Here is a 55639-nt window from a genome sequence, read left to right as displayed (position 1 = left end):
AAAATGCTCGACGTCAAGCCTGCCGACGGCACGCTCTATTACTTCGTCGGTTCCGACAAGCTGCGCTTCCGCCAGCCGGTCACCCCGGGCGACCAGTTGATCCTCGAAGCCAAGTTCATCAGTTGCAAGCGCCAGATCTGGAAATTCGAATGCCAGGCTTCGGTCGACGGCAAGCCAGTCTGCTCCGCTGAAATCATCTGTGCGGAACGCAAACTATGAGTTTGATTGACCCTCGCGCAATCATCGATCCGACGGCCATCCTGGCCGCCGATGTCGAGGTCGGCCCGTGGTCGATTGTCGGCGCAGGTGTGGAAATCGGCGAGGGTACGGTGATCGGTCCCCACGTAATTCTCAAGGGGCCGACCCGGATTGGTCGGCACAACCGCATCTACCAGTTTTCTTCGGTAGGCGAGGACACGCCCGATCTCAAGTACAAAGGTGAAGAAACCCGTCTGGTCATCGGCGATCACAACGTGATCCGCGAAGGCGTGACGATTCACCGTGGCACCGTCCAGGATCGTTCCGAAACGACCCTGGGCGACCACAACCTGATCATGGCTTACGCACACATCGGCCATGACAGCGTGATTGGCAACCACTGCATCCTGGTCAACAACACCGCGTTGGCCGGCCATGTACACGTGGACGATTGGGCGATCCTGTCCGGGTTCACCCTGGTGCACCAGTATTGCCATATCGGCGCCCACAGCTTCTCTGGCATGGGCACCGCCATCGGCAAGGACGTCCCAGCCTATGTCACGGTGTTCGGCAACCCGGCCGAAGCCCGCAGCATGAACTTTGAAGGCATGCGCCGTCGTGGTTTCAGCGAAGAGGCGATTACGGCCCTGCGTCGTGCCTACAAGGTGGTGTACCGCCAGGGCCTGACCGTCGAACAGGCGCTCGCCGAGCTGGCCGAGGCGTCTGCGCAATACCCGGAAGTCGCGATCTTCCGCGACTCCATCCAGTCTTCGACCCGCGGCATCACTCGCTGACCATGGCTAACGTGCGCGTTGCACTGGTGGCGGGAGAGGCTTCCGGTGACATTCTGGGCGCGGGTCTGATGCGAGCGCTCAAGGCGCAGCACCCCGCGGTGGAATTCATCGGGGTCGGTGGGCCATTGATGCAGGCCGAAGGCCTGACCTCCTATTTTCCGATGGAACGCCTGTCAGTGATGGGCTTGGTTGAAGTGCTCGGTCGCCTGCGCGAGCTGCTGGCCCGGCGCAAGAAACTGATCCAGACCCTGATCGAAGAAAAACCGGATGTGTTCATCGGCATCGATGCGCCGGATTTCACCCTCAATATCGAACTCAAATTGCGTCAGGCCGGGATCAAGACCGTGCACTACGTCAGCCCGTCGGTCTGGGCCTGGCGGCAGAAGCGGGTGCTGAAGATCCGCGAAGGCTGCGACCTGATGCTGACGCTGCTGCCGTTCGAGGCCAGGTTCTACGAAGAGAAGGGCGTGCCGGTGCGGTTTGTCGGGCACACCCTGGCCGATACCATTCCCCTGGAAGCCGATCGCGAGGCGGCTCGCCAGGCGTTGGGCTTGCCCGACGGGCCGCTGGTGGCCTTGATGCCCGGTAGCCGGGGCGGCGAAGTGAGTCGCCTGGGTGGCTTGTTCTTCGACGCCGCCGAACGCCTTCGGGCGCTGCGCCCCGGTGTCCGGTTTGTCCTGCCGTGTGCCAGCCCGCAGCGCCGCGTCCAGCTGGAAGCCCTGCTGGTCGGTCGCGATTTGCCGGTGACGTTGCTCGACGGCCGTTCCCATGACGCGTTGGCGGCCTGTGATGCAGTGTTGATTGCCTCCGGCACTGCTACCCTTGAGGCGTTGTTGTACAAGCGCCCGATGGTGGTCGCCTATCGCCTGGCGCCGCTGACGTTCTGGATTCTCAAGCGCATGGTCAAGAGCCCCTACGTGTCCTTGCCGAACCTACTGGCCCAGCGCCTGTTGGTGCCGGAGCTGCTGCAGGACGACGCGACCGCCGAGGCGCTGGCCAGCACACTCTTGCCCTTGATCGACGGCGGCGAGGAGCAGACTCGTGGCTTTGACGAAATTCACCGTACCCTGCGTCGCGATGCCTCCAACCAGGCGGCTGACGCGGTACTGACCCTGATTGGCGCAAAACCATGAGCAACGTAAAGCTACAGATGGGACTGGACTTCAACCTGGTTGCCGAAGTAGAAGAACTGGTGGCCGGTGTCGATGAAGTGGGGCGCGGCCCATTGTGCGGCGCGGTGGTGACGGCGGCGGTGATTCTCGACCCGAACCGGCCGATCCTGGGGCTCAATGATTCGAAGAAGCTCACGCAAGCCCGTCGCGAAAAACTCTACGACGAAATCTGCGAGAAAGCCCTGAGCTGGTGCATCGCCCGGGCCGAAGTCGAAGAAATCGATGAACTCAATATTCTGCACGCCACCATGCTTGCCATGCAGCGTGCGGTGCAGGGCCTGCACATCACGCCGAAGCTGGCGATGATCGATGGCAATCGCTGCCCGAAACTGTCGATGCGCGCCGAAGCGGTCATCCAGGGCGACGGCAAGGTGCCGGCCATCGCGGCGGCCTCGATCCTGGCGAAGGTCAGCCGTGACCGGGAGATGAGCGCCTTCGAGTTGATCTACCCAGGCTACGGCATCGGCAGCCACAAGGGCTACCCGACCCCCGTTCATCTGGAAGCCCTGGCACGCCTGGGGCCAACGCCGATCCACCGGCGTTCGTTCGCCCCGGTGCGGCTGGCGTATGAAGCCCGTGAAGGGTTGATCGAAAGCGAGAGATTCGCCTGATTCATTGTGGCGAGGGAGCTTGCTCCCGCTTGGGGGCGAAGCGCCCATAAGAAGGGAGCTGCTGCGCAGCCCAGCGGGAGCAAGCTCCCTCGCCACGGATTCAATCACTTCAATGAGCGGTATGGGTTGCAGGCTGATGTTTTACCCAAGGCCCGGTACAATCCGGGCCTTGTTGTTTTCATGACTTAACGCAGGATCACTATGCCGGCTTCATTCGTTCATCTACGCCTGCACACTGAATACTCCCTGGTCGACGGTCTGGTGCGGATCAAGCCCCTGGTCAAGACCCTGGTGGGCATGAACATGCCTGCCGTGGCGGTTACCGACCAGAACAACATGTGCTCGCTGGTCAAGTTCTACAAGGCCGCCATGGGCGCCGGGATCAAGCCGATCTGTGGCGCCGACCTGTGGCTGTCGAACAAGGACCCGGACGCGCCGCTGAGCCGTATCAGCCTGTTGGCGATGAACGCCGTGGGTTATCGCAACCTCACCGAGCTGATCTCCCGCGGCTTTATCGATGGTCAGCGCAACGGCTCGATCATCATCGAGCGCGAGTGGGTGGCCGAGGCCAGCGAAGGGCTGATCATGCTGTCGGCGGCCAAGGAAGGTGAAATCGGCCTGGCCCTGCTCAGTGGCAATCCTGACGAAGCCGAGACCCTGGCCCGTGACTGGATGGCGGTGTTCCCGGACCGCTTCTACATCGAGGTGCAACGCACCAACCGTCCCAATGACGAAGAGCACCTGCATGCCGCCGTGGCCCTGGCCGACAGGATCGGCGCGCCGCTGGTGGCGACCAATGACGTGCGGTTCATCAAGCGGGAAGATTTCGAAGCCCACGAAACACGGGTCTGCATCGGTGAGGGCCGTGCCCTCGACGACCCGCGTCGGTCGAAGAACTACAGCGACCAGCAATACCTCAAGAGCGCCGAGGAAATGGCCGAGTTGTTCAGCGACTTGCCCGAGGCGCTGGAAAACACCGTCGAGATCGCCAAGCGCTGCAACATCGAAGTGAAGCTGGGCAAGCACTTCCTGCCCAACTTCCCGATTCCCGATGGCATGACCATCGACGAATATTTCCGCAAAGTGTCCTTCGACGGCCTCGACGAACGCCTCCGTGTCCTGTTGCCCAAGGACACCACCGAAGATTACGAAGCCAAGCGCCAGGTCTATGTCGATCGGTTGAATTTCGAGCTGGATATCATCATCCAGATGGGTTTTCCCGGTTACTTCCTGATCGTGATGGACTTCATCCAGTGGGCCAAGAGCAACGGCGTGCCGGTGGGCCCTGGCCGTGGATCGGGTGCCGGGTCGCTGGTGGCCTACGTGCAGAAGATCACCGACCTCGACCCGCTGGAATATGACCTGCTGTTCGAACGTTTCCTTAACCCGGAACGGGTATCCATGCCCGACTTCGACGTCGACTTCTGCATGGACGGCCGCGACCGGGTCATCGACTACGTGGCCGAGAAATACGGCCGCAATGCGGTAAGCCAGATCATCACCTTCGGTTCCATGGCCGCCAAGGCGGTGGTGCGTGACGTGGCGCGGGTGCAGGGCAAGTCCTACGGTCTGGCGGATCGCCTGTCGAAGATGATTCCCTTCGAAGTCGGCATGACCCTGGAGAAGGCCTATGAGCAGGAAGAAATCCTGCGGGATTTCATCAAGGTCGACGAAGAGGCCGCGGAAATCTGGGAGATGGCCCGCAAGCTCGAAGGCGTGGTGCGTAACGTCGGCAAGCACGCCGGGGGCGTGGTCATCGCGCCGACCAAGCTGACGGACTTCTCGCCGATCTATTGCGATGAAGAAGGCGACGGCCTGGTAACCCAGTTCGACAAGGACGACGTCGAGGCGGCGGGCCTGGTGAAGTTCGACTTCCTCGGCCTGCGGACCCTGACGATCATCGACTGGGCGCTGAAAACCATCAACCGCGACCGGGCCAAGGTCGGCGAAGAGCCGCTGGACATTGCCTTCATCCCACTGGATGACAAACCGACCTACAGCCTGTTGCAAAAAGCTGAAACCACGGCGGTGTTCCAGCTTGAATCCCGGGGCATGAAGGAGCTGATCAAGAAGCTCAAGCCCGACTGCCTGGAAGACCTGATCGCACTGGTGGCCCTGTTCCGTCCGGGGCCCCTGCAATCGGGCATGGTGGATGACTTCATCAACCGTAAGCACGGTCGCGCCGAGCTGGCGTACCCGCACCCGGATTATCAGTACGACGGCCTCAAGCCGGTGCTGGCCCCGACCTACGGCATCATCCTGTACCAGGAACAGGTGATGCAGATTGCCCAGGTGATGGCCGGCTACACCCTCGGCGGCGCGGACATGCTGCGTCGAGCCATGGGTAAGAAAAAGCCCGAGGAAATGGCCAAGCAGCGCGGTGGTTTCATCGAAGGTTGCGCGAACAACGGCATCGATGCGGACTTGGCGGGCAACATCTTCGACCTGGTGGAAAAATTCGCCGGCTACGGCTTCAACAAATCCCACTCCGCCGCCTATGGCCTGGTGTCGTACCAGACGGCATGGTTGAAGGCCCATTACCCGGCGCCATTCATGGCCGCGGTACTGTCGGCGGATATGCACAACACCGACAAGGTCGTGACCTTGATCGAAGAAGTGCGGACCATGAAGCTGCGCCTCGACGCACCGGACGTGAACGCTTCGGAGTTCAAGTTCACGGTGAACGACGAAGGCCGCATCATCTATGGCCTCGGCGCGATCAAGGGCGTGGGCGAGGGGCCGGTGGAAGCTATCACCGAAGCGCGCCAGGACGGGCCGTTCAAGGACCTGTTCGATTTCTGCGCGCGGGTTGACCTCAAGCGCATCAACAAGCGCACCCTCGACGGTTTGATCCGCAGTGGCGCCCTGGACCGGCTCGGGCCTTACTTCCAGGATGAGCCCAAGGCCTACCAGGCCAACATCGACCGCAACCGCGCGGTGTTGCTGGCGGCGATGGAGGAGGCGATCAAGGCCGCCGAACAGACCGCCCGTACCCACGACAGCGGCCACGCCGACCTGTTTGGCGGGCTGTTCGTCGAGGAGGACGCCGATGTCTACGGCAACCATCGCAAGGCCAAGGAGCTGACCCTCAAGGAACGCCTCAAGGGTGAAAAAGACACCCTGGGCCTCTACCTCACCGGTCACCCGATCGACGAATACGAAGGCGAGATCCGCCGCTTCGCCCGCCAGCGCATCATCGACCTCAAGCCGGCGCGCGACACCCAGACGGTCGCCGGCATGATCATCGCCCTGCGGGTGATGAAGAACAAAAAGGGCGACAAGATGGGTTTCATCACCCTCGACGACCGCTCCGGGCGCATCGAGGCCTCACTCTTCGCCGATGCGTTCCATTCGGCGCAGTCGCTGTTGCAGACCGACGCGATGGTGGTGGTGGAAGGCGAGGTCAGCAACGATGACTTCTCCGGTGGCCTGCGGTTGCGGGTCAAGCGGGTGATGAGCATGGAAGATGCCCGTACCAACCTGGCCGAGAGCCTGCGCCTGAAGCTGCAGACCCAGGACCTCAAGGGCGATCAGCTACGCTGGTTGGGCGAATTGTTCAAGCGCCATCGCGGTGCCTGTCCGATCACCATGGAGTACGTACGCCCCGATGCCAAGGCCGTGCTGCAGTTCGGCGAAGGCTGGCGGATCGATCCGGCGGATGCGTTGATTCAAGCCTTGCGTGACCAGTTCGGCAAAGACAACGTCTTCCTCCAATACCGTTGACGGCCAGGGGCCACTGTTGAAACCGGAATGCCCCTGATCTCGACCTGAATTTTTAATCTCGACCTGAACGCGCCTCTCCCTTAAGGTAGGCGCGAATAGACAACCGGCCGGCCCAAGCTCTCTTGGACGTCGACCCAAGACGGACGCCTATGAACCCGAATTTTCTAGATTTCGAACAGCCGATCGCCGACCTGCAAGCCAAGATCGAAGAGTTGCGCTTGGTCGGTAATGACAATTCGCTGAATATCGGCGATGAAATCTCTCGTCTGCAGGACAAAAGCCGCACGCTGACCGAAGACATCTTCGGCAAGCTGACCAGTTGGCAGATCGCTCGCCTGGCACGTCACCCGCGTCGTCCCTACACCCTGGACTACATCGACCACATCTTTACCGAGTTCGATGAGCTGCATGGCGACCGTCACTTCTCCGACGACGCCGCGATCGTCGGCGGCGTTGCCCGCCTGGACGAGCAGCCGGTGATGGTTATCGGTCATCAGAAAGGTCGCGAAGTCCGCGAGAAGGTGCGCCGCAACTTCGGCATGCCGCGTCCGGAAGGCTACCGCAAGGCGTGCCGCCTGATGGAGATGGCCGAGCGCTTCAAGATGCCGATCCTGACCTTCATCGACACCCCGGGCGCCTACCCGGGCATCGACGCCGAAGAGCGCAACCAGAGCGAAGCGATTGCCTGGAACCTGCGGGTCATGGCACGCCTGAAAACCCCGATCATCGCCACCGTGATTGGCGAGGGTGGTTCCGGCGGTGCGTTGGCCATCGGTGTCTGCGACCAGTTGAACATGCTGCAATATTCCACTTATGCGGTGATCTCGCCGGAAGGCTGCGCCTCGATCCTGTGGAAAACTGCCGAGAAGGCGCCGGATGCCGCCGAGGCCATGGGCATTACCGCCGAGCGTCTCAAAGGCCTGGGCATCGTCGACAAAGTGATCAACGAGCCCGTGGGCGGCGCCCACCGCGACCCGGCTGCGGCGGCGGCACTGATCCGTGCCGAGCTGAGTTCCCAGCTGTCGATGCTCAAGAAATTCGATAACGACGCGCTGCTGGCCCGTCGCTACGAGCGGTTGATGAGCTACGGTCTCTGATCCAAGCGCTGTACCCCTGTGTGGGAGCGAGCTTGCTCGCGATAACGGTTTAACATTCAACAGATAAGTTGACTGATACACCGCCAATCGCGAGCAAGCTCGCTCCCACATTTGATTTGTGTGAAGGCCAGTTTCTATGAATCAGCCCAGGATCGACCTGCCCACCCGGCTCCTCACACAACTATCCCCCTGGCGCAACGCCGCCACCTGGCGCATCGCCTTCTCCGGCGGCCTCGACTCCACCGTCCTGCTGCACCTGCTCGCGACCCTTTCGCGACACCACGCCCTGCCCGCGCTGAACGCTATCCATGTGCATCACGGCCTTCAGGCAGTGGCCGAGGCGTGGCCGGATCATTGCCGTTCGGTCTGTGCGGCCCTTGGCGTACCGCTGGACGTGGTGAATGTACAAGTGCGCCCTGGCGCCAGTATCGAACGTGCCGCCCGGGAGGCGCGTTATGGCGCGTTTGTGGCGGCCCTCCATGGCAATGAAGTGCTGCTCACTGCCCAGCATCGTGATGACCAGGCCGAAACCTTGTTGTTTCGCCTGCTGCGGGGGGCAGGGGTGAGGGGCTTGGCAGCGATGCCACGGCAGCGGCCTTTGGGTCTGGGGTATCTGCTGCGGCCTTTGCTCGAGGTGTCCCGTGCCGAGCTGCAAGCCTATGCGACGCAACAGGGCTTGAGCTGGATCGACGACCCGTCCAACGATGATCACCGGTACGCGCGCAACTACCTGCGCCAGCGGGTTTTTCCAGTGCTGGCCGCGCACTGGCCGCGAGCCTCGGCGACCCTGGCCCGAAGTGCTGCGCACATGGGCGAAGCCCAAGACTTGCTGGACGACTTGGCGCGGATCGACTTGGTCCAGGCCGTGACGCCAGATGCGTTCGACTGGCTTGGGCTGCCATCGCTGGTGCTGGCGCCGTTGCGGGCGTTGTCGTCGGCCCGTCAGCGCAACGCATTGAGCCACTGGCTGGCGCCGCTGACCCTGCTGCCCGACAGCGATCACTGGGCGGGCTGGGATTCGTTGCGCGATGCCGCGGACGATGCCCGGCCCATCTGGCGCCTGGCCGGCGGCGAGCTGCACCGGGCCGCCGGGCGGGTCTGGTGGTTATCCGACCACTGGCTACGTTCGCTGCCAGGCCCCGTCGACTGGGCAGATCCGGCGCTGCCGCTGCGCTTGCCGGGCAACGGTCAGGTGGTGCTTATCGGCCAGCCGCCTGCGGGGCCGCTTAGCGTGCGCTATCGTCAAGGCGGCGAGGTGCTGGCGTTAGCGAGTCGTGGTCATCGTGATCTCAAGCGTTTGCTCAATGAAAAGGGCGTGCCGGCGTTCGTTCGCGGCCGATTGCCGCTGCTCTATCAAGGTGAGCAATTGCTGGCGGTGGCCAACCTGGCCGGGCTCGATGCACGAGCTGATGGCAGTTGGCGATTGATCTGGACGCCAGGAAACCAAGATCTGGGTTTGAGCTGAAAGGGGCTTTCCGGTAGACTACGCTCCCTTCTTGATACAACTTCTGTGGATTCGCCTGAATTGCAGGAGTTGCCGATTACCAAGCAGTCTTTGCTGGGCGATTCCAAAAAATGTGTAGCGAGCAACGTACCGGTGATTTCACTTCCGGTCTGTCCCAACGCGGCGGTTTTTTTGAAAGGTGCACTGTGATTAATGCAGGTGATCGGGGGCTTCGGCCTTCCTTCGCTTTCCCCGGCGGCTCGGACCGCTTTAACGCAGACTTCTAGGGTTTTTCATGACGCGCTACATATTCGTCACGGGCGGTGTTGTTTCTTCATTGGGGAAAGGCATTGCCTCGGCTTCATTGGCGGCCATCCTGGAGGCGCGGGGACTTAAGGTCACCATGCTCAAGCTGGACCCGTACATCAACGTCGACCCGGGCACCATGAGCCCGTTCCAGCACGGTGAAGTGTTCGTCACCCACGACGGCGCCGAGACCGACCTGGACCTGGGCCACTACGAGCGGTTCATCCGCACGACCATGACCCAGAACAACAACTTCACCACCGGCCGTGTCTACGAACACGTGCTGCGCAAGGAGCGTCGTGGTGACTACCTGGGCGCGACCATCCAGGTCATCCCGCACATCACCGACGAAATCAAGCGCCGCATCATCAAGGGTGCCGGCGACGCCGACGTGGCGATGGTCGAAATCGGCGGGACCGTGGGCGATATCGAGTCCCAGCCGTTCCTCGAAGCCATCCGCCAGCTGCGTTTCGAAATCGGCGCCAAGCGCGCGATGCTGATGCACCTGACCCTGGTCCCGTACATCGCCACTGCTGGCGAAACCAAGACCAAGCCGACCCAGCACTCGGTCAAGGAACTGCGTTCCATCGGCCTGCAGCCGGACGTGCTGATCTGCCGCTCCGATCACCCGATCGACATCTCGTCGCGTCGCAAGATCGCCCAGTTCACCAACGTTGAAGAGCGCGCGGTCATCGGCCTGGAAGACGCCGACACCATCTACAAGATCCCGGGCATCCTGCACTCCCAGGGCCTGGACGATTTCGTCGTCGAGCGCTTCGGCCTGCAGTGCGCCGGTGCCGACCTGTCCGAATGGGACGCCGTGGTCGATGCCAAGCTCAACCCGGAGCACGAAGTCACCATCGCCATGGTCGGCAAGTACATGGAGTTGCTGGACGCCTACAAGTCGCTGATCGAGGCGATGAGTCACGCCGGTATCAGCAACCGCACCAAGGTCAACCTGCGCTACATCGATTCCGAAGACATCGAGAACCAGGGCACCGGCCTGCTCGAAGGCGCCGATGCGATCCTCGTGCCGGGCGGTTTCGGCCTGCGGGGCGTGGAAGGCAAGATCACCGCCGTGCAATACGCTCGCGAAAACAAGGTGCCTTACCTGGGGATCTGCCTGGGCATGCAAGTGGCGGTCATCGAGTTCGCCCGTAACGTGCTGGGCTGGAAAGACGCCAACTCCACCGAATTCGATCGCGCCAGCGGCCACCCGGTCGTGGGCCTGATCACCGAGTGGGAAGATGCCACCGGTGCCGTGGAAGTGCGCACCGAAAGCTCGGACCTGGGCGGCACCATGCGTCTGGGTGCCCAGGAATGCCTGCTCGAAGCCGGCTCCAAGGTGCACGATTGCTACGCCAAGGATGTGATCGTCGAGCGTCACCGTCATCGCTACGAAGTGAACAACAACCTGCTGCCGCAACTGATCGAGGCCGGCCTGAAAATCTCCGGTCGTTCCGGTGACGGCGCGCTGGTGGAAGTGGTCGAGTCCCCGGACCATCCGTGGTTCGTCGCCTGCCAGTTCCACCCCGAGTTCACCTCGACGCCACGGGACGGTCATCCGTTGTTCAGCGGTTTCGTGAAGGCCGCGTTGGCTCAACACCAGAAAAAGGCATAAGACGATGGCCCAGAAGATCATCCGCGTCGGCGACATCGAGATTGCCAACGACAAGCCCATGGTGCTGTTCGGCGGCATGAACGTGCTGGAAAGCCGCGACATGGCGATGCAGGTCTGCGAGGAGTACGTGAAGGTCACCCAGAAACTGGGTATCCCTTACGTGTTCAAGGCCAGCTTCGACAAGGCCAACCGTTCGTCCGTGACCTCCTACCGTGGCCCGGGCCTGGAAGAAGGCATGCGGATCTTCCAGGACATCAAGCAAGCCTTTGGTGTGCCGATCATCACCGACGTCCACGAGCCTGCCCAGGCCGCGGTCGTCGCCGAGGTCTGCGACATCATTCAGTTGCCGGCCTTCCTGTCGCGCCAGACCGACCTGGTGGTGGCGATGGCCAAGACCGGTGCGGTGATCAACATCAAGAAAGCCCAGTTCCTCGCGCCCCAGGAAATGAAGCACATCCTGAGCAAGTGCGAAGAGGCCGGCAATGACCAGTTGATCCTCTGCGAGCGTGGTTCGAGCTTCGGCTATAACAACCTGGTGGTGGACATGCTCGGCTTCGGCATCATGAAGCAGTTCGAATACCCGGTGTTCTTCGACGTGACCCACGCCTTGCAGATGCCCGGCGGTCGTTCCGACTCCGCCGGCGGTCGTCGCGCCCAGGTTACCGATCTGGCCAAGGCGGGCATGAGCCAGTCCCTGGCCGGCCTGTTCCTCGAAGCTCACCCCGATCCGGACAACGCCAAGTGCGACGGCCCTTGTGCCTTGCGCTTGAACAAGCTGGAACCTTTCCTGTCTCAGCTCAAGGCATTGGATGAGCTGGTCAAGGGTTTTCCGACGATAGAAACCGCGTAACGCGGTTTTCTCCGGTAAAGTACCGCTCGATTATCGCTCTGGCCTGCTGGCCGCACTGCTCTTGTGGGAGCATGGCCTGCGATGGTGTCCTTCAGGGCTCCTCGTCGGCAAGCCTTGCTCTTTGTGGCGAGGGAGCTTGCTCCCGCTGGAGTGCGAAGCGCTCCCATCCAGGCGCTTGGCTGCTTCGCAGCTGAGCGCGAGCAAGTTTTCTGCAACGTTCTAGTCAACTTTGGAGTGTTTACAACAATGGCAAAAATCGTCGACATCAAAGGTCGTGAAGTTCTCGACTCCCGCGGCAACCCCACTGTTGAAGCGGACGTGCTTCTCGACAACGGTATCATCGGCAGCGCCTGCGCGCCGTCCGGTGCTTCCACTGGCTCGCGCGAAGCGCTGGAGCTGCGTGATGGCGACAAGAGCCGTTACCTGGGCAAGGGCGTGCTCAAAGCCGTCGCCAACATCAACGGTCCGATCCGTGAACTGTTGCTGGGCAAGGACCCTGCCGACCAGAAAGCCCTCGATCACGCGATGATCAAGCTCGACGGTACTGAAAACAAAGCCACCCTGGGCGCCAACGCGATCCTCGCCGTGTCCCTGGCCGCTGCCAAGGCCGCAGCCCAGGACCAGGACCTGCCGCTGTACGCCCACATCGCCAACCTCAACGGTACCCCGGGTGTCTACTCGATGCCGGTGCCGATGATGAACATCATCAACGGCGGCGAGCATGCCGATAACAACGTCGACATTCAGGAATTCATGGTGCAGCCGGTTGGCGCCAAGACCTTCTCCGAAGGCCTGCGCATGGGCACCGAGATTTTCCACCACCTCAAGGCCGTGCTGAAGGCCCGTGGCCTGAGCACTGCCGTTGGCGACGAAGGCGGTTTCGCACCGAACCTGGCGTCCAACGAAGACGCGCTGAAAGTGATCTCCGAAGCCGTGGCCAACGCTGGCTACAAACTGGGTACCGACGTGACCCTGGCCCTGGACTGCGCCGCCAGCGAGTTCTTCGAAGACGGCAAGTACAACCTGTCCGGCGAAGGCCAGGTGTTCACCGCCGAAGGTTTCGCCGACTACCTCAAGGGCCTGACCGAACGTTATCCGATCATCTCCATCGAAGACGGTCTGGACGAGTCCGACTGGGCTGGCTGGAAAATCCTCACCGACAAAATCGGCGAGAAGACCCAACTGGTGGGTGACGACCTGTTCGTGACCAACACCAAGATCCTGAAAGAAGGCATCGACAAGAAGATCGCCAACTCGATCCTGATCAAGTTCAACCAGATCGGCACCCTGACCGAAACCCTGGAAGCCATCCAGATGGCCAAGGCCGCCGGCTATACCGCCGTGATCTCCCACCGCTCCGGTGAAACCGAAGACTCGACCATTGCCGACCTGGCCGTGGGCACTGCGGCGGGCCAGATCAAGACCGGTTCGCTGTGCCGTTCCGACCGCGTTTCCAAGTACAACCAACTGCTGCGTATCGAAGAGCAATTGAATGGCAAGGCCAAGTACAACGGTCGCGCCGAGTTTCGCGGCTAAGCGGTAAATGGTAAAAAGACAGCGGGTTTGGTCGCAAAGTCGCCCATGGTGGCGGTTTTGCCTCTAATCTGATGCCTTATCAAGCACAAGCCTGGTTCTTCCAGGCTTCGTGCTATCAGACGCTTCAAAGTTTGGCATGGCGGTCTTTTTTCACTGGATACCTGATATTCGATGCGCAGTCCCAATTGGTTGTTTCTTGTCTTGCTCCTGTTGCTGGCCGGCCTGCAGTACCGCTTGTGGGTGGGCAATGGCAGCTTGGCGCAAGTGGCCGACCTGACTCAGCAAATTGCCGACCAACACGCCGAAAACGAGGCGCTGCTGGAGCGTAATCGGGTGATGGACGCCGAAGTGACAGAGTTGAAAAAAGGCATGGAGACCGTTGAAGAGCGGGCTCGACATGAACTGGGCATGGTCAAGGAGGGCGAAACCCTCTACCAGTTGGCCCAATGAGTATGCGTTTGCCGGCCTTCTGGGCCGTGATTCCTGCCGCGGGCGTTGGCGCCCGGATGGCCGCCGACCGTCCCAAGCAATACCTGCAACTGGGCGGACGCACAATTCTCGAACACAGCCTCGGCTGTTTCCTCGACCATCCCACCGTCAAGGGTGTGGTGGTCAGCCTTGCACACGATGATCCTTACTGGCCGACCCTGGCCTGCGCCAGCGACACACGTATCCAGCGTGTCGACGGTGGCGAGCAACGTTCGGATTCGGTGCTCAATGCCTTGCTGCATCTGCACGGGCAGGGCGCCGACGATCACGATTGGGTGTTGGTCCACGATGCCGCACGGCCCAACCTGAGCCGGGATGACCTGGACACATTGCTCAGCGAGTTGGCGAACGACCCGGTCGGCGGCCTGCTGGCCGTTCCGGCGCGTGACACTCTCAAGCGCGTCGACAAGCATGGCCGCGTGCTGGAAACTGTTGATCGCAGCGTGATCTGGCAAGCCTACACGCCGCAGATGTTCCGCCTCGGTGCCTTGCACCGAGCCCTGGCCGACAGCCTGGTGGCGGATGCGGTGATTACCGACGAAGCATCCGCCATGGAATGGGCGGGGCAGGCGCCTCGGTTGATCGAGGGGCGTTCGGATAACATCAAGGTCACCCGGCCGGAGGACCTGGAGTGGTTGCGCCAGCGTTGGGCGAATCGGCATTAAGCGGGATATGTTCCCTCGTTAGATCGTCATCATCTGGGCCGGCGCCATCGCGAGCAAGCTCGCTCCCACAATGGACCGGTGTGAACACTTGCCCATCATTCGACGATAAACCCCTGTGGGAGCGAGCTTGCTCGCGATAGCAATCGTTCAGGCAATATAAAATTCACTGTCATCCCCGATACTCCGGCCGCTGCGCCAACCCATCCTTCAAATACTCCACCAACTTGCGCACCTTCGGCGACAGATGCCGCTGCTGTGGATACAACGCCCACACCGCCGTATTCGGCGGCTGATGGGCTTCCAACAGCGAGATCAACGCACCACTGTGCAGATGCTCCAGCACGTAATAATCCGGCAACTGACACAACCCCACCCCTTGCAACGCCGCATCGAGCACCGCTTGCCCACTGTTGCAGCGCCAGTTTCCCTGCACCCGTTGGGAAAATTCCCGCCCGTTCTGCTCCAGTTGCCAAATGTCGGAGCTGCCGATCAGACAATTGTGGCGGCTCAGTTCCGACACGCTGTGGGGCCGGCCGTAGCGTTCCAGGTAAGAGGGTGAGGCGCACACGTACATGCGCCGGGGCGCCAGGCGCGTGGCGACGAGACGGGAGTCCTGCAAGCGACCCAGGCGAATCGCCAGGTCCAGGCTCTCATGCACCAGGTCCAGCGGGCGATTGCTCAGCTCGATGTCGACCCGCAACTGCGGGTAGAGCCCCATGAACCGCGTCACCAGTGGCACGATAAACCGTTCGCCATAGGCCACGGCACAGGTCATGCGGAGCATGCCCTTGGGTTCGCTGGTCAGGTCGCCGACGGCTCGCAGTGCTTCTTCGCGTCCATCCTGCAGACGCTGGCAATGCTGCAAAAAAGTTTGTCCGGCTTCGGTCAGGGTCACCCGGCGGGTGCTGCGGTACAGCAAGCGTGTCTGTAGACGCTCTTCGAGTCGTACGATTTGTCGACTGATATGGGAGGAGGAAACCCCGAGACGCTCGGCCGCAGCGGTGAATTGGCTGCATTCGGCCACGGCCACAAATTCGTCGATGCCTTCCCAGCGGTTATCGGACATGGAGGATTATCCCTGTACAGCAATAATGTTTTGCTTTTGGCTGGATTATTCATTGTCCGGCGGAGGATTACACTCCCGGTCTTGTATTTATTTGCTGGAGTACCGGAATGATCAAGTCGCGCGCTGCCGTTGCCTTCGAGGCCAAGAAACCCCTGGAAATCGTTGAAGTCGACGTCGCCATGCCCAAGGCGGGCGAGGTGCTGTTGCGCGTGGTGGCTTCGGGTGTCTGCCACACCGACGCCTATACCTTGTCGGGTGCCGACCCGGAAGGGATCTTCCCGTCGATCCTCGGCCATGAAGGCGGTGCCATTGTCGAAGCCATTGGCGAAGGCGTGACTTCGGTGGCGGTGGGCGACCATGTGATCCCGCTGTACACGCCGGAGTGCGGCCAGTGCAAATTCTGTAAGTCGGGCAAGACCAACCTCTGCCAGGCGATTCGCGCCACCCAGGGCAAAGGCCTGATGCCGGATGGCACTTCGCGTTTTTCCTACAAGGGCGAGACGATTTTCCACTACATGGGCACGTCGACGTTCTCCGAGTACACCGTGCTGCCGGAAATCTCCGTGGCGAAGATTCCAAAAGAAGCGCCGCTGGAAAAAGTCTGCCTGCTGGGTTGTGGCGTCACCACTGGTATCGGCGCGGTGCTCAACACCGCCAAGGTCAAGCCGGGTGACACCGTGGCGATCTTCGGCCTGGGCGGCATCGGCCTGTCGGCCGTGATCGGCGCCGTGAAGGCCAAGGCCGCGCGGATCATCGCCATCGACATCAACCCGGCCAAGTTCGAAATCGCCAAGCAACTGGGCGCCACCGATTGCGTCAACCCGAAAGACTTCGACCGTCCGATCCAGGAAGTCATCGTCGACATGACCGATGGCGGCGTGGACTTCTCCTTCGAATGCATCGGCAATGTCCAGTTGATGCGCGCCGCGCTGGAATGCTGCCACAAGGGCTGGGGCGAGTCGGTGATCATCGGCGTGGCCGGGGCCGGGCAGGAAATCGCTACCCGTCCATTCCAGTTGGTGACCGGGCGCGTCTGGCGCGGTTCGGCCTTTGGCGGCGTACGCGGGCGCAGCGAATTGCCAAGCTACGTGGAAATGGCCGAGAAGGGTGAGATCCCGCTGGATACCTTCATCACCCACACCATGGGCTTGGAAGATATCAACAAGGCGTTCGACCTGATGCATGAAGGCAAGAGCATCCGCACCGTTATCCATTTCTGAGGTCGGTCATGAGTCTGGAAAACATTTCTTGCCAGAAAAGCTTTGGCGGCTGGCACAAGCGCTACCGGCACCGTTCCGAGGTGCTTGGTTGTGACATGGTGTTTGCCGTGTACCTGCCACCGCAAGCCGAGCAGGGCGGCAAGTTGCCGGTGCTGTATTGGCTGTCCGGGCTGACCTGCACCGACGAGAACTTCATGCAAAAGGCCGGCGCCCAGCGCATGGCCGCCGAGCTGGGCCTGATCATCGTCGCGCCGGACACCAGCCCTCGTGGTGCCGACGTGCCGGGCGATCCGGACAATGCCTGGGACTTCGGCCTGGGGGCGGGCTTTTATCTGAACGCCACGCAGGATCCGTGGGCGCGGCACTATCGGATGCATGACTACGTGGTGCAGGAATTGCCGGCGCTGGTCGAAGCGCATTTCCCGGCTTCGGATAAACGCGGCATCAGTGGCCACTCCATGGGCGGTCACGGTGCGCTGGTCTGCGCCTTGCGCAACCCGGGGCGTTACGGTTCGGTGTCGGCTTTTTCGCCGATCAACAATCCAATGGATTGCCCTTGGGGCCAGAAGGCGTTCTCCCGCTACTTGGGAGAAGACCGCTCGAAATGGCGGGAATGGGATGCCTGTGCATTGATTGCCGAGGCGCAGGAGAAGCTGCCATTGCTGGTGGACCAAGGCGATCGCGATGATTTCCTGGCCAACCAACTCAAGCCCGAAGCCTTGCAACAGGCGGCCAAGTCCGCCGGCCATCCGTTGGAGCTGCGCCTGCAACCGGGCTACGACCACAGCTACTTCTTCATCGCCAGCTTCATTGACGACCACTTGCAGCATCATGCGCGCGCTCTAAACGCCTAATGCAGGTAGAATCACGCCCTGACAAAAATCGGGGCGTTTTTTTATGCGTATTGGCCACGGCTACGATGTTCACCGTTTCGCTGAAGGCGACTTCATTACTCTGGGCGGCGTGCGGATCGCACACGGCTTCGGGCTGCTCGCGCATTCTGACGGTGATGTCCTGCTGCATGCCTTGAGCGATGCCTTGCTCGGCGCCGCGGCGCTGGGTGACATCGGCAAGCACTTCCCCGACACCGACCCGCAATTCAAGGGCGCCGACAGCCGCGTGCTGCTGCGCCATGTGGTCTCGCTGATCCATGCCAAGGGCTGGAAAGTCGGCAATGTCGACAACACCATTGTCGCCCAGGCGCCCAAGATGGCGCCGCACATCGAGTCGATGCGTCGCCTGATCGCCGAGGATCTTCAAGTTGAGCTGGACCAAGTGAACGTCAAGGCCACCACCACCGAAAAGCTTGGCTTCGTCGGCCGTGAAGAAGGCATCGCCGTCCATTCCGTTGCCTTGTTGCTGCGCCCATGACCGAACTGGAACTGTTGGGGCCGCGTGCCTACGGCCCATCGCTGGGCAGCGCGGTCCTCAAGGCCACCGCTGAAGATTTCCAGGTCGACGAAGTGCTCGATATCCCGTTGACGGGCGATGGCGAGCATTTGTGGATCTGGGTAGAAAAGCGCGGCCTGAACACTGAAGAGGCCGCCCGGCGCATCGCCAAGGCCGCCGGCGTGCCGTTGCGCACCGTCAGCTACGCCGGGCTCAAGGATCGCCAGGCCCTGACCCGCCAGTGGTTCAGCGTCCAACTGCCGGGCAAGGCCGATCCCGACCTGTCGGCGGCGCAGAACGACACGCTGAAGATCCTCAAGACCGGCCGGCATCGACGCAAGCTGCAACGTGGCGCGCACTCGGCCAATGGCTTCACCCTGCGCCTGACCCAGTTCAAGGGGGACGTGGCCGCCATCGAGGCGCGGCTGCAACAGATCATGCGCCAGGGCATCCCCAATTATTTCGGCGCCCAGCGCTTCGGCCATGACGGCGGCAATGTCGCCGATGCCCGTGCCTGGGCCGCGCGCAAGGCCTTGCCGGAACAGCGCAATGTGCGCTCGCGACTGTTGTCCACCGCCCGCAGCTTCCTGTTCAACCGGGTGCTGGCGGCGCGGGTCGCCGATGGCACCTGGCAACAAGCGCAGGTCGGCGACTTGCTGGCCTTCACTGACAGCCGCAGTTTTTTCCCGGCCGGTGAGGCTGAATGCAGCGATCCACGCCTGGCGATCCTCGATCTGCATCCGACCGGGCCGCAGTGGGGCGAGGGGCCATCGCCTGCCGCTGGCGCGACCTTTGAGTTGGAGCAGGCCATCGCCGAGGGCGAGGCCGATCTGCGGGACTGGTTGATAAACGCGGGAATGAGTCACGAACGTCGCATCCTGCGACTGCCCATTGGCGGGCTGTCGTGGCATTATCCCCAGCCTGACATTCTGCAATTGGAATTCGTCCTGCCGGCCGGATGTTTCGCCACTGTCTTGGTGCGCGAACTCGTCGATCTGGTGCCGGTGGGGCAGACGGACAGCCCATGCGTATTCTGATTTCTAACGACGACGGGGTGACAGCACCCGGTCTTGCCGCGCTTTATGCTGCGCTGGCGGATTTTGCCGAGTGCGTGGTAATCGCTCCGGACCAGGACAAAAGCGGCGCCAGCAGCTCGCTGACGCTCGACCGTCCGTTGCACCCTTGCTATCTGGATAACGGTTTCATCAGCCTCAACGGGACCCCGACCGATTGCGTGCACCTGGGTATCAACGGGTTGCTGGAACGAGCACCGGACATGGTGGTGTCGGGCATCAACCTGGGCGCCAACCTGGGCGATGACGTGCTGTATTCCGGCACGGTCGCCGCTGCCCTGGAAGGTCGCTTCCTGGGGAAAACGTCGTTCGCCTTTTCCTTTGTTTCACGCCAGGTCGACAACTTGCCGACCGCCGCCTACTTCGCCCGTAAGTTGGTCGAAGCCCACGGTGCGCTGGACCTGCCGCCACGTACGGTGTTGAACGTGAATATCCCGAATCTGCCGCTCGATCATATCCGTGGCATCCAGCTCACGCGCCTGGGCCACCGCGCCCGCGCTGCCAGGCCCATGCACGTGGTCGACCCACGCGGCAAGGCCGGCTACTGGATCGCCGCCGCCGGGGATGCGGAGGACGGAGGGCCGGGCACCGACTTCCATGCGGTGATGCAAGGTTATGTCTCGATCACGCCGTTGCAGTTCGATCGCACCTTCAATGACGCCTTTCGAAACCTCGATGGCTGGCTGGAGGGGCTGCGCTGATGGCTCGTGAGCAAGACGATATGATGCGCCGCGGGATTGGCATGACCTCCCAGCGGACCCGTGAACGACTGATCCAGCGTCTCTACGAAGAGGGGCTGTCCAACGCCCAGGTGTTGGAGGTGATTCGCCGCACGCCGCGGCACCTGTTCGTCGATGAAGCCCTGGCCCATCGCGCCTATGAAGACACGGCGTTGCCCATCGGCCACAACCAGACCATTTCCCAGCCGTACATGGTGGCCCGCATGAGCGAGTTGCTGCTGGAGGCGGGGCCGCTGGACAAGGTGCTGGAGATCGGGACCGGTTCGGGTTACCAGACGGCGGTGTTGTCGCAGTTGGTCGAGCGGGTGTTTTCCGTCGAGCGGATCAAGGTGCTGCAGGATCGCGCCAAGGAACGCCTGGTGGAGCTGAACCTGCGCAACGTGGTGTTTCGTTGGGGCGATGGCTGGGAAGGGTGGCCGGCCTTGGCGCCATACAACGGCATCATCGTGACCGCGGTGGCCACCGACGTGCCCCAGGCCCTGCTGGATCAGCTCGCCCCTGGTGGACGGCTGGTCATTCCCGTGGGCGCCGGTGAAGTCCAGCAATTGATGCTGATCGTGCGCGAAGAACACGGTTTTTCGCGACACGTCCTGGGAGCGGTGCGGTTCGTGCCGTTGCTCAATGGACCGTTGGCCTGAGCATTTATAAACAGGCGCTGAATTCCGTGGCCAAGCCTGTGTCTTACAGCGGCACCGATTCGCTGAACAGAGCCCAATGGCGTCGAGCAAACGTGTGCGGCGGCGCGTTGCGCTTCATTAATAGAGGCGCAGTCGTTGCCAGCTATATTTGTATGAACGCTGCCTGGACAGGCAGCCTCCAATTTTTCAGCCACCACAAAGGGAGCGGCGGGTGAGTCTCACAGTCATTGCGCAGCGTATGGGTATCACGAGCTTTCAGCGCCTGGTGACTGGCCTTGTCTTGAGCACTTTGCTGGTCGGTTGTTCCAGTACGCCGTCGAGCAATGTCCGGGTTGTCGATCGCAACAGCGCAACACCTCAACGTCCTACGGTAACGACCGGCCAATATGTAGTCCGTCGCGGCGATACGCTGTTTTCCATCGCTTTTCGCTACGGCTGGGACTACAAGGCCCTCGCGGCGCGCAACAACATTCCTGCGCCTTATACGATTCACCCCGGTCAGACGATTCGCTTCGATGGCCGTAGCGGTTCAACGCCTACCGCGGTGGTGACACAGTCCGGTTCGACGGCTTCGTCGTCGAGCAAAACCACTGTCATTCGCCGGCCGGCGGGGTCTGGGGCAGCGGTAATACCGTCCGTCGCGAGCAAACCGGCCCCTGCTCCGATGCCTCCTGCAGGTCCCGCCCCGACTGGCTGGGGATGGCCTTCTAATGGCGTTCTCATTGGAAAATTCTCTTCAAACGGTAGTTTGAATAAAGGAATTGATATCGCCGGGGATTTGGGACAGCCTGTTTTAGCCGCGTCTGATGGCACGGTTGTGTACGCCGGGAGTGGTTTGAGGGGCTACGGCGAACTCGTGATCATCAAACACAGCGATACCTACGTCAGTGCCTACGGTCACAACCGCAGGCTGTTGGTTCGGGAGGGGCAGCAGGTCAAGGTCGGACAGACAATTGCCGAAATGGGATCAACGGGAACGGACCGGGTGAAACTGCACTTTGAGATTCGCCGACAAGGTAAACCAGTCGATCCGCTGCAATTCCTGCCACGTCGTTGATTTGATTGTCAGCCTGTTCCGTCACGTAGAGGGAACAGGCTCCAGCGTTGCCAAGGATAAAGGCGTCGCTTGAGCTTGAGGTCGAACTCACCAAAGGACTATAACAATGGCTCTCAGTAAAGAAGTGCCGGAGTTTGACATCGACGATGAGGTTCTCCTTATGGAGACCGGCATCGCTATGGATTCGATGTCGAATGATGAAGGGGCGACTCCACCTTCCGTTCGTGCCAAATCCAGACACTCCGCTTCACTTAAACAACATAAGTACATCGATTACACCCGGGCGCTCGACGCAACCCAGTTGTACCTCAATGAAATCGGTTTCTCGCCACTGCTCTCCCCCGAGGAAGAAGTTCATTTTGCGCGGCTGTCGCAAAGTGGCGACCCGGCCGGTCGAAAACGCATGATTGAAAGCAACTTGCGCCTGGTGGTGAAAATCGCCCGACGCTACGTCAATCGTGGGCTTTCGCTGCTGGACCTGATCGAAGAGGGCAACCTGGGCCTGATTCGCGCCGTCGAGAAATTCGACCCCGAGCGCGGCTTCCGCTTCTCGACCTACGCGACCTGGTGGATCCGCCAGACCATCGAACGGGCGATCATGAACCAGACCCGGACGATCCGGTTGCCGATTCATGTGGTCAAGGAACTGAACGTCTACTTGCGGGCCGCCCGCGAGTTGACCCAGAAACTCGACCATGAACCGTCACCCGAGGAAATCGCCAACCTGCTGGAAAAACCGGTGGGTGAGGTCAAGCGCATGCTTGGGCTCAACGAGCGGGTCTCCTCGGTGGACGTTTCCCTGGGGCCGGACTCGGATAAAACCTTGCTGGACACCCTCACCGATGATCGACCTACCGATCCATGCGAGCTGTTGCAGGACGATGACCTGTCCCAGAGCATCGACCAGTGGCTTTCGGAGCTGACCGACAAGCAACGGGAAGTGGTGATCCGCCGCTTCGGCTTGCGGGGGCATGAAAGCAGCACCCTTGAAGATGTAGGCCTGGAGATTGGTTTGACCCGTGAACGGGTCAGGCAGATCCAGGTGGAAGGCCTCAAGCGTCTCCGGGAGATCCTGGAGAAGAATGGCCTGTCGAGTGAGTCGCTGTTTCAATAACCCGATTGCAGCGCAGCAAGAAAAGCCCCGACTGGTTCGGGGCTTTTCCGTTTCCGAAGGGGTGTTTTTCCAGGGCCGCTCTATTTGTAGGTTCGACTTGTAAGCCTTTGCCTAGTGTTGCGTAAGTGATCGGTTCCTCATTGGCGGGACAGACAGCCATAAGTGTCCTTATTTTTTTGTACTTATATGATTTATAAGGACTTTTATTTTGTGAATGTGGCGTGACAGAGCAAGCCACCTGTATCAGCCGCGTTGCACTCGCCTGGGAAAATACTAATATCAGTCCTGTGTCGACGGACAGACACACCCGTCAAGGATGATGGGAAGGAAGGACATCGCAGGACGCGATTCATCAGGACGATGAATAGGATTAAAGGGATTAGGGAAAAAATGTGGGCGGGTCAAACCGCCCCTTTTTTTTGCCTGCGATTTCTTGAGTCCGAGAAAGCAAAAAGGCCCGCAAAGGGCCTTTTCAGCGAACGATGGGTAATCAGCGTTCCAGGTCTGCGATCTTGCCAGTCTTGCCATCCCACTCTTCGGCGTCGGGCAGAGCGTCTTTCTTCTCAGTGATGTTCGGCCAGATGTCCGCCAGTTCGGCGTTCAGCTCGATGAAGTTCTCCATGCCGGCCGGCACTTCGTCTTCCGAAAAGATGGCGTTCGCCGGGCATTCCGGTTCACACAGGGCGCAGTCGATGCACTCGTCCGGGTGAATGACCAGGAAGTTCGGGCCTTCGTAGAAGCAGTCCACCGGACAGACTTCTACACAATCGGTGTACTTGCACTTGATGCAGTTGTCGGTGACGACGAAGGTCATTTCTAATTCTCTCCTCAGGCGGCGGCAGCGAAGACCCTTCACGGTGGGCTCGCAAGGTTTGGGAGCGATAGTCTGCGAACCAGGCTAAAAGCCCGCAGCATCCCAAACCGCGCGAGATTCTAACAGCTTGAAAGCCTGTGCGTTAGATCCGTGTCTTCAATGTATAGAGTAAATCGAGCGCCCGGCGTGGGGTCAGGTCGTCCAGATCGAGTTTGGCCAGCTCGTCGAGCACCGGATGTGGCAGGCTGGCGAACAGATCGCTTTGCTGCGGTGCGGCCGGTTTGCCCTTGGTCGGGCGTGGCGCTTCGTGGGGCAGGCTGGTGGTTTCCAGGCGGCTCAGGTGCTCACGGGCACGGCTGATCACTTCGCTCGGCACGCCGGCCAATTGTGCCACTGCCAGGCCGTAGCTCTGGCTGGCCGGGCCGGGCAGCACATGGTGCAGGAACACGATACGCTCGTTGTGCTCGGTGGCGTTGAGGTGCACGTTGGCCACCAGCGGCTGGCTTTCCGGCAATACGGTGAGTTCGAAGTAGTGAGTGGCGAACAACGTGTAGGCCCGCAGGTGAGCGAGGCGTTCGGCCGCCGCCCAGGCCAGGGACAAGCCGTCGAAGGTACTGGTGCCACGTCCGACTTCGTCCATCAGCACCAGGCTGCGTTCGGTGGCGTTGTGCAGGATGTTCGCGGTTTCGCTCATCTCCACCATGAAGGTCGAACGCCCACCGGCCAGGTCGTCGCTGGAACCGATCCGGGTGAAAATCCGGTCCACCAGGGACAATTCGCAACTGGCCGCCGGGACGAAACTGCCGATGTGGGCCAGCAGCACGATCAACGCGGTCTGGCGCATGTAGGTGGATTTACCGCCCATGTTCGGACCGGTGATCACCAGCATGCGGGTGTTGTCGTCCAGGCTCAGGTCGTTGGCCACGAACGGCGTGGTCAGCACTTGCTCGACCACCGGGTGACGACCCTGGCTGATGCGCATGCACGGCTCGCTGACGAAGCGCGGGCAATTCAGGTCCAGGTTCAGCGCACGTTCGGCCAGGTTGCTCAGCACATCCAGTTCCGCCAAGGCACCGGCGGTGTCCTGCAAGGGTGGCAATTGGCTGATGAGGTCCTCGAGCAATGCTTCGTAGAGCATCTTTTCCCGGGCCAGGGCGCGGCTCTTGGCGGACAGCGCCTTGTCTTCGAACGCCTTGAGTTCCGGGGTGATGAAGCGCTCGGCGCCCTTGAGGGTCTGGCGGCGAACATAATCGGCCGGGGCCTGCTCGGCCTGCTTGCTCGGCAGTTCGATGAAGTAGCCGTGGATGCGGTTGTAGCCGACCTTGAGGTTAGCCAGGCCGGTGCGGGCTTTTTCCCGGGCTTCGAGGTCGATCAGGAACTGGCCGGCGTTCTCGCTCAGCGCTTGCAACTCGTCGAGTTCGGCGTCGTAGCCGGTTTTCAGCACGCCACCGTCGCGGATCACCGCCGGTGGGTTGTCGATAATGGCTTTTTCCAGCAGCGCGGCCAGTTCCGGGTAGGTGCTGGTGGTGCGCGCCAGTTGTTGCAGGTGCGGCGCTTCGAGGTCGGTCATCGCCACTTGCAGTTCGGGCAAGGCGCCGAGGGCATCGCGCAGGCGCGCCAGGTCACGGGGACGGGCGTTGCGCAGGCCGATACGGGCGAGGATGCGCTCGATGTCACCGATTTCCTTGAGCTGCGGTTGCAACTGCTCGAAGCGATAACGATCCAGCAGGCAAGTAATGGAGGATTGACGCGCCAGCAGCACGGTCAGGTCCCGCAGCGGCCGATTCAACCAGCGGGTCAGCAGGCGGCTACCCATGGCGGTCTGGCAGCGATCGACCACCGATTGCAACGTGTTGTCGCGCCCGCCGGCCAGGTTGGTGTCCAGTTCCAGGTTGCGGCGGCTCGCGCCGTCCAGCACCACGGTGTCATCCAGGCGTTCGTGACGCAGGCTGCGCAAGTGGGGCAGGGCGGTGCGCTGGGTTTCCTTGGCGTAGGCCAGCAGGCAACCGGCCGCGCCAATGGCCAGGGTCAGGTTTTCGCAGCCGAAGCCCTTGAGGTCCTGGGTGGAGAACTGCTGGCAGAGACTTTTCAGCGCCGAATCACGCTCGAAATCCCACGGCGCCCGACGACGCACGCCACGGCGTTTTTCTGCCGGTAGGTCTTTGGGCCAGTCGTCCGGGATCAACAGCTCCACCGGATTGACCCGCTCCAGCTCCGCCAGCAGGTTTTCCCAGCCCTTGATTTCCAGCACCGAGAAATTGCCGCTGGTGATGTCCAGCACCGCCAGGCCGAACAGGCGTTCATCCCCCAGCACCGCGGCGATCAGGTTGTCCCGGCGTTCATCCAGCAAGGCCTCGTCACTGACCGTACCCGGGGTGATGATCCGCACGACTTGGCGTTCCACGGGGCCCTTGCTGGTAGCCGGGTCGCCGACTTGCTCGCAGATCACCACGGATTCGCCGAGCTTGACCAGCTTCGCCAGGTAACCTTCCGCCGCGTGGTAAGGAATCCCACACATCGGAATCGCCATGCCCGCCGATTGCCCACGCGCCGTCAGGGTGATGTCCAACAGCTTGGCGGCCTTCTTCGCGTCCTCGTAGAAGATCTCGTAGAAGTCGCCCATGCGGTAGAACATCAGCTGGTCGGGGTGCTGGTTCTTCAGGCGCCAGTATTGCTGCATCATGGGCGTGTGGGAGGATAGGTCGTTCACGGCTGTATTCATGGGTGTCAGGGAAGCTCGTTGAAAGGTGTGGGGCAAAAGGAGGGGCATTGGCCCGGCTTTTCCGCGATGGGCGCAAGGTTAACATGGGCGGTCTGGTGCTACCCAGCGTTTGGGATTGTGTGTATATCCGTTGCTGCGGTAACGGCTACTTATGGTTCCGCCCTTACGGCGGCTCACTTTCGAAGAGCGCGAAAGTAAGCAAAGCGCTTTTGCCCCACCACTCGGTGCCTCGCCTAGGCTCGGCATGCCTGAACGAAGGCATTGCTCCGTGGGCCGCCGCGAAGGGCCATCCATGGCCCAGCGCGGCTAACCCGGCATCCATGCCGGGTTGCCCACTGCGCAATACCTTCGTTCAGCCAGCGTGGTTAATGGGGCGCCGAGATCAACGTCCACCGCGAGGCGGCCTGATAGCCGACCTGGCTCTTCCGGTCGTACTCCGAACCAATTGTGGGAGCGAGCCTGCTCGCGAAGGCGGCCTGATAGCCGACCTGATTCTCCGGTTGTGTCCCGATCCAACTGTGGGAGCGAGCTTGCTCGCGATGACGGCTGCCAATACAACTTGGTGGTAACTGGACTACCGCTATCGCGAGCAAGCTCGCTCCCACAGTGATTACTCGGGTTTCTCTTAAAAGGCCTACCTCACTTCAACCACATCCAACGCCCGATTCGCCAGCAATTGGCCCAGCTCAATCATCTGTTGGACCCCCAACGCGATATGTCGTCGTGAGCCCTCCAGGTCGAACGCCAGGTCGCTGACCATCGCATTGGCCGAGGCCAGGGTTTCGCTGAGGTTGGCGAGCAGGCATTCGGCGTCGATGTCGGGGGCGATGATGAAAAGGGTGTCGGGTGTGTCGCAGGTTTCTTTGTCGGCTTTCGGCTTGAGGTAATAGTCCAGGGCGCGGGTGGCCGCGTCATCGAGTTTCTTCGTGTTGCGGGAGACGTGATCGTCCGGGGGATTTGGAGTGTTCTTCGGCATTCTATGGATCCTTGAAGTTGAGCCACCACTCACTCGCGACTAAACGAGGGGCGGCAGCTGTACGCAGGTTAGTCGACCGGGGATCCAAGAAACCGGCGCGCCCGAGGGCGCCCTGCGCACAGCTACCATCAAGTGCAGGAATAGAAGTACCTGACTGAATGGAGCAATGAGCACCTTGGAATACCGAGCGACTAAACCCGATCACTGATGGGCAGTGACGAGTCCAAAGTACCGATGGGATCCAAGGTGGACAAGCCGGCGGATTCTGGCGCAGTTGTAGGCAGAGGCGCAAGGCGATGTAGCCTGGTGTCGCACATTTGAAGGACGGGGGCGGAGCCTTTTCCTAAGGGAGTGTAGGGCGATTCCGTGGCGAGGGAGCTCGCTCCCGCTGGGCTGCGCAGCAGACCCTTTTTGTGGGCGCCTCGCACCCAAGCGGGAGCAAGCTCCCTCGCCACAATGAATTCAAAAGGCTTGCATTGCATATTTATGCAAAACAGCATTTGTCTTCTGCGAAAAGAACAAGCATTATGCGCGTTATGCAAAAACGCAACGTTTCTACCGTATTAAGAGCATTGCTCGATCAGCACGGGATCTCCCCCACGGAGCTTCACCGGCGTACCGGCGTGCCTCAGTCCACCCTCTCGCGGATCCTCAGCGGCAAGATCGTCGATCCTTCGGATAAACACATCTCGAAGATCGCCGAGTACTTTGCCGTGAGCACCGACCAGTTGCGCGGGCGCGCAGACGTTGTGCCCGCCGGCAATGTTCGCCGCGATGAGCCGCATTCCGAACTCAAGGACATAAGCCTGTGGGACGACGAAACACCCGTCGAAGAAGACGAAGTGTCGGTCCCTTTTCTGCGCGAGGTTGAATTGGCTGCTGGATCAGGAAGATTCGTCATCGAGGAAAGCGAGCGCTCAAGCCTGCGCTTCGGTAAGCGCAGCCTGCGCCATAACGGCGTGCAGTTCGACCAGGCCAAGTGCGTGACGGTACGCGGCAACAGCATGTTGCCGGTGCTGCGCGACGGTGCCACGGTCGGGGTGAACGCAGGCAAGTGTGGAATCGGCGACATCGTCGACGGTGACCTCTACGCCATCAATCACAACGGCCAACTGCGAGTGAAGCAGCTTTACCGCTTGCCCACCGGCATCCGCCTGCGCAGCTTCAACCGCGACGAACATCCGGATGAGGACTACACGTTCCAGGAAATGCAGGACGAGCAAATCGTCATCCTCGGTCACGTCTTCTGGTGGGGCATGTACGCCCGTTAACCCCTCCGCTGTCAGATAAAACCCGCCGCCGTGCGGGTTTTTTTTCGTCTCCCGAAAGCCCTCAACCCCTGTATTTACGAGGGGCTTATGCGTCTATGCATTCTTAGCGCATAAATAAATGCATTTACGCATTGACTGTATATGCATCCATGCATATTCTGTGTCCAAGCCGCTCGACAAAGCGGCTGGCAACAAAGCTCTTTAGTTCCACCAACAGGCAGCGATGAACCGGCCTTAACGGTTCAGAGGGTTGGCAACTGACCCGGGTGTGCAGCGTAAAGCACCAGAAGCAGTTATCCGGCGGGCAGGGACCGCGGCCGGAGGAACAATTTGAATGGATCCGTACCGCGCCAGTCGCGCCGAAAGATCAAGCGCATTACTGAAAAGCCTGGGCGACCGGGCTTTTTGGAATGCCTGCACCGTGAGGTGCGTTCAACCACATCACCGCCGCCAATGGAGGGCTTTCAATGCTGAAGGATTTCAGATGCGGTCACTGCAAACGACTTCTGGCCCGCGTGGGCGAGAACACCGAACTCCAGATCAAATGTTCCCGGTGTGGGACGTTGAATCATGGGAAGGCCCTGAGCCTCGAGTTATCGCCGTTGAGCGACATGGATGCGGAATGCTCCGCGCAAAAACATCGACTCTTAAGGTGAACGCATGAAAAAAATCAAACGTCTTATCGGCTCGTTCGTTCTGTCCATGGCGCTGTTGGCGGCTGGCGGTGCTGCCTTCGCAGCCAACCTGGTTGTGAACGGCAGCTTTGAAACCCCAGGTTGTGGCAATGACTGCGTACTGAATACCCCGGCCCAAGCCGACTTCGTGACCGGTTGGACCACGTTTCTGTCAGGCGTGGAGTACATCAATGTCAGAGCTGCCATTGGCAGTTCGGTCGCCGCCGAAGGTGTAATGAGCGTCGACCTCGCCAACTACACCTATCAAAACGGTGGTGGCATCCAGCAGAACATCAACACGGTAGTAGGCGCACGTTATCGCCTGACGTTCAGTGCCGGCAGTTCCAGGTACGTGAACCGCACGGGGACCGGCATCATCAACGTCAAGGTGGCAGGCCAGACCACCCGTTTCGACACCCCTGTCGCCACCAGTGATGCGACCGTATGGGAAACCAAAACCTACGATTTCACCGCGGTGAGCGATCAAACCACGTTGAGCTTCTGGAATGAGCAAGATCCGAATGCTCACTTCGCCTTTATCGACAACGTCATTGTCGAGCGACTGTAAACGTCGCCGGCCTTACGCACGATCCCGTCAAGCTTAATTTATCCAAAGGAAATCAATTATGAAAAAATTGCTCAGCATGCTGCTCGCAGCCGTCCTGGCTACCCAGGCCATCCAAGCCATTGCCGAAACCTCGCCTGTCGGTTCCTGGCAATTCGCTTCCTACCATGTTCCGGGTGGCGGTTTTTATGCCAACCAAACGATCTGTTTCAAAGAAGACAATACCTGGTACTCGAGCTCCCAGGCCGGCTGGAAGGGCGCATGGTTCCAGAACGGGGACGATCTCCAATGGAACGGGAGTGTGCCGATGCCGGGGGCAGGAAGCGCCAACAATCTCGCGACCATTGCCATGGGTAAGTTCGTTGCCGCAGGTTCGATGTCGGGTAACTACGCGGAATGGGCAGCACCCAGTGCGCTACCGCTGCCTTGGGACAGGCACTACACCTACACCATGACTTACAAAGGCGCGACCTGCGCTGCGCCAAAGTGATGTCAGCCTTCAATGACCTGACAAACGTTTGAACGCCGCTTCCAGTGACTTAACGGGTTGCAACGACCCACATCCCTTTCAACTTCAAACAACTTCCCCGCCCAATCTTAATCACCCCAGGAAACGAGACATGACAAACGAGCAACAAGCGTTGCTGGACATGCCGATCTGGCTGGTCATCGTGCTCGCCCTGGTGGGCGGGGTGTCCGGCGAGATGTGGCGCGCTGACAAGGAGGGCGCCCGTGGCTGGCCGTTGCTGCGCCGCGTGGTGCTGCGCTCCGGTGCCTGCGTGGTCTGCGGGGTTTCGGCAACCATGCTGTTGTATGCCCTCGGCATGTCGATCTGGAGTGCTTGCGCCCTGGGTTGCCTGACCGCCATGGCCGGTGCCGATGTGGCGATCGGTCTTTACGAGCGCTGGGTCGCCAAGCGGATCGGCGTTTGCGAAGTGCCACCGCGGGACCTTCCTCCCGACCAGCCGTGAACCCACATCGCTGATCCATACACAAGGAGGCGATCAATGTCCGTCCTTATCGAAAAACCGTCGCAGCTGTTCGCCGCCATTGCCCAGACGCTGCGCAGCACTTATCCCACCTTGAAAGTCGGTAGCCCTCAGGAGTTCGATGGCACCGACGACCAACCCTGGGTGCTGATTGCCATTGAACGCGATGCGTCAGGCAACCGCGCCAATGACGGGCGTATCGCCCATGTCCTGACGGTTTCCCTGCAAGTGGTCATGGCCGTTCCAGGCTGGGAGGCCTGCGATCTGGCCGGTGAATTGAAACACCTGGTCGTGGATAACCGCTGGGGCCTGTCGGGTGATCAATGCGATCTGCCCACGGAGATCGATGGCATCGCATCCACGTTCATCCACGAAGCGCGGGTGTACAGCGCCTGGACCCTTTCCTTCAACCAAACCCTGTACCTCGGCCCGACGCTGCTGGAGGACCCGTTGGGCATCCCGAAATTTGCCCGTACCTGGGAAGTGTCGAACATCGACGACCCGGATCAATACACCGCACTCGAGGGCTGAGCCATGTTCGATGGGCTGTTACGGATGCATCTGGGGCCGATCATCGAGCGTCTGGCACAGATGGAAACCGAGCTGGAAGACCTGCATCGGCGTGCGGAGAGTTTCTGCCGCATCGGCGTTTGCCAGGAAGTCGATGCGGCCAGCAACACCTGCAAGGTCAGCCATGGCGGGTTGCTGACACCGGCGATCCGCTTTTTCAATCCGAGCGCCGGTGCCCAGAGCGAGTCGCGGATTCCGTCCGTGGGCGAGCAGTGCCTGTTGCTGAACCATGGCGGCGGCGAGAGCGGCGGGCAGGCGGTGGCGTTGTTCGGCCTCAACGGCGGTCAGTTCCCGCCCGTCTCGACCCAGGCCTCGCTGACGCGGCGCCTCTATCAGGACGGTACGGAAAACGGCTACGACCATGCCAGCCATGTCCTGCACTGGCAAAACGGCCCGGCGGCGTTCAGCGGTTCCCGTGAAGCCCTCCAACTGAACATCGGCCCGTCGCGGTTGGCGATGAACGCCGAGGCCATCGAATTGCAAGTCGGCGCCGTCGGCATTCGGCTCGACGCTTCCGGTGTGCACCTGAGCGGCCCGGTGGTGGATCACCAGGGGCGCGTCATCAGTACCGCATAAGAGATTTCCTCATGATTGGAATCGATCGAAATACCGGCGCCACGGTCGACGACTGGCTGCAGTTCGTGCAGCGCGCCACCCGTGCATTGACCACGCCCTTGGGCACTCGCCAGAAGCGTCCGTTGTATGGCTGCGCACTCACGCAGTTGCTGGGGCAAAACCTCGGCGACGACCTGCTGATCCTCGCCCAGAGCCACGCGGCCCAAGCGTTCTACAACCCGGACAACGGCATCGATGATTTCGAGCCGCAGGTTATTGTCGCCAGCCGGCACGGTGCCGGATTGCTGCTGCGTTTCGCCGGCACCTGGAAAAACCGCAAACAGACTTTCGAGGTGGTGACATGAGCATGTTGATACCCGGCCAGAACCAACTGGCGGAACCGGCTATCGTCACCGTCGAAGCATTCGAGGACCTTCTTGCAGAGTTCAAGACCTTCGTGGTCGAGTACGTCGCCGCACGCTCTCCCGCCAGCGCGGCGAAGCTGGTGGACAGCCTCGAAAACGAAAGCGAACTGCTGACCCTGGCCCTGGAGGCGTTCTGTGTCCGGCTGCAAACCCACGAACGCAAATACAACGCTCGCATCAAGCAGATGCTGGCGTGGTGGGCCACCGGAACCAACCTCGATGCCCGCCTCGCGGACATGGGGCTCGAACGTCAGTTGCTCGACCCGGGCGACCCGGCGGCGTTCCCGCCCATCCCACCGGTCTACGAGAGCGACGATGACGCTCGGTTGCGTTATTACCTGGCGCCCCACGCCCCGGCAGCCGGCTCGCGGATGCAGTATCGGCGGGAGATTTTTACCTTGGGGGAACGGCCCGTCGTGAAGGTGGAAAACGCCTCGGCCGGTGTGGTGACAGTCACCTACACCTTCGACCCGGACGGTCGTGCGGCGCAGGTCAAGGACGGTAACGCACGCCGGACGGCGCCGGGCCAGGTCACGGTCACGGTGTTGTCCCGTGAGGGTGATGGGACGCCATCCGAAACGCTGCTCGACGGTGTTCGCCAGCATTTCGCTCGGCCTGATGTGCGACCGGAAACGGACCTCGTTATTGTCCAGGGCGCGCAGATCAAACCCTACAAAATCCGCGTCGTGGCGAAGATCAATGCCGGCCCGGATTCGGGCTTGACCCAGGTTGCCGCCGAACAGCAATTGCGGGAATACGCCGAGGCGTGTCATCGATTGGAAGGTCGAGTGGACCCGAGCTGGATCGACTACACGCTGCACAATGCCGGCGCGGTTCAGCTCCAGATTCTCGAACCCCTTGCACCGATGGTGACTACGGCTTTCCAAGCTCCGTACTGCACGGGCGTCGAGGTCGAGGTGGACACGTTATGAGTGACGACACACCTCGCCTGAGCCTGCTGCCGATCAACAGTTCGCCACTGGAACGGGCTTTGGATCTCGGTTTCGCCCGGCTGCTCGAACGCATCGATCCGCCGTTTCCCGAGCTGATGAACCCGGCGGCCACGCCCCTCGCATTCCTGCCGTATCTCGCGGCGGACCGCGGCGTCGGTGAGTGGAGCTCTGCAGCGCCTGAGACTGAAAAGCGCCTGACCGTTGAACTCGCCTGGCCCACCGCCCGGCAGGCCGGGACGCGAAAGGCGCTGGAAAATGCCGCCAAGGGTTTGCAGCTGATGCCTGAAGTACGCGCCTGGTATGAGCAAACGCCACCGGGCCCGCCCTACAGTTTTTCCGTCAGGGCGTTTACCGAGCAGCCCTACAGCGAAGCCGTCGATGCCCGTCTCGACCGTCGCCTGGCCGATGCCAAGAGCGAGCGCGACACCTTGACGGTGTCTGTCGGCTTGAGGGCCTTCGGCAGGCATGTCATCGGCGCCGCGACGCTGTGCGGCGAACTGACCACGGTTTATCCGGTTGTCATCGAAGGGCTGGAAGCCTCGGGCCAGGCCTTCATGGCCGCCGGGCTCTATACCGTCGAAACCTCCACTATTTATCCACAGGGGTCCTAAATGGCCGACTACTACACCCTGCTCACCGATGCGGGGATCGCCTACGAAACCGCCTGCAAGGCGGCGGGCACACCCATCAAGCTGTCGCAGATTTCCGTTGGTGACGGCGGCGGCGCGGAATACAACCCGGCCGCGACGGCGACGGCACTCAAGCGCGAAGTCTGGCGTGGGCCGCTCAATGCGCTGTTCCAGGATGAAACCAACCCGAGCTGGTTGCTGGCCGAGGTCACCATCCCTTCTGATGTAGGTGGCTGGTATGTGCGAGAGGCCGGGATCTGGACCGATACCGGCATCCTCTATGCGATTGTCAAATATCCGGAGTCGTTCAAACCGGTGTTGGCGACGTCTGGTTCGGGCAAAGAGTTCTACATTCGGTCGATTTTCGAGACCAGCAATGCCGAGCTGGTGACGTTGCTGATCGACGACACGGTGGTCAAGGCGACGCGGGCCTGGGTGGCCGGCTATGTGGCCGACGAACTCGCCAAACTCGACAGGAAGCAGTCGGTGCGGGTGGCGACAACGGCCAACATTGCCTTGAGTGGCGCGCAAGCCATCGATGGTGTTGCGGTGATCGCCGGGAATCGGGTCCTGGTCAAGTCCCAGACCTTGGCGAAAGACAACGGTATCTACGTGGTTGCGAACGGCGCTTGGGTTCGGGCAAAGGATGCCGATGCGAGCGTCGACGTGACTTCGGGGTTGATTGTCTCGGTGGAGGAGGGCGCGACGCTTGCCAACACGATCTGGCAGTTGATTACCGACGGTACGATTGTACTGGGCACTACGGCGTTGATGTTTCAGAACATCACTCAAGGATTTGCGCCGCTCAATTCGCCGGTGCTGCAGGGAGTCCCGACAGCTCCGACAGCCCCACTCAGTAACAACAATCAACAACTCGCGACGACCGCGTTTGTGCAGCGCGCCTTAGGCAATCATTCGAGCATTGGTGGGCTTGCCGCCAGTACGGTTCTGACGGCTTCCGCGTTTGGTCAGACATTCATAATTAACTCGGTTAATCCAATCAATATTACGTTGCCTCTCGCCAGCACTGGGTTTAATGGCGGAACCATAACCTTCACAAATGTATCGACAGGTAGTGCGGCCCTTGTTCTGCAAGGAACGGATTATGTGGCGGGGATGGCGGCGAATCAGCTTGTGCTCAAGACGATGGACAGCATCACTCTGTCAACGGGGGCGGGCATTACTTGGTATGCGGAGAACGGATCGATTCGGGATGTATTGTCTACAGCTTTCAAGGATGTGATGGCCGGTAAACTCAGTCTCGGACAACTTGGATTGGGAGTAACTACTGCGCCGGCCTTACCAACCTTCAAGGCTATTACACCCACCGGTTTGTATAAGGCTTATGGCGCAACGGTTCCAAACGAGGCGACACCCGAGGCACCTCCCGAGAGTGGCAATAAACTTATAGGGGTTCTGGCAATTTCGCCTCGCATTGATGCCACTTACTACCTTGCTTTTGAACATGGCGCTCTCAGCCGTGATAGGCGAATTTGGGTGGGACAATACAGCGAATATAGTAGCAACCCAGCAACACTGTTTTGGTCTCGATTGTCGACTAGTGAAGAGTTTGAAACATCGATAGGTTCGAGCGGCTATCAGAACTATCCGAACGGATTGATTCGCCAGTGGGGAACCTTCAATGCACCTTCTGTAGCAAGCGGTGCCTACACCGGACTGGTAATTTCATTGCCCAAAGCTTTTCCGAATGGCCTTCTTTCTTCCTCTGCAACGGTTCATAGCCAGGGGCTTTGCAGCGCTCAGCCCCGGCCTAACGGCTCCTCTAAGACCTCGTTGGTGATATGTGTGAATAACAATTCCACATTGTCATTAAGTAATATCAGTGGCACATGGGAATATTGGGGGTATTGAATATGGTTGTATTTTTTTGCGCCGAAACGGGTGGTTTTTATCCCGGCGAGCCTTATGGCGATGCGATCGGGAAGGCATGTGTAGAACTTACCCAGGAGGCTTACCGGGATTTGAGAGATGAGATTGATCAAGGCAAAGAAATAGCGGTTGTCGATGGGTGGCCAGAGGCGATTAGCCGGGTTGTACCGCCTGATCAATTGATCGCATTCGAGCGTGACTGGCGTGATTCGGAAATTCGAAGCACCGAATGGTTGGTTGCACGCCACCGCGAAGAACAGGATTTAGGGATGGCACCTACGCTGAATGCAGAGCAATTCCCAGAGTTGCTCTCCTATCGCCGGGCGCTTCGGGATTGGCCGCAAACAGCGACTTTTCCAAGCGCAGAGTTTCGGCCGATTGCCCCACTCTGGATCGCCGAGCAAACCGAATAGACGCCCCGCCTCGACGGGGCGTTTTCTTATCCGTCCAACACCCAACAGCCCCTTCTCAAGGGGTTTTTTCGTATCTGGAGAAACCCAAATGGCACCACGCCAAACCTACACCGTGCTCCTCCCATTCCCCATCGGTGGTGGTCACTGGTCGACCACCGGCCAGGAACTCGACCTGCTCGACGTCGAGGCCAATGCCTTGCGCAGCGCCGGTCGCCTGGAGCTGAAAAAAACCGAGGCTGGTGAACCGGTCTCTGCATCCACCCCGGCCAAAAAGGCCGCCACCAAGAAGGCTGAATAACTATGGCTGAGGTTTTGAACTTCGAGCACAACGGCATTACCGTCAATGCCACTGAATCTCCCGAGGCCATGGGTGGCCTGGGTGACAACGTCATCGGGCTGGTCGGCACCGCGCCGAATGCCAACCCGCTGATTCCGAAAAACACCCCGTTCCGTATCAACAGCTTCACCACCCAGGCCCAGTTGGACCCGACCGGTGTCGAAGCGGGGACGTTGTTCCACGCCGTCTACCAGATCCTCAAGGTAGTCAAGGTGCCGGTGTACGTGGTCATCGTCGAAGAGGGCGCCACGCTGGCCGACACGCAGAACAACGTGATCGGCGGCATCGAAGCACAGACCGGGCGCAAGTTGGGCTTGGCCGCGTTGAGTGGGGTCGCTGAAGACCTGACCATCATCGGCGCGCCAGGCTTCACCGGCACCAAGGCCGTGGCCAGCGAGTTCGCCTCGTTTGGCAAGCGTATCAAGGCCCGTGTGGTACTCGATGGCAAGGACGCCGCGGTCGCCGATCAAGTGACTTACAGCCAGGAACTGGGCGGCGCGGACCTTGGTTTCGACCGTTGCCTGGTGGTGCACAACATGCCTGCGGTGTATTCCAAGGCCGCGAAGAAAAACGTCTTCCTGGCCCCGTCGAGCCTGGCCATCGCCGCCCTCGCCAAGGTCAAGCAATGGGAGAGCCCGGGCAACCAGGTCACCTACGCCGAAGACGTTTCCCGCACCGTCGAATACAACATCCTCGACACTTCCACCGAAGGCGATCTGCTGAACCGCTACGGCGTCAGCTACTACGCCCGGACCATCCTCGGCGGCTTCTCGCTGCTGGGCAACCGCTCCATCACCGGCAAGTTCATCAGCTACGTCGGCCTGGAAGATGCCATCAGCCGCAAGCTGGTGAAAGCCGGCCAGAAAGCCATGGCCAAGAACCTGACCAAGTCGTTCATGGACCAGGAGGTCAAGCGCATCAACGACTGGCTGCAAACCCTGGTCGCCGACGAAACCATCCCGGGCGGCAGCGTGTACCTGCACCCGGAATTGAACAGCGTCGAGAAGTACAAGAACGGCACCTGGTACGTGGTCATCGACTACGGCCGCTACGCGCCGAACGAACACATGATTTATCAACTCAATGCCCGCGATGAAATCATCGAGCAGTTCCTGGAGGACGTTCTCTAATGTTTACCAACCGCGTAAGACAGGCCATCGCGGCCACCCTGCAGGGCCTGCCGTTGTCGGCGACCGTGGAAGATTTCACCCCGCCGAAGATCGAATTCGAGATGGAAGAGATGCGTGGCGGCCGTTTCATTGGCGAGGAAATGGCCAAGGCTGGCAAAGCGCTGACGGCCAAGCTGACGCTGCAAGGCCTCGGTCCGGAAATCATGCTGGCGCTGGGCGTGAGTGTGGGCGACGACATTCTGCTGAATGTGCGTGAAGCCGGCCAGGACCAGGACGGCAACACCTGGTTCACCTACCACACGGTGGGCGGCAAGTTGAAGTCCCTTGAGGAAACGACGCTGAAAATGAACGAGAAGCCCAAGACCATCCTTGATCTGTCCTGCCGCACCTACAACCGCCTGGAAAACGGCGTCCCGGTGATCGATATCGACGTGCGCACCCAGAAGTTCGTGCTCAACGGCATCGACATCCTCGGCGATGCTCGCCGTGCGGTGTTGTTGCCGTAAACGAATGCCCGTCAGTTGAACCCAATCCCTGTGGGAGCGAGCTTGCTCGCGATAGCGGTGTGTCAGCCAACATCGATGCTGACTGATCCGACGTCATCGCGAGCAAGCTCGCTCCCACAGGTTGTCCTCTGATTTATCAAGGAACCGATTCCATGTCCTGGACGCCTCCCGTTCACGTCTTGCTGTCGCCGATCGCCGGTGACGACGAAACGCAGATCGAGCAACTCCCCCTCAAGCCGCTGTACTACGCCGCGCAAAAAGACGCCCTGGCCCGCGCCGGCGATGACGAAGACGATCAGTTCTTCGAGTTGGCCAAACTGGCCACCGGGCTGTCGGTCAAGGAACTCGACCAGCTCAAGCGCCCGGACTACGTGAGCATTGCGCAGTACGTGCATGAAATGTCCACCCGTCCGACGTCCCACTTCCTGGAACAGGTGGCCGGCGCACCCGTCGACCCTGACCAGGTACAGCTGCTGCAACCGCTCGACGTCGCGGGCCGCAGCATGACTTCGCTGACCCTGGAAATGCCGGTGCTGCGGGCCACCAAGGCGATGAAGAAACTGAAGACGGCCAAGGAACGCGCGGAGTTCATCACCGCCCACTGCACTGGCCTGATGATTCCCGATCTCGATCGGCTGACCGTGCCTGACTGGACCCAGTTGCAGGTGCGCATCGACGATTTTTTAAACAAACCGGCGGACTTCTTTCGGAGCGCGACATCGAAGTGATCCTCGATGTGGTGCCGCTCATTTACTCGGTAAGTGAGGCGGAAATCCTGGAGTGGGACGCCGGCAAGGCCTTGCGCCGCTACGACATCGCGATCGCTCGCCTTGGCGTGAAACAGGAGTAGAGCGGGATGGCGGACGATAGATATTCGCTCAAATACGCAGCCTTCAACGAGAATGGGTTGGCATTCGGTAATACCAGCCTCACCAGTGGCGTGTCGGCGCAAGGCGCGTTCGCCAGGGATCAACTGGCGAGCCTCGATCTGGCGTTGGAAACACTCGGGCTCAAGCTCGGCCTGCTGACAACGGCAATCGAGTCGCTGACCGTGAAGCTGTCGGCGCAACGATTGTTCTCCCAAACGATGGGCGCCGACGCCAAGGGCGAGTCGGCCAGTGAGCCAAAGGGCAAGCCGAGTGGCGGTATCGAACCACCGGCGCTGCTCAAGCCCGCGATAGCGATGGATTCGGCCATGGCCGATCTGAAAAAGGCCACCCAATTCGGGCCGCGCCAGATTCAACAGGTGGCTGAGTCAACCCAGCAGATCGCCACCGCACCGTTGGTGGCGGCCAGGGGCACCACGGCGGTTGAAGTGGTGAGGATGCAAAGCCTGGCGGCGGGGAAGGGCATCGGTAGCGATGTGCTCGATGCCTCTGACCGACAGTTGGCGCTGTCGCGTTTTGCCTCGGATGCTGGCGTCACTGCGACGGCGTTCGAGATGCCGGCCATGAAGGCCGCCGAAATGCTGGCCGACTGGCGCATTTCCATGAAGCTCAGCGGCGCCGAAGCCTTTGACTTGGCGGATGCCGCCAACCAGTTGGGCAAGCTACCCAATGGTGCGAAACCGGCTGAGATCGGTGCGGTCTTGCAGCGTGACGGTGCGGCGGCGACGGCGGCAGGCCTGGCCCCTGCACAAGCCGCAGCGTTGACGGCGGCGTTGCTCAATACCGGTACCCAACAAGCTGAAGCCGGCGTGGCGCTGGATGGTTTCACGACGGCCCTGGGCAAGGCTGACCAGACCTCCGCCCCCGAGCAAACGGCCTGGAAACAGCTGGGCCTGGAGCCCAAGGCGGTGGCGAGCGGTTTGCGTGACAAGGACACCGCGCCTGGCACGGTGATGACGGTGCTGGCGGCCTTGAACGCGCAACCGGCCGAAAATCGCTCGACCCTTGCCGCCACGCTATTCGGCAATGGCGATGAGGCGGTGCTGCGCATGGCGCAGAAGCTGCCCGATGTGAACGCCGCCTTCTTGCAGGTGAAAGACCCAGGCCAATACGCCACGTCGCAATTGGGCAACGACGGCTCGGTGCGGCAGGACGCGTTGGCGTTGTCGAAAACCCGGCAAGGCCAGTTGAACATCCTCAACGCCCGCAACGAGCGTTTGTCGGTGGCCACGGGAAACGCCCTGATGCCTGTGGCGGATAGCTCGTTTCAGTGGCTGGGTTCGTTGACCGATGGCATGAGTGAGTTGGCTGAGTCCTCCCCTAAAGCCACCGCGGCCATCGTGCTGGTGGGGGCGGCGATCAAACCGCTGGTGGGGGCGCTGCTCAAAGCCGTAGCGGATGAGATGTCCAATCAGGTGGCCAAGCGGGTGTTAGGCAAGGCCGCTCCGCACCTTCCCGGCCGATTGGGCGAGGTGATCTCCGAAGACTTCAGGAAAAATCCTCCTGGGGACAAGCTGGATACAAGCAATGCCAGCCAGCGTCCCGAATCCACGAGAGGACCGAAGATACGCGTCAGTACGCGAGGCTCGCGGGGGACCGCAGGGCGTTTTTCACTCGGGCCAACGGCCTCATTACGCTCGATGACGCGCAACGCGCCCGGCCCATTGAAAGTGGTCGGCGCCGTCGCTGATGTGGCCGAGGGTGTGCTGACTGGCGACAAACGGATGATGGGCGCAGGCCTGGGAGCCGCGGGTGGCGGCTGGGCAGGCGCGGCTGCGGGGTCTGCGGCCGGTGCCGCTTTGGGCAGTGTCGTTCCGGTGATAGGCACTGCCATTGGGGGGCTGGTTGGCGGACTGCTGGGCGGCTGGCTGGGGAGCGATGCCGGCGCCTCCCTGGGTGAAAAACTCGTCGCCCCCGCCGACAGGCTCGCCGCTCCAGACCAGGTCAGCAAAGACCTGGCCAGCACCGAGACAACCACACAGCAGAACACCATGACCGCGAACATCTACATCAACGGCCAGGACCAGGCCAGTGCCAGTCAGTTGGCCAACCTGGTCGTGCAGCAGCTCTCGGGCCAATTCGGCTTGACGACCATGCCCAGCTCACTGGCCATGCGCAGTGATGCCGCCCTGACCGACGGAGGTACGTGATGCGTCAACAAATGGCACTCGGCAGTTTCATCTTTGGGCTGTCGAGAAAGTTTGCGTACCACCAACTGGTACACACGTCGGACGGTGGCTGGAAAAGCATCGACATTCTCACCAGCAAACCCAAGTCCAGCCAGATCGGCCAGGGGCTGCAAGGGCTGACGATCACGGGCAAGTCGATGTACGCGACCGCCATGGATCGTCTCGATGAGCTGCGCGCATTGCAGGCGCAGCGCATCCCCCTGCCGTTGGTCGATGGCATCGGCCGCAACTGGGGCCTGTGGCAGATCAACAAGGTCACGGAAACCCAGACCGAAATCATCGATGACGGCACGGCGATGGTGGTCGGCTGGGTGGTTGAATTGATGGAGTTCGCCAATGCGTAGGGTTCGAAGTATCGCCGGTGATTCGGTGAATCTGCTGCTGTACCGCGAGCTGGAGCGTTGTGACGATATCGTCGAGGAGGCGCTCTGGTTGCTCAATCCGGGGTTGGCTGAATGGGGCCCGGTATTGCCGGCGGGCGTATGGGTTGTCTTGCCGGAAGTGGACCTCAAGCCCGTGGCAACCCCACCGGTTTCGGCCTGGGATTAAGGAGGCGACATGTCATTGGGTTTCACGCCTGCGGTGGAAATTTATGGTGCGAACGCCGCGCTGCTCAACGAACGCCTGCTCAAGTGGGTGCATGTCGATGCGGCGGGTATCGAGTCCGATCAATTGACCCTCACCATCAGCCTGGACGGGCTTGAAGGGTTGCCCAGCCTGGGTGGCAAGATTGGCCTGCGGGTCGGCTATCTGGAGTCGGGTCTGGTGGACAAAGGCGAGTTCGTCATCACCCGGCGCACGCCGCTCCTGTTTCCCCTGCAACTCGTGCTGGTGGCCATGGCAGCGCCGTTCAGCGCGGCGGACCAGACCGGGTTCAAGCAACGCCGATCCGTCAGCCATGGCCCGACGACCCTGGGGGCGCTGTTTCGTCAGTTGACCTCCAGGCACGGGTTTTCCCCGCGGGTGGCGCCGGACCTGTCGCTGATCAAGATCGAGCACATCGATCAGTCCAATGAAACCGACATGGGTTTCCTCACGCGTCTGGCCCACCGGTATGACGCCGTCGCCAAGCCGGTCAACGAGCTGTACGTACTGGCCCGGCGCGGCCAGGCGAAGTCGTTGTCGGGCAAAGTTTTGCCCGAAATGAAACTGTCGGTGACGACCAACAACCGCCCGGGCGACCACGCCTTCATTTCGGCCAAGCTGGATGAAGGCGCCCGGGCCAAGTACCAAGGTTGCAAGACCCGTTGGTGGGATGCGGCGGCGGGCAAGCTGCAGGTCGAGGAGAGCGGCATCGCGCCGTTCAAGACCCTGCGCCAGCGCTTCCAGAGCGCCGACGATGCCCGCGCCGCCGGTGAAGGCGAGGTACGTCGGATGCTGCGCGAAGCGCTCAAGGTGACGATCGAGTGCCCGGGTAACCCGGGGCTGTCTGCCGAGGGCATCGTCCTGCTGGATCCCTCCTGGCCGGATTTCATGCGCGGTCGCTGGTCGATCGACAAGGTCACCGCCAGTGGCGACCGGGAAAAAAGCTATCGCTGCTTGATTGATGCAACCTGCCTGGATGCCAAGGCCTGATCCCCCTGTGGGAGCGAGCTAGCTCGCGATAGCGCCCCGACATTCAACATTTGCACTGACTGACACGCCGCCATCGCGAGCTAGCTCCCACAGTTTTGTTCAGCGTTGCACATACCCCCTGCGCCCAACCGAGTCCCTCTGTGGGAGCGGGCTTGCTCGCGAAGACGACAGCACATCCGACATCAATGCTGCCTGCCCCACCGCTTTCGCGAGCAGGCCCGCTCCCACAGGGGAGATTCGCACCTTCAGATACTGGAGTCTCCCCATGAAGATCACACCGATCCTCACGCAGTTGCGTGAGCAATGTCCGACGCTTGCCCAGCGTGTGGTCGCAGGTTTTGACCTCGCCGCGCTGCAAGCCGAGACCCCGCTGCAAACCCCCTGCGCCTATGTATTGCCCACCGCCGACATCGCCAGCAAGAACTCGGCTCAGAACGTCACGCTGCAAGCGGTGCGTGATCGTTTCGATGCCGTGTTGGTGCTCGACGCCACTGACGCGACAACAGCGCTGGATCTGTTGCACGACCTGCGGGCCGAACTGTGGCGGGCGCTGGTGGGGTTCAAGCCGGGCGCTGAGTACACCGGCGTCGAGTACGACGGCAGCGAACTGGTTTCCATCAACAGCAGCCGGGTGTCGTACCGGCTGCGCTTTTTCGCCGAGTTCCAGCTGGGCCGCAATCTGGCGAGCCAGCCTGCCGAAAGCTGGCACGAGCGTGAACTGGACGGCTTGTCGTCCTTTACCGGGGCCACCGTGCGGGTCGATGCCATCGACCCGGCGGACCCCAACCTGAAACGTCCCGGCCCCGACGGGCGCGTGGAACTGACTTTCTCTGGAGACGTAACCCCATGAGCAAACGCATCACCGTGCTGCCGGCCCCGGGCCGTGCCGTACCGGACCCGGAAGCGGGCGATCTGTTGCCCCTCGAGGGCCGTGAAGTGCCGGACAACGCCTGGTGGCGTCGACGTCTGGCCGATGGCGATATCACTACCAAAGCCGTGAAAGCGGCCAAACCACAGGGAGCCAAATAATGGCGATCGGATTCAGCAACATTCCCGCGGACATTCGTGTTCCGCTGTTCTACGCCGAAATGGACAACTCGGCCGCCAATAGCGCGTCATCGGCCATGCGCCGGTTGATCGTCGCCCAGGTCAACGACAATGTCGCTCCGGCCGATGTCGGCAAACTGGTGCTGGTGTCCAGCGTCGCGCTGGCCAAGAACATCGGCGGGCAAGGCTCGATGCTAGCCTCGATGTACGAAACCTGGCGCAAGACCGACCCGCTCGGCGAAATCTGGTGCCTGCCGCTGCACAATGTCGAAGGCGCCATCGCCAAGGGCGTGCTGACCTTCACCGGCACCGCGACTGAAAGCGGTGTGCTCAACCTGTACGTCGGCGGTGTGCGCGTCCAGGCCGCCATCGTCAACGGTGCCACGGCGGCCCAGGCCGCCACTGCGCTGGCCTTGAAAATCAACGCCGCCGCCGACCTGCCGGTGACCGCTGCGGCCGCCGAAGGCGTCGTGACCCTCAGCGCCAAATGGACCGGCGACAGTGGCAACGACATCAGCTTGCAGTTCAATCGCCTGGGTAAGAGCAATGGCGAAGACACCCCGGCGGGACTGACCACCGCCATCACCGCGATGACCGGTGGCGCCGGCGTGCCGGACCAGACCGCTGCCGTCGCGGCCCTGGGCGACGAGCCTTTCGAATTCATCGCCATGCCCTGGTCCGACGTGGCGAGCCTCAACACCTGGCAAGCGGTCATGGACGACAACACCGGCCGCTGGTCCTGGGCCAAGCAGTTGTTCGGCCATGTCTACAGCGCCAAGCGCGGCACCATTGGCACCCTGGTCGCCGCCGGACAGGCGCGCAACGACCAGCACATGACCCTCCAGGCGCTGGAGCTGGGCGTGCCGCAACCGTTCTGGGTCCAGGCCGCGGCCTTGGCGGCTCGCACGGCGGTGTTCATCTCCGCCGACGCCAGCCGTCCGACCCAGAGCGGCAGCCTGCCAGGCTTGGACCCGGCACCGGCCAGCGAGCGTTTCACCCTGACCGAGCGCCAGTCGCTGCTCAACTACGGCATCGCCACGGCGTATTACGAAGGTGGCTACGTACGCATCCAGCGTTCCATCACCACGTATCAGAAGAATGCCTTCGGCCAGGCTGACAACTCCTACCTGGACAGCGAAACCATGCACCAGTCGGCGTTCATCGTCCGTCGCCTGCAAAGCGTGATCACCAGCAAGTACGGTCGCCACAAACTGGCCTCCGACGGCACCCGTTTCGGCGCCGGCCAGCCCATCGTGACCCCGAGCACCATCCGCGGCGAGCTGATCGCGCAATACGCCAAGCTCGAACTGGAAGGCCACGTGGAAAACGCCGAGCTGTTCGCCGAACACCTGGTTGTGGAGCGTGACAGCCAGGACCCGAGCCGGGTCAATGTGCTGTTCCCACCGGACTACATCAACGGCCTGCGGGTGTTCGCGCTGCTCAACCAATTCCGCCTGCAATACGACGCCGCCGCCTGACGGTTGCACTCGGTCGCATGCATTCAGCCCACCTTGCGTGGGCTTTTTATTTGAAGGGAGAAACACCATGGGTCAACTGATTGCGGGCACCTGCTACGTCAAAGTGGACGGCGCTCAACTGACCATCAATGGCGGCTGCGAAGCGCCACTGATGTTCACCAAACGCGAAACCGTCGTACCGGGTTTCTACAAGGAAACCGACATCGCCCCGTCCTTCAAGGTGACGGCCCTGCACACCGCGGACTTCCCGCTCAAGCAGCTGGTCGCCGGCACTGATATGACCGTCACTTGCGAATTCAACAACGGCAAGGTCTACGTGCTGGCTGGCGCCTACCTGGTGGAAGAGCCGGTGTCCAAGGGCGACGACGCCACCATCGAGCTGAAATTCGAAGGCATCAAGGGGACCTGGCAATGACTGATGTCGTGACGCTGCGCGTGGCCATCGAGGCCCACGGCGAGCCCCTGAGCGAACTGACCCTGCGCCGTCCGACGGTGCAAGAGGTCCGGGCGATCAAGGCGCTGCCCTACAAGATCGACAAGAGCGAGGAGGTGAGCCTGGACATGGACGTCGCGGCCAAATACATCGCGGTGTGCGCCGGCATCCCGCCGTCGTCGGTCAACCAGTTGGACCTGGCTGACCTCAACGCCCTGAGCTGGGCCGTCGCGAGTTTTTTCATGAGTGCGGCGTCGCAGCCATCGGCGACCTGACCGCCGCCGCCTATGACCTGGCCTGGTTCTGGAAGGTTGACCCCGAACAGATGATGGCCAGGCCACTGGATGTGCTCCGCGAATCCTTGGAGCACGCGCAACGGATCAATGCGATGCAGCAGGTGCAGTGATGGCAGACACACAAAAGGTAGAGAGAAAGGCGGTGCTGCTGACAGGCATCGACGAGCTGTCACCCAAGCTCGCCGGCCTTCGTGCGAAGGTCGCGAGTTTCAAGCAGAACCTCGACGCCACGGGCCTGGGCAGCCTGGATATTTCCGGTCTGCTGCCCAGCGGCGGCCTGGCCCAGCCCTTTATGGACGGGCTCAAGTCGGCGCTGGCCTTCAAGGACGAAGCGGGCGCCGCGAGCGCGGCGGCCAGCGCCGTCCAGGCCCCTGAAGCGCCCCGTATGGCGGCACAGAACCTGGATGGATTGAAGACTTCCATCAGTAACGTGTCGGTGCAGTTCGGCTCGGCCTTGGGACCTGCGGTCAACGCGGTGGCGGTGAGTTTGCAGCCCATGGTCAGCGGCGTGGCCCAGGTGCTGCAGGACAACCCGCAACTGGTACAGGGCCTGGCGAATGGCGTCGTGGCGTTCAACGCGATTCAGATGGCGGTCAGCGGCGCGAGCCAGGCGTTCGAAGTGGTGAACCTGGCCTTGAAGATGAACCCCATCGGCTTGATTGCCATGGGCATCGCCTTGGCGGCAGGGATGATCATCGCCCACTGGACGCCGATTTCAGCGTTCTTCGCCGGGCTCTGGCAGAGGCTTGCGCCGATCGTCCTGCCGATGGTCGAGTTCTTCAAGACGATGTTCGCCTTTACCCCGATGGGGCAGGTGATCAGCAACTGGGGGCCGATCAGCAGCTTTTTTGGCGCCCTCTGGAATGTGATCGTGGCGGCGGCAGCGCCGGTCATCGGTTTCATGCAGACGCTGTTCGCCTGGTCGCCCTTGGGCTTGATCGTTGCCAATTGGGCGCCCCTGACCGGGTTGTTCGCGGCGATCTGGGACCTGCTCAGGGCCTTGACCGTGCCGGTGATGGACGCCTTGAAAGGCCTGTTCGACTGGACGCCGTTGGGGCTGATCATGGCCAACTGGGGCACGATCGGTGAAGTCTTCGCCGGGATCTGGGAGGGCGTGCGCAACCAGGTGTCAATCATGCTGGCGGTGTTCAGCGGCCTGTTCGACTGGTCACCCATCGAGGGTCTCGTCAAGCAGTGGGGGCCGGTGGGCGAGTGGTTCAGCCAGTGGTGGAACGAGTTGCAGGCGGTGATCGCGCCGATCAAGGCATTTTTCAACGGCGGCTTCGGCGAGATGATCACCTCGTTCACCGCTAAGGTCGAGGGTTTGACCGAGGCGCAGCGCGCCACCAACGCCGAAGGCAAAGGTGAGCTGGCGCCGGCGTTTTTTGGCGCGGCCAGCGAGCAGCCTCCGGGCCTGTCGTCCAGCCTGGCGCCAGCATCCGCCAACGTTCCGGCGAAGACCTCGCTGGCGCCGGGTACGTTGCCACAAACCTCCAGCGCCCTGGTGCAACAAAGCGCCGCCAATAACCGCACGCAACTCGAAGGCGGCCTGACCGTGCGCTTCGAAAATGCGCCGGCCGGGTTGCGCGCCGATCCGCCCCAGACCAATCAACCGGCTCTGGCGGTGAGTTCGCGCATCGGCTATCGCTCACTGTCCACAGGAGGCTCCAATGAGCTGGCGTGATCGTTTGTTGCCGGCGTCGTTTCGTGGCGTCGGGTTCTGGGTCGACCAGGCGAAAACCCCGGTCGGCCACAAAGGCCAGCTGCATGAATATCCCCAGCGTGACCAGCCGTTTTTCGAGGGGCTCGGCCAGCAGGCGAAGATTCATGAGCTGACGGCGTTCATCGTCGGCCCCGATTGCCTGGAGCAGCGCGACAAGCTGCTCAAGGCCTTGGAGCAGGGCAGCGGCGAACTGGTGCACCCGTGGCTGGGGCGCCTGCAGGTCAAGGTTGGTGAGTGCGACATGACTCAGACCCGTCAGGACGGCGGGTTGGTGACGTTCGCCCTGAAGTTCTACCCCGACCAGCCGCTGCAATTCCCTTCGGCCACGATCAACAGCCAGAAACTGCTGCTGGTCTCGGCCGACAGCTTCCTCGGTTCGGCGGTGCGGCGCTTCGAAGACGCCATGACCTTGATCAAGGCCGCACGGATCGGCATCGCTGACCTGCGCAACAGCCTCAAGGAGATCTACGGCGTGATCGAGCAGGAGCTCAAGCCGTTGATCGAGACCTATCGGCAACTCAGCGATCTGGTCAAGGCGGTGAAAGCGTTGCCCAAGGAGGTGGTGGCCGAGTTCAAGGGGTTGCTGGGCGATATTCGGGAACTGAAGGACTTTGCCCGTGACGGCTATCGCGGCGTGATTGCCAGCGTGTCGCAACAGGTGGAGGCCATTCGCAAGGCCGACGCGCCCAAACTCACGACGGGCAAGGACACCACGGCGGCGGCCCAGGCCGTGGCCGACCTGGTGCAGGACACGCTGTTGGTGCAGGCCGCGCAATGGATTGCGGCGATGCCGGTAGCAGCGCCTGCGGTCAAGTTGGGCGCCACGCCATCGGTGGCGCAACAGGCCGTGCAACCGGTCCAGCGCCGGGACGTGCCGGTGGCCGACGATGTACTGGCCCTGCGCGATGCCCTCAACGATGTCATCTGGCAGGCCTCCCTCAAGGCTGATCCGGAGCACTACCAGGCGATGAACAACCTGCGCCAGCAAATGGCCGCGCACCTGACGGCGGTGGCGTCTTCGGGTGTCAGGCTGATCAACCTGTCGTTCAAGCAAAGCCTGCCGGCGCTGGTGGTGGCGTATCAGCAATTCGCCGATGCCACCCGGGTGACGGAGGTGACCCAGCGTAACGGCGTCGCCCATCCTGGTTTCCTGCCGCCCAATGACCTGAAAGTCTCGGGGGAATAAGCCATGAACGAGCTCGACAACGCTGTCTCGCTTACTGTCGGCGGGTTGGATTACGGCGGCTGGAAAAGCGTGGAAATCAGTGCGGACCTGGAGCGCCAGTTTCGCACCTTCAAACTCGACATCACTTGGCAATGGCCGGGGCAGACCCAAGCCGTGCCGATCCGTCCGGGCGATGAATGCCAGGTGCGCATTGGTGCCGATCTGGTCCTCAGCGGTTATGTGTTCAAGGCACCGGTCAGCTATGACGGTCGACAGATCAGCCTGAGCATTGAAGGCGGTTCCAAGACCCAGGACCTGGTGGACTGCGCCGCGATCAACCGCCCGACCCAATGGCGCGGGCAAACGCTGCTGAGCATCGTCCAGGCCCTGGCATCGCAATACGGCGTGGGAGTCATCAGCGAGATCCCTGAAACCGCGCGGTTGAGCGAACACAGCATCGTGCCGGGGGAAACGGTCTTTCAATCCATCGACCGTTTGCTGACGTTGTTCCGAGTGTTCTCCACCGACGACGCACAAGGACGTGTGTTGCTGGCCAAACCCGGCAGCGGTGGGCGGGCCAGTGATGTATTGGAGCTGGGCAAGAACATTCTGTCGGGCAACGCACCGATGGACTATAGCCAGGTGTTCTCCGAATACCGGGTCATCGGCCAGCACAAGGGCAATGATCAACAGAGCGGGGCGGTGGTAAGTGAAGTCTCTGGCACCGCCACCGATCTGGGCTTCAAGCGCAAGCGGGTGACGGTGATCAGCGAGAGCGCGCAATTGACCTTCGAACTGGCCCAGCAACGGGCCGATTGGGAAAGCGCCATCCGCACCGGCAAGGCCCTGACCACCACCTACCGCGTGCAAGGCTGGCGCCAGGCCAATGGCGACTTGTGGCGGCACAACACTTTGGTAAGGGTGATCGACCCGGTGCTGGGGTTCGACGCAGACATGCTGATTTCCAAAGTGACGTACTCGCTGTCGGCACAAGGCTCCGTCACCACCCTGCAAGTCGCGCCGCCGCATACCTTCGACGCCAACCCGGTGCCGCCAAAACCCTGAGCCCCGCCGATGCCTGCCCGCCACAGATTCCCTGTGGGAGCGAGCGCCCCAAAAGTGTCCGCCCACCACAAATCCCTTGTGGGAGCGAGGTTGCTCGCGATGGCGGCAGTGCAGCCAACAGAGATGTTGATCCGAACACCGCGTTCAAGTCCCCGATTCTCAAGGAAACCTCAATGAGCCTACTGACCCGCCTCCTGGCGCGCGGCACTGTCGTGCTCGCCCATTCGGCCACCAAGCTGCAGTCGCTGCAAATGCGCCTCACCGCCGGCGAAGTGAACGACGATATGGAGCACTTCGAACCCTACGGCTTCACCAGCAACCCGCTGGCCGGTGCCGAGGGCATTGCCACGTTCCTGGGGGGCGACCGCTCCCATGCCGTGGTCCTGGTGGTCGCCGATCGCCGCTTCCGTCTCCAGGCCCTGGCCCCCGGCGAAGTGGCGCTCTACACCGACGAAGGCGACAAGCTCCACTTCAAGCGCGGTCGTGTCATCGACATCGAGACTGCAACCCTGAACATCCGCGCCAGTAGCGCGGTGAACATCGACAGCCCGGTCATCAACCACACCGGCAAGATCGTCTCCCAAGGCGACCAGATCGCCGGCGGCATCAGCCAGATCAAACATGTGCATGTCGGTGTACAGGCCGGCAACGGCCAGACCGGCGCGCCGGCGGGAGGTCAATGATGTTCATCCGCCAGAACCTGCACGCCGCGCTGACCCGCTCGGTGCTGATCAGCCTGTTCACCTGGCGCCGCGCCGCTGACGACGATGCCGTCGATGATGACGAACGTTTCGGCTGGTGGGGCGACACCTTTCCCACCGTTGCCGACGACCGCATCGGCTCGCGGCTGTGGCTGTTGCGCCGGGTCAAGCTGACCCGCCAGACCCAGCTCGACGCCGAATTCTATGCCCGCGAAGCCTTGCAATGGCTGATCGATGACGGCCACTGCAGCGCCATCGACATCATCAGCGAACGCCTCGACGCCCAGCGCTTGAACCTGCGCACGGTCCTGACCCTGGCCGATGGCGAGCGCCTGGACATCAACCCCGATAACAGTTGGCAGGTGACCTATGCCGTTTGAAACCCCTTCGCTGCCGGTGCTGATCAAACGCGCCCAAAGCGACCTGGCCAGCGATGCGCTGCGCCAGTCCGATGCCCAAGTGCTGGCCCGCACTCTTGGCGGCGCCGCCTACGGCCTGTATGGCTACCTGGACTGGATCGCCGAGCAGATCCTGCCGGACAAAGCCGATGAGTCCACCCTGGAACGCATCGCTGCCCTGCGCCTGAACCAGGCGCGCAAAGCGGCCCAAGTGGCCAGCGGCAATGTCAGCTTCAGCGCTACGGCAGGTGCCGTGTTGGATGTCGATACGCTGCTGCAATCCACCGATGGCCGCACTTATAAAGTGACCACCGCCCGCACCACCAGCAATGGCCTGAACACCGCCACCGTCGCGGCGCTGGAAGCCGGTAGCCTGGGCAATGCCGACGCCGGCCTGGTGCTGACACCGGTGCAGCCGCTTCTGGGCATCGACAATCGCTTCACCGTGCTGGCGCCGGGGCTGACCGGCGGTGTTGCCAGGGAAAGCCTTGAGTCCCTGCGCGCCAGGGTGATCCGTTCCTATCGCGTGATTCCCCACGGCGGTTCGGCCCAGGACTATGAAACCTGGGCCCTGGAGTGCCCCGGCATCACCCGTGCGTGGTGCCGGGGTAGCTACCTGGGGCCAGGCACCGTCGGCCTGTTCGTGATGCGGGACGACGACCCGCAACCGATCCCCAACGCCGAGCAATTGGAAGAAGTGCGGGCCTACATCGAGCCCTTGCGCCCGGTGACCGCCGAGCTGCACGTGCTGGCGCCGACGCAGGTTCCGGTCAACTACAGGCTGCGCATCACGCCGGACACCAGCGCCGTGCGGGTGGCCATCGAGGCCCAACTGCGCGACTTGCATAACCGTGAAGCCGGCCTCGGCGAAACCCTGTTGTTGAGTCATATCGCTGAAGCCATCAGCAGCGCCACCGGCGAAACCGACCACAAACTCAGTGCGCCAGTCGCCGATGTCGTCGCCGCCAGCAACCAGTTGCTGACGTTCGGAGGTTGCACATGGCTGGAATAAGAACCGCCGAACAGTACCAGGCCCAACTGCGCAGCCTGCTGCCCAGCGGCCCGGCGTGGGATCCGGAGCGCGTGCCGGAACTGGACGATGTGCTGCAAGGCATCGCCCAGGAACTGGCCCGCCTCGACGCCCGTGCCGCCGACCTGCTCAACGAGATGGACCCGGCGGGCGTGAGTGAGCTGGTACCGGACTGGGAGCGGGTGATGAATCTGCCGGATCCGTGCCTCGGGGCCACGCCGTTGTATGACGATCGCCGTCTGGCGGTGCGTCGACGGTTGTTGGCGGTGGGCAGCCAAGCCATTGCCTATTACGTGGAAATCGCCAAGAGCCAGGGTTACCCCAACGCCACCATCACTGAACTGAAGGCGCCGCGCATGGGCCGCGCCCGGTTCGGCGAAGCGCATTTTGGCACCTGGCAGGCGCAGTTCATGTGGACCCTCAATACCGGTGGCCGGCTGCTGCTGGGGCGGCGTTTTGGCGCCAGCTATTGGGGCGAGCGTTTTGGCGTCAACCCGGGCTCGGCCCTGGAGTGCCTGATCCACCGCAGTGCACCGGCGCATACCAAGGTTCACATCAATTATGACTAGGGAGTAGACGATGGATTATCCGAAAAGTGTGCCCAGCGCCGGGCTGGTGAATGGGAAGTTCGTGGATGAAAACCCGCTGACCGGGACGCCGGGGTCGTTGATTCCGGCGGCTTGGGGAAACGGGGTGACACAGGAAATCGTGAATGTCATCAAAGCGGGTGATCTGACGCCAGATGAAACCCAGAACGATCAGCTGCTCGAGGCGATTCAGTCGGTTACCGCCAAGGGCTGGAACCAGGACCTCGCGCTTTCGATCACCGCCTTGCCGCTGCCGACGATTGCAACAGCGGACGCCCGCCTGGCGATAACGCCAACGGCACTGTCAACCAGCGGCGGCCGTGTATCGATTCCGGCGGGTGTGTACATCAGCATCGGACAAGAGGTGGTGAGTGGACGGTTGGGTCGATCACGTACCTACGTGACGGCGGCTTGGAGCAGCGCCGATTTATTGCCCAGCGCCAGTTATTTTCTACGAGCACAGGTCATCGGCGGTGTGCTGACCTTCTATATGCAGCGTGGAAGCCTGTATGACCTTTTGCCGGAATCCTTGAAGGGCACGATCAACGGAGCGTCCGGCGGCGGCTTTGCGTCCACGCCCCTGGACATGTGCCTGGCCTGGGTCATGACCGGGGCGCCGGGTTCCTTGCCAACGATTCGCACGATTTACAACCGTGCTCAATTGACCTGGACGCAAACGGTGAATGGCACCGGAGTGGTGTATCTGCCGCTGGATCCGCATGCGCGTGCGGCGCGGCTTGTGGCGGGGAATCCGACACCCTCTCCGAGTGCCGTGACTTCGCTGGCGTTCGTTCAGGCCGGGTGGATTGGGGGCAACTACAGCTATCTGTCTCCCGTCGCGACAACACCCGGCAACAATCCCGGGGGGTGGACAAACCCCGCCAGTCCGTCCATGTGCGTGCTGTTCTCCAGTAACGTCGTCAATGACGTGAGCGTCTCCACGGTCACGGCCAGTTTTGACCATACACAGCTGCGTTCGCTTTGGCAGTCGTACCAGGCCGAGCACACACTCGGCGCAACCAATGCAGACAGTGATGAGTTGCTATTGAGCATGGGGATCAAGGGGCACCAGGCATTGACGGATTACAGCGTGGGTATCGCCGTCAACTTTACCAATGCAATCAATGTTCACCTGTCCTGGGAGCTGATCCGATGAAAGTCATTCAAGAACTGCACCAGTACGAAGATGGACTTCGCCCGCCTGCACCTTCGTCCGCCCATATCTGGGAGGACGGTACTTGGGTACTTAGCGAAGAGAATGCCGCCGAGCATTTACGCCAGGATGCCGAACGCCTGTGCGCCAAGGTCGATACCGCTGCCGACAACGCCCGTCGCACGATGGCCGGAGATCCGTTGCGGGCTCTGGAATACCAGCAAGCCGCCCTCGAAGCGCAGGTCTTCAAGGATCAGGGCTACCCGAAAAAAGCCGTTCCGTTGTCGGTTTCTGCCTGGGTCGTAAAAGGGCGCACAGCCAGGCAGGCGGCGGATCAGATTCTCGCCAAGGCCGCTGAGTTTGAAGCGAACCTGCTGGCGCTTCGCGAACTGCGCCTCAAGGCCAAGGCGCAGATTCGCGCGCACATGGCCAAAGGCAAGGCGGATCTTGCGCGCCAAGTCGCTGATGAGGTGCTTGTGGCCATTCGTGAACTCCACCTCTTCGCGTGATTTCTTTCTTCCTTTCGATATAGAGAAACAAATATGGATTATCCAAAGAGCGTTCCCAGCGCAGGGCTGGTGAATGGGAAGTTTGTCGACGAAAATCCTTTGATGGGGACGCCAGGTTCGTTGATCCCTGCACGATGGGGAAATTCGGTTACAGACGAAGTATTGAATGTTATCGACGAAGCAGGACTCAACCCGAATGAGGCGGATTCCACGCAGCTCATTCAAGCCATCCGACGTCTCAATCAGGCTGGTAGTGAGAATCACGCACAGGATAACGGCGCCGCGAATATCTACACCGTCGCCTACCTGCCTGCTTTGTCCACACTGGTTGATGGAATGGTTTTGCGCTTCAAGGCGAAAACCGCCAACACAGGCGCCAGTACATTCTCACCTAACGATTTATCTGCCAAACCTATTGTTGGCCTCGCCTTGTCTGCTCTTCAGGCTGGTGAGATTGTTGCGAATGGCATGTGCAGTGTCGTTTGGTCAGCGACTTTGGATAAGTGGGTATTGTTGAGTTGTACGGGGGGGGGAACAAAGGCCACTACCACCAGTGTCGGTCTTGCCAGATTCGGTACCTCAGCCGAGCAATTGGCAGGTTTACTTACAACGGTTATGTCCAACCCTTCAGGGGTGATGGCTCTCCTGACCGCATGGTTTCCGAGAAGAGCTTTTGCTGTTAATGATTATGTTCGCATCCCAGACGTGCCAGGGGGGCTTATAGTTCAGTGGGGAGAGGCCACGTCAACAGCGGCTACTCATACGGTGAACTGGCCAATTGCGTTTCCTAATGCGGTACGCCAGGCAATTGCGTTTGACCAAACTAATGGGATACCGGTATTCACTATTTCCACTGATCCTACCGCGCTGTCCAATTCTTCGGGTCGGTTTGTTTCGTCCGGAACATTTGGACTTTATGGCTTTTTTGCCATCGGGAATTAAGGAGTCGCTATGTACTATTCGAGTTCAGTCAACGGTTTCATTCCTGCTGCCTGGAAGTCTGATGGGACTTATCTGATTGAAGACTGGCCTACGGATGCCATTCTTTTGACTGAGAAAGAGCTAAACATCTATGCTAGGAAACCACCACCCGAAGGCAAGCAACTGGGGTTTGAAAATGGGCGTCCAGTCTGGATCGATGCCCCCTCACTTCCTCCGTTAACCCGCGAGGGAGTCGAAGC

At 61.2% G+C, this 55639-nt stretch carries 61 protein-coding genes (2 of these 61 cut by a window edge); 57 read left to right on the top strand and 4 right to left on the bottom strand.

Annotation, left to right across the window (positions count from 1 at the left end; genetic code table 11):
* The 12 genes from fabZ to ispD all read left to right on the top strand — a co-directional run.
* Positions 1-219, top strand: the end of a protein-coding gene (fabZ, locus tag IB266_RS21375; protein WP_003184897.1) for a 3-hydroxyacyl-ACP dehydratase FabZ. 222 nt of this gene lie to the left of the window's left edge; 219 of the gene's 441 nt are visible here — the last part of the coding sequence; the start codon falls outside the window, past its left edge; the stop codon is at positions 217-219.
* Positions 216-992, top strand: coding sequence for an acyl-ACP--UDP-N-acetylglucosamine O-acyltransferase (gene lpxA, locus IB266_RS21370; protein ID WP_192262328.1), 777 nt, complete (start codon positions 216-218; stop codon positions 990-992). Before fabZ ends, lpxA begins: the two co-directional genes overlap by 4 nt.
* Before the next feature lie 2 nt (positions 993-994).
* On the top strand, positions 995-2125 hold the full coding sequence (gene lpxB / locus IB266_RS21365; protein WP_192262327.1) for a lipid-A-disaccharide synthase: 1131 nt from the start codon (positions 995-997) through the stop codon (positions 2123-2125).
* A complete protein-coding gene (gene rnhB / locus IB266_RS21360; protein ID WP_192262326.1) occupies positions 2122-2775 on the top strand; it encodes a ribonuclease HII in 654 nt (217 codons plus the stop codon). The genes lpxB and rnhB overlap by 4 nt, the downstream gene beginning before the upstream one ends.
* 201 nt (positions 2776-2976) lie before the next feature.
* Complete coding sequence (gene dnaE, locus IB266_RS21355; RefSeq protein WP_060738992.1) at positions 2977-6498, top strand: DNA polymerase III subunit alpha; 3522 nt, start codon at positions 2977-2979, stop codon at positions 6496-6498.
* Between the two features lie 149 nt (positions 6499-6647).
* Entirely contained in the window at positions 6648-7595 is a 948-nt protein-coding gene (locus tag IB266_RS21350; protein ID WP_060738991.1) for an acetyl-CoA carboxylase carboxyltransferase subunit alpha, read from the top strand.
* A 136-nt stretch (positions 7596-7731) separates the two neighbouring features.
* Entirely contained in the window at positions 7732-9060 is a 1329-nt protein-coding gene (gene tilS / locus IB266_RS21345; RefSeq protein WP_192262325.1) for a tRNA lysidine(34) synthetase TilS, read from the top strand.
* 274 nt (positions 9061-9334) lie between these two features.
* Positions 9335-10966: a CTP synthase gene (locus IB266_RS21340; RefSeq protein WP_003184880.1), complete on the top strand. Its 1632-nt coding sequence runs from the start codon at positions 9335-9337 to the stop codon at positions 10964-10966.
* Positions 10967-10970: 4 nt separating this feature from the next.
* Entirely contained in the window at positions 10971-11816 is an 846-nt protein-coding gene (kdsA, locus tag IB266_RS21335) for a 3-deoxy-8-phosphooctulonate synthase (protein WP_053152762.1), read from the top strand.
* Between the two features lie 246 nt (positions 11817-12062).
* Positions 12063-13352 carry a phosphopyruvate hydratase gene (gene eno / locus IB266_RS21330; RefSeq protein WP_072408299.1) on the top strand — a complete coding sequence of 430 codons (1290 nt, stop codon included), beginning with the start codon at positions 12063-12065 and terminating at the stop codon, positions 13350-13352.
* A gap of 171 nt (positions 13353-13523) precedes the next feature.
* Positions 13524-13802, top strand: coding sequence for a cell division protein FtsB (gene ftsB, locus IB266_RS21325; protein WP_003184873.1), 279 nt, complete (start codon positions 13524-13526; stop codon positions 13800-13802).
* A complete protein-coding gene (gene ispD, locus IB266_RS21320; RefSeq protein ID WP_192262324.1) occupies positions 13799-14506 on the top strand; it encodes a 2-C-methyl-D-erythritol 4-phosphate cytidylyltransferase in 708 nt (235 codons plus the stop codon). Before ftsB ends, ispD begins: the two co-directional genes overlap by 4 nt.
* Before the next feature lie 169 nt (positions 14507-14675).
* On the opposite strand, the gene IB266_RS21315 is transcribed toward ispD, so the two are convergent.
* A complete protein-coding gene (locus IB266_RS21315; RefSeq protein ID WP_192262323.1) occupies positions 14676-15572 on the bottom strand; it encodes a LysR substrate-binding domain-containing protein in 897 nt (298 codons plus the stop codon).
* A gap of 107 nt (positions 15573-15679) precedes the next feature.
* On the opposite strand from IB266_RS21315, the gene IB266_RS21310 reads away from it, so the two are divergent.
* From IB266_RS21310 to rpoS, 8 genes are all read left to right on the top strand, one after another.
* Positions 15680-16792, top strand: coding sequence for an S-(hydroxymethyl)glutathione dehydrogenase/class III alcohol dehydrogenase (locus IB266_RS21310; protein ID WP_060738985.1), 1113 nt, complete (start codon positions 15680-15682; stop codon positions 16790-16792).
* 8 nt (positions 16793-16800) lie between these two features.
* On the top strand, positions 16801-17646 hold the full coding sequence (gene fghA / locus IB266_RS21305) for an S-formylglutathione hydrolase (RefSeq protein WP_192262322.1): 846 nt from the start codon (positions 16801-16803) through the stop codon (positions 17644-17646).
* Between the two features lie 43 nt (positions 17647-17689).
* Positions 17690-18163, top strand: a complete 474-nt coding sequence (gene ispF, locus IB266_RS21300) for a 2-C-methyl-D-erythritol 2,4-cyclodiphosphate synthase (RefSeq protein ID WP_192262321.1) — start codon at positions 17690-17692, stop codon at positions 18161-18163.
* Positions 18160-19218, top strand: a complete 1059-nt coding sequence (gene truD, locus IB266_RS21295; protein WP_103308750.1) for a tRNA pseudouridine(13) synthase TruD — start codon at positions 18160-18162, stop codon at positions 19216-19218. Before ispF ends, truD begins: the two co-directional genes overlap by 4 nt.
* Positions 19206-19955, top strand: coding sequence for a 5'/3'-nucleotidase SurE (surE, locus tag IB266_RS21290; RefSeq protein WP_192262320.1), 750 nt, complete (start codon positions 19206-19208; stop codon positions 19953-19955). The genes truD and surE overlap by 13 nt, the downstream gene beginning before the upstream one ends.
* 41 nt (positions 19956-19996) lie before the next feature.
* Complete coding sequence (locus IB266_RS21285) at positions 19997-20632, top strand: protein-L-isoaspartate(D-aspartate) O-methyltransferase (protein ID WP_161796107.1); 636 nt, start codon at positions 19997-19999, stop codon at positions 20630-20632.
* Between the two features lie 211 nt (positions 20633-20843).
* Complete coding sequence (locus IB266_RS21280) at positions 20844-21689, top strand: peptidoglycan DD-metalloendopeptidase family protein (RefSeq protein ID WP_192262319.1); 846 nt, start codon at positions 20844-20846, stop codon at positions 21687-21689.
* A 106-nt stretch (positions 21690-21795) separates the two neighbouring features.
* Entirely contained in the window at positions 21796-22803 is a 1008-nt protein-coding gene (gene rpoS, locus IB266_RS21275; protein WP_047227588.1) for an RNA polymerase sigma factor RpoS, read from the top strand.
* Between the two features lie 490 nt (positions 22804-23293).
* On the opposite strand, the gene fdxA is transcribed toward rpoS, so the two are convergent.
* From fdxA to IB266_RS21260, 3 genes are all read right to left on the bottom strand, one after another.
* A complete protein-coding gene (gene fdxA, locus IB266_RS21270) occupies positions 23294-23617 on the bottom strand; it encodes a ferredoxin FdxA (protein ID WP_030139464.1) in 324 nt (107 codons plus the stop codon).
* Between the two features lie 142 nt (positions 23618-23759).
* Positions 23760-26327: a DNA mismatch repair protein MutS gene (gene mutS, locus IB266_RS21265; RefSeq protein WP_175459538.1), complete on the bottom strand. Its 2568-nt coding sequence runs from the start codon at positions 26325-26327 to the stop codon at positions 23760-23762.
* 646 nt (positions 26328-26973) lie between these two features.
* Positions 26974-27315, bottom strand: a complete 342-nt coding sequence (locus IB266_RS21260) for a DUF6124 family protein (RefSeq protein ID WP_060738978.1) — start codon at positions 27313-27315, stop codon at positions 26974-26976.
* A 536-nt stretch (positions 27316-27851) separates the two neighbouring features.
* Between IB266_RS21260 and IB266_RS21255 the strand changes: the two genes are divergently transcribed.
* The 37 genes from IB266_RS21255 to IB266_RS30755 form a co-directional block, all read left to right on the top strand.
* Positions 27852-28586 (top strand): helix-turn-helix transcriptional regulator, encoded by a 735-nt coding sequence (locus tag IB266_RS21255; protein WP_039594456.1) that lies wholly within the window; start codon positions 27852-27854, stop codon positions 28584-28586.
* 467 nt (positions 28587-29053) lie between these two features.
* Positions 29054-29242, top strand: coding sequence for a Com family DNA-binding transcriptional regulator (locus IB266_RS21250; RefSeq protein ID WP_192262318.1), 189 nt, complete (start codon positions 29054-29056; stop codon positions 29240-29242).
* A 4-nt stretch (positions 29243-29246) separates the two neighbouring features.
* A complete protein-coding gene (locus IB266_RS21245) occupies positions 29247-29828 on the top strand; it encodes a DUF642 domain-containing protein (RefSeq protein WP_192262317.1) in 582 nt (193 codons plus the stop codon).
* A 58-nt stretch (positions 29829-29886) separates the two neighbouring features.
* Complete coding sequence (locus IB266_RS21240) at positions 29887-30315, top strand: hypothetical protein (protein ID WP_192262316.1); 429 nt, start codon at positions 29887-29889, stop codon at positions 30313-30315.
* Positions 30316-30445: 130 nt separating this feature from the next.
* Positions 30446-30796, top strand: a complete 351-nt coding sequence (locus IB266_RS21235) for a phage holin family protein (protein ID WP_025212143.1) — start codon at positions 30446-30448, stop codon at positions 30794-30796.
* A 36-nt stretch (positions 30797-30832) separates the two neighbouring features.
* Positions 30833-31345 carry a hypothetical protein gene (locus IB266_RS21230; RefSeq protein ID WP_192262315.1) on the top strand — a complete coding sequence of 171 codons (513 nt, stop codon included), beginning with the start codon at positions 30833-30835 and terminating at the stop codon, positions 31343-31345.
* A 3-nt stretch (positions 31346-31348) separates the two neighbouring features.
* A complete protein-coding gene (locus IB266_RS21225) occupies positions 31349-31960 on the top strand; it encodes a phage baseplate assembly protein V (RefSeq protein WP_192262314.1) in 612 nt (203 codons plus the stop codon).
* A gap of 11 nt (positions 31961-31971) precedes the next feature.
* On the top strand, positions 31972-32304 hold the full coding sequence (locus IB266_RS21220) for a phage baseplate protein (protein ID WP_014336817.1): 333 nt from the start codon (positions 31972-31974) through the stop codon (positions 32302-32304).
* On the top strand, positions 32301-33296 hold the full coding sequence (locus tag IB266_RS21215; RefSeq protein ID WP_192262313.1) for a baseplate J/gp47 family protein: 996 nt from the start codon (positions 32301-32303) through the stop codon (positions 33294-33296). Before IB266_RS21220 ends, IB266_RS21215 begins: the two co-directional genes overlap by 4 nt.
* Positions 33293-33928 (top strand): phage tail protein I, encoded by a 636-nt coding sequence (locus IB266_RS21210; protein WP_192262312.1) that lies wholly within the window; start codon positions 33293-33295, stop codon positions 33926-33928. The genes IB266_RS21215 and IB266_RS21210 overlap by 4 nt, the downstream gene beginning before the upstream one ends.
* Positions 33929-35818, top strand: a complete 1890-nt coding sequence (locus tag IB266_RS30765) for a phage tail protein (protein ID WP_225613608.1) — start codon at positions 33929-33931, stop codon at positions 35816-35818.
* 2 nt (positions 35819-35820) lie between these two features.
* Complete coding sequence (locus IB266_RS21200) at positions 35821-36249, top strand: phage tail assembly chaperone (protein WP_192262311.1); 429 nt, start codon at positions 35821-35823, stop codon at positions 36247-36249.
* A gap of 88 nt (positions 36250-36337) precedes the next feature.
* Positions 36338-36547, top strand: a complete 210-nt coding sequence (locus IB266_RS21195) for a hypothetical protein (protein WP_192262310.1) — start codon at positions 36338-36340, stop codon at positions 36545-36547.
* Between the two features lie 2 nt (positions 36548-36549).
* Positions 36550-37716: a phage tail protein gene (locus IB266_RS21190; protein WP_192262309.1), complete on the top strand. Its 1167-nt coding sequence runs from the start codon at positions 36550-36552 to the stop codon at positions 37714-37716.
* Positions 37716-38222 carry a phage major tail tube protein gene (locus IB266_RS21185; RefSeq protein ID WP_192262308.1) on the top strand — a complete coding sequence of 169 codons (507 nt, stop codon included), beginning with the start codon at positions 37716-37718 and terminating at the stop codon, positions 38220-38222. Before IB266_RS21190 ends, IB266_RS21185 begins: the two co-directional genes overlap by 1 nt.
* A 152-nt stretch (positions 38223-38374) precedes the next feature.
* On the top strand, positions 38375-38950 hold the full coding sequence (locus tag IB266_RS21180) for a phage tail assembly protein (protein WP_192262307.1): 576 nt from the start codon (positions 38375-38377) through the stop codon (positions 38948-38950).
* Positions 38947-39072: a hypothetical protein gene (locus IB266_RS30900; RefSeq protein WP_256573040.1), complete on the top strand. Its 126-nt coding sequence runs from the start codon at positions 38947-38949 to the stop codon at positions 39070-39072. The genes IB266_RS21180 and IB266_RS30900 overlap by 4 nt, the downstream gene beginning before the upstream one ends.
* A gap of 6 nt (positions 39073-39078) precedes the next feature.
* Positions 39079-41259, top strand: coding sequence for a phage tail tape measure protein (locus tag IB266_RS21175; protein WP_192262306.1), 2181 nt, complete (start codon positions 39079-39081; stop codon positions 41257-41259).
* Positions 41259-41642: a phage tail protein gene (locus IB266_RS21170; RefSeq protein ID WP_072410629.1), complete on the top strand. Its 384-nt coding sequence runs from the start codon at positions 41259-41261 to the stop codon at positions 41640-41642. Before IB266_RS21175 ends, IB266_RS21170 begins: the two co-directional genes overlap by 1 nt.
* Positions 41635-41847, top strand: a complete 213-nt coding sequence (locus tag IB266_RS21165) for a tail protein X (RefSeq protein ID WP_058542798.1) — start codon at positions 41635-41637, stop codon at positions 41845-41847. The genes IB266_RS21170 and IB266_RS21165 overlap by 8 nt, the downstream gene beginning before the upstream one ends.
* Positions 41848-41856: 9 nt before the next feature.
* A complete protein-coding gene (locus tag IB266_RS21160; RefSeq protein WP_192262305.1) occupies positions 41857-42873 on the top strand; it encodes a contractile injection system protein, VgrG/Pvc8 family in 1017 nt (338 codons plus the stop codon).
* Between the two features lie 265 nt (positions 42874-43138).
* Positions 43139-43723: a hypothetical protein gene (locus IB266_RS21155; RefSeq protein WP_192262304.1), complete on the top strand. Its 585-nt coding sequence runs from the start codon at positions 43139-43141 to the stop codon at positions 43721-43723.
* Complete coding sequence (locus tag IB266_RS21150) at positions 43720-43902, top strand: DUF2635 domain-containing protein (RefSeq protein WP_003198311.1); 183 nt, start codon at positions 43720-43722, stop codon at positions 43900-43902. Before IB266_RS21155 ends, IB266_RS21150 begins: the two co-directional genes overlap by 4 nt.
* The gene (locus IB266_RS21145) at positions 43902-45398 is read left to right on the top strand and encodes a phage tail sheath subtilisin-like domain-containing protein (protein WP_092473998.1); all 1497 of its coding nucleotides are present in this window, start codon (positions 43902-43904) and stop codon (positions 45396-45398) included. Before IB266_RS21150 ends, IB266_RS21145 begins: the two co-directional genes overlap by 1 nt.
* A 67-nt stretch (positions 45399-45465) precedes the next feature.
* On the top strand, positions 45466-45813 hold the full coding sequence (locus IB266_RS21140; protein ID WP_003198314.1) for a phage tail tube protein: 348 nt from the start codon (positions 45466-45468) through the stop codon (positions 45811-45813).
* The gene (locus IB266_RS21135) at positions 45810-46106 is read left to right on the top strand and encodes a phage tail assembly protein (protein WP_045155211.1); all 297 of its coding nucleotides are present in this window, start codon (positions 45810-45812) and stop codon (positions 46104-46106) included. The genes IB266_RS21140 and IB266_RS21135 overlap by 4 nt, the downstream gene beginning before the upstream one ends.
* 130 nt (positions 46107-46236) lie before the next feature.
* Positions 46237-47811 carry a phage tail protein gene (locus IB266_RS21130; RefSeq protein ID WP_192262303.1) on the top strand — a complete coding sequence of 525 codons (1575 nt, stop codon included), beginning with the start codon at positions 46237-46239 and terminating at the stop codon, positions 47809-47811.
* Positions 47798-49036, top strand: a complete 1239-nt coding sequence (locus IB266_RS21125) for a DNA circularization protein (RefSeq protein ID WP_192262302.1) — start codon at positions 47798-47800, stop codon at positions 49034-49036. The genes IB266_RS21130 and IB266_RS21125 overlap by 14 nt, the downstream gene beginning before the upstream one ends.
* A gap of 3 nt (positions 49037-49039) precedes the next feature.
* Positions 49040-50080, top strand: coding sequence for a phage baseplate assembly protein (locus IB266_RS21120; protein ID WP_192262301.1), 1041 nt, complete (start codon positions 49040-49042; stop codon positions 50078-50080).
* A 173-nt stretch (positions 50081-50253) separates the two neighbouring features.
* On the top strand, positions 50254-50763 hold the full coding sequence (locus IB266_RS21115; RefSeq protein WP_192262300.1) for a phage baseplate assembly protein V: 510 nt from the start codon (positions 50254-50256) through the stop codon (positions 50761-50763).
* Complete coding sequence (locus IB266_RS21110) at positions 50763-51161, top strand: phage GP46 family protein (RefSeq protein WP_192262299.1); 399 nt, start codon at positions 50763-50765, stop codon at positions 51159-51161. Before IB266_RS21115 ends, IB266_RS21110 begins: the two co-directional genes overlap by 1 nt.
* Positions 51151-52191, top strand: coding sequence for a baseplate J/gp47 family protein (locus IB266_RS21105; protein WP_192262298.1), 1041 nt, complete (start codon positions 51151-51153; stop codon positions 52189-52191). Before IB266_RS21110 ends, IB266_RS21105 begins: the two co-directional genes overlap by 11 nt.
* Positions 52179-52778, top strand: coding sequence for a YmfQ family protein (locus tag IB266_RS21100; protein WP_060738955.1), 600 nt, complete (start codon positions 52179-52181; stop codon positions 52776-52778). The genes IB266_RS21105 and IB266_RS21100 overlap by 13 nt, the downstream gene beginning before the upstream one ends.
* A gap of 10 nt (positions 52779-52788) precedes the next feature.
* Complete coding sequence (locus IB266_RS21095; protein ID WP_192262297.1) at positions 52789-53952, top strand: phage tail protein; 1164 nt, start codon at positions 52789-52791, stop codon at positions 53950-53952.
* Entirely contained in the window at positions 53949-54458 is a 510-nt protein-coding gene (locus IB266_RS21090) for a phage tail protein (RefSeq protein ID WP_192262296.1), read from the top strand. Before IB266_RS21095 ends, IB266_RS21090 begins: the two co-directional genes overlap by 4 nt.
* A gap of 33 nt (positions 54459-54491) precedes the next feature.
* Entirely contained in the window at positions 54492-55400 is a 909-nt protein-coding gene (locus IB266_RS30760; protein WP_225613607.1) for a gp53-like domain-containing protein, read from the top strand.
* Positions 55401-55409: 9 nt separating this feature from the next.
* On the top strand, positions 55410-55639 hold the start of the coding sequence (locus tag IB266_RS30755; protein WP_225613606.1) for a tail fiber assembly protein. It continues 490 nt past the right edge of the window; only the first 230 of its 720 coding nucleotides appear in the window; it begins with the start codon at positions 55410-55412; the stop codon falls past the right edge of the window.

Source organism: Pseudomonas sp. Pdm06, from assembly GCF_014851795.1.
In the GTDB taxonomy this organism is placed as follows: domain Bacteria; phylum Pseudomonadota; class Gammaproteobacteria; order Pseudomonadales; family Pseudomonadaceae; genus Aquipseudomonas; species Aquipseudomonas fluorescens_AA.
This window is presented reverse-complemented; position numbering and strand designations above follow the sequence as displayed.

Bases quoted from the DNA above. Each gene is read 5' to 3' on its own strand.
- lpxA (WP_192262328.1), top strand. From the start codon at position 216: ATGAGTTTGATTGACCCTCGCGCAATCATCGATCCGACGGCCATCCTG.
- lpxB (WP_192262327.1), top strand. From the start codon at position 995: ATGGCTAACGTGCGCGTTGCACTGGTGGCGGGAGAGGCTTCCGGTGAC.
- rnhB (WP_192262326.1), top strand. From the start codon at position 2,122: ATGAGCAACGTAAAGCTACAGATGGGACTGGACTTCAACCTGGTTGCC.
- dnaE (WP_060738992.1), top strand. From the start codon at position 2,977: ATGCCGGCTTCATTCGTTCATCTACGCCTGCACACTGAATACTCCCTG.
- IB266_RS21350 (WP_060738991.1), top strand. From the start codon at position 6,648: ATGAACCCGAATTTTCTAGATTTCGAACAGCCGATCGCCGACCTGCAA.
- tilS (WP_192262325.1), top strand. From the start codon at position 7,732: ATGAATCAGCCCAGGATCGACCTGCCCACCCGGCTCCTCACACAACTA.
- IB266_RS21340 (WP_003184880.1), top strand. From the start codon at position 9,335: ATGACGCGCTACATATTCGTCACGGGCGGTGTTGTTTCTTCATTGGGG.
- kdsA (WP_053152762.1), top strand. From the start codon at position 10,971: ATGGCCCAGAAGATCATCCGCGTCGGCGACATCGAGATTGCCAACGAC.
- eno (WP_072408299.1), top strand. From the start codon at position 12,063: ATGGCAAAAATCGTCGACATCAAAGGTCGTGAAGTTCTCGACTCCCGC.
- ftsB (WP_003184873.1), top strand. From the start codon at position 13,524: ATGCGCAGTCCCAATTGGTTGTTTCTTGTCTTGCTCCTGTTGCTGGCC.
- ispD (WP_192262324.1), top strand. From the start codon at position 13,799: ATGAGTATGCGTTTGCCGGCCTTCTGGGCCGTGATTCCTGCCGCGGGC.
- IB266_RS21315 (WP_192262323.1), bottom strand. From the start codon at position 15,572: ATGTCCGATAACCGCTGGGAAGGCATCGACGAATTTGTGGCCGTGGCC.
- IB266_RS21310 (WP_060738985.1), top strand. From the start codon at position 15,680: ATGATCAAGTCGCGCGCTGCCGTTGCCTTCGAGGCCAAGAAACCCCTG.
- fghA (WP_192262322.1), top strand. From the start codon at position 16,801: ATGAGTCTGGAAAACATTTCTTGCCAGAAAAGCTTTGGCGGCTGGCAC.
- ispF (WP_192262321.1), top strand. From the start codon at position 17,690: ATGCGTATTGGCCACGGCTACGATGTTCACCGTTTCGCTGAAGGCGAC.
- truD (WP_103308750.1), top strand. From the start codon at position 18,160: ATGACCGAACTGGAACTGTTGGGGCCGCGTGCCTACGGCCCATCGCTG.
- surE (WP_192262320.1), top strand. From the start codon at position 19,206: ATGCGTATTCTGATTTCTAACGACGACGGGGTGACAGCACCCGGTCTT.
- IB266_RS21285 (WP_161796107.1), top strand. From the start codon at position 19,997: ATGACCTCCCAGCGGACCCGTGAACGACTGATCCAGCGTCTCTACGAA.
- rpoS (WP_047227588.1), top strand. From the start codon at position 21,796: ATGGCTCTCAGTAAAGAAGTGCCGGAGTTTGACATCGACGATGAGGTT.
- fdxA (WP_030139464.1), bottom strand. From the start codon at position 23,617: ATGACCTTCGTCGTCACCGACAACTGCATCAAGTGCAAGTACACCGAT.
- IB266_RS21260 (WP_060738978.1), bottom strand. From the start codon at position 27,315: ATGCCGAAGAACACTCCAAATCCCCCGGACGATCACGTCTCCCGCAAC.
- IB266_RS21255 (WP_039594456.1), top strand. From the start codon at position 27,852: ATGCAAAAACGCAACGTTTCTACCGTATTAAGAGCATTGCTCGATCAG.
- IB266_RS21250 (WP_192262318.1), top strand. From the start codon at position 29,054: ATGCTGAAGGATTTCAGATGCGGTCACTGCAAACGACTTCTGGCCCGC.
- IB266_RS21245 (WP_192262317.1), top strand. From the start codon at position 29,247: ATGAAAAAAATCAAACGTCTTATCGGCTCGTTCGTTCTGTCCATGGCG.
- IB266_RS21240 (WP_192262316.1), top strand. From the start codon at position 29,887: ATGAAAAAATTGCTCAGCATGCTGCTCGCAGCCGTCCTGGCTACCCAG.
- IB266_RS21235 (WP_025212143.1), top strand. From the start codon at position 30,446: ATGACAAACGAGCAACAAGCGTTGCTGGACATGCCGATCTGGCTGGTC.
- IB266_RS21230 (WP_192262315.1), top strand. From the start codon at position 30,833: ATGTCCGTCCTTATCGAAAAACCGTCGCAGCTGTTCGCCGCCATTGCC.
- IB266_RS21225 (WP_192262314.1), top strand. From the start codon at position 31,349: ATGTTCGATGGGCTGTTACGGATGCATCTGGGGCCGATCATCGAGCGT.
- IB266_RS21220 (WP_014336817.1), top strand. From the start codon at position 31,972: ATGATTGGAATCGATCGAAATACCGGCGCCACGGTCGACGACTGGCTG.
- IB266_RS21215 (WP_192262313.1), top strand. From the start codon at position 32,301: ATGAGCATGTTGATACCCGGCCAGAACCAACTGGCGGAACCGGCTATC.
- IB266_RS21210 (WP_192262312.1), top strand. From the start codon at position 33,293: ATGAGTGACGACACACCTCGCCTGAGCCTGCTGCCGATCAACAGTTCG.
- IB266_RS30765 (WP_225613608.1), top strand. From the start codon at position 33,929: ATGGCCGACTACTACACCCTGCTCACCGATGCGGGGATCGCCTACGAA.
- IB266_RS21200 (WP_192262311.1), top strand. From the start codon at position 35,821: ATGGTTGTATTTTTTTGCGCCGAAACGGGTGGTTTTTATCCCGGCGAG.
- IB266_RS21195 (WP_192262310.1), top strand. From the start codon at position 36,338: ATGGCACCACGCCAAACCTACACCGTGCTCCTCCCATTCCCCATCGGT.
- IB266_RS21190 (WP_192262309.1), top strand. From the start codon at position 36,550: ATGGCTGAGGTTTTGAACTTCGAGCACAACGGCATTACCGTCAATGCC.
- IB266_RS21185 (WP_192262308.1), top strand. From the start codon at position 37,716: ATGTTTACCAACCGCGTAAGACAGGCCATCGCGGCCACCCTGCAGGGC.
- IB266_RS21180 (WP_192262307.1), top strand. From the start codon at position 38,375: ATGTCCTGGACGCCTCCCGTTCACGTCTTGCTGTCGCCGATCGCCGGT.
- IB266_RS21175 (WP_192262306.1), top strand. From the start codon at position 39,079: ATGGCGGACGATAGATATTCGCTCAAATACGCAGCCTTCAACGAGAAT.
- IB266_RS21170 (WP_072410629.1), top strand. From the start codon at position 41,259: ATGCGTCAACAAATGGCACTCGGCAGTTTCATCTTTGGGCTGTCGAGA.
- IB266_RS21165 (WP_058542798.1), top strand. From the start codon at position 41,635: ATGCGTAGGGTTCGAAGTATCGCCGGTGATTCGGTGAATCTGCTGCTG.
- IB266_RS21160 (WP_192262305.1), top strand. From the start codon at position 41,857: ATGTCATTGGGTTTCACGCCTGCGGTGGAAATTTATGGTGCGAACGCC.
- IB266_RS21155 (WP_192262304.1), top strand. From the start codon at position 43,139: ATGAAGATCACACCGATCCTCACGCAGTTGCGTGAGCAATGTCCGACG.
- IB266_RS21150 (WP_003198311.1), top strand. From the start codon at position 43,720: ATGAGCAAACGCATCACCGTGCTGCCGGCCCCGGGCCGTGCCGTACCG.
- IB266_RS21145 (WP_092473998.1), top strand. From the start codon at position 43,902: ATGGCGATCGGATTCAGCAACATTCCCGCGGACATTCGTGTTCCGCTG.
- IB266_RS21140 (WP_003198314.1), top strand. From the start codon at position 45,466: ATGGGTCAACTGATTGCGGGCACCTGCTACGTCAAAGTGGACGGCGCT.
- IB266_RS21135 (WP_045155211.1), top strand. From the start codon at position 45,810: ATGACTGATGTCGTGACGCTGCGCGTGGCCATCGAGGCCCACGGCGAG.
- IB266_RS21130 (WP_192262303.1), top strand. From the start codon at position 46,237: ATGGCAGACACACAAAAGGTAGAGAGAAAGGCGGTGCTGCTGACAGGC.
- IB266_RS21125 (WP_192262302.1), top strand. From the start codon at position 47,798: ATGAGCTGGCGTGATCGTTTGTTGCCGGCGTCGTTTCGTGGCGTCGGG.
- IB266_RS21120 (WP_192262301.1), top strand. From the start codon at position 49,040: ATGAACGAGCTCGACAACGCTGTCTCGCTTACTGTCGGCGGGTTGGAT.
- IB266_RS21115 (WP_192262300.1), top strand. From the start codon at position 50,254: ATGAGCCTACTGACCCGCCTCCTGGCGCGCGGCACTGTCGTGCTCGCC.
- IB266_RS21110 (WP_192262299.1), top strand. From the start codon at position 50,763: ATGTTCATCCGCCAGAACCTGCACGCCGCGCTGACCCGCTCGGTGCTG.
- IB266_RS21105 (WP_192262298.1), top strand. From the start codon at position 51,151: ATGCCGTTTGAAACCCCTTCGCTGCCGGTGCTGATCAAACGCGCCCAA.
- IB266_RS21100 (WP_060738955.1), top strand. From the start codon at position 52,179: ATGGCTGGAATAAGAACCGCCGAACAGTACCAGGCCCAACTGCGCAGC.
- IB266_RS21095 (WP_192262297.1), top strand. From the start codon at position 52,789: ATGGATTATCCGAAAAGTGTGCCCAGCGCCGGGCTGGTGAATGGGAAG.
- IB266_RS21090 (WP_192262296.1), top strand. From the start codon at position 53,949: ATGAAAGTCATTCAAGAACTGCACCAGTACGAAGATGGACTTCGCCCG.
- IB266_RS30760 (WP_225613607.1), top strand. From the start codon at position 54,492: ATGGATTATCCAAAGAGCGTTCCCAGCGCAGGGCTGGTGAATGGGAAG.